Source organism: Psychrobacter pygoscelis (genome assembly GCF_004335015.1).
GTDB lineage: Bacteria > Pseudomonadota > Gammaproteobacteria > Pseudomonadales > Moraxellaceae > Psychrobacter > Psychrobacter pygoscelis.
Genome location: NZ_RQRU01000003.1, coordinates 1 through 57,671 on the forward strand (window position 1 = coordinate 1; position 57,671 = coordinate 57,671).

The 57,671-nt window shown below is 43.6% G+C and carries 47 protein-coding genes (1 of these 47 running past the window's edge); 26 read left to right on the top strand and 21 right to left on the bottom strand.

The genetic code is table 11. The features are described 5' to 3' along the window. From EGV92_RS08390 to EGV92_RS08405, 4 genes are all read left to right on the top strand, one after another. The coding region (locus EGV92_RS08390) for a YadA family autotransporter adhesin (RefSeq protein ID WP_207401769.1) at positions 1-2,188 on the top strand (2,188 nt) is incomplete at its 5' end. A gap of 87 nt (positions 2,189-2,275) precedes the next feature. Continuing rightward, positions 2,276-3,142 (top strand): OmpA family protein, encoded by an 867-nt coding sequence (locus EGV92_RS08395; RefSeq protein ID WP_131668815.1) that lies wholly within the window; start codon positions 2,276-2,278, stop codon positions 3,140-3,142. Positions 3,143-3,695: 553 nt separating this feature from the next. After that, on the top strand, positions 3,696-5,129 hold the full coding sequence (locus EGV92_RS08400) for an SLC13 family permease (protein WP_131668816.1): 1,434 nt from the start codon (positions 3,696-3,698) through the stop codon (positions 5,127-5,129). Between the two features lie 283 nt (positions 5,130-5,412). Next, a complete protein-coding gene (locus EGV92_RS08405; protein WP_131668817.1) occupies positions 5,413-6,846 on the top strand; it encodes an SLC13 family permease in 1,434 nt (477 codons plus the stop codon). Between the two features lie 152 nt (positions 6,847-6,998). Here the strand turns inward: EGV92_RS08405 and EGV92_RS08410 are convergent, their stop codons facing one another. Further along, positions 6,999-8,228, bottom strand: a complete 1,230-nt coding sequence (locus tag EGV92_RS08410; RefSeq protein WP_131668818.1) for a cupin domain-containing protein — start codon at positions 8,226-8,228, stop codon at positions 6,999-7,001. Positions 8,229-8,429: 201 nt separating this feature from the next. On the opposite strand from EGV92_RS08410, the gene EGV92_RS08415 reads away from it, so the two are divergent. Beyond that, positions 8,430-8,630, top strand: a complete 201-nt coding sequence (locus EGV92_RS08415) for an NF038104 family lipoprotein (RefSeq protein ID WP_131668819.1) — start codon at positions 8,430-8,432, stop codon at positions 8,628-8,630. Positions 8,631-8,981: 351 nt separating this feature from the next. On the opposite strand, the gene EGV92_RS08420 is transcribed toward EGV92_RS08415, so the two are convergent. Then, positions 8,982-9,614 (bottom strand): DUF2238 domain-containing protein, encoded by a 633-nt coding sequence (locus EGV92_RS08420; RefSeq protein ID WP_131668820.1) that lies wholly within the window; start codon positions 9,612-9,614, stop codon positions 8,982-8,984. 152 nt (positions 9,615-9,766) lie between these two features. Further along, on the bottom strand, positions 9,767-11,167 hold the full coding sequence (gene purB, locus EGV92_RS08425) for an adenylosuccinate lyase (RefSeq protein ID WP_131668821.1): 1,401 nt from the start codon (positions 11,165-11,167) through the stop codon (positions 9,767-9,769). A gap of 215 nt (positions 11,168-11,382) precedes the next feature. Between purB and EGV92_RS08430 the strand changes: the two genes are divergently transcribed. From EGV92_RS08430 to EGV92_RS08440, 3 genes are all read left to right on the top strand, one after another. After that, a complete protein-coding gene (locus tag EGV92_RS08430; protein ID WP_131668822.1) occupies positions 11,383-11,709 on the top strand; it encodes a hypothetical protein in 327 nt (108 codons plus the stop codon). Between the two features lie 17 nt (positions 11,710-11,726). Then, the gene (locus EGV92_RS08435; RefSeq protein WP_131668823.1) at positions 11,727-12,176 is read left to right on the top strand and encodes a hypothetical protein; all 450 of its coding nucleotides are present in this window, start codon (positions 11,727-11,729) and stop codon (positions 12,174-12,176) included. Positions 12,177-12,347: 171 nt separating this feature from the next. Next, entirely contained in the window at positions 12,348-13,127 is a 780-nt protein-coding gene (locus tag EGV92_RS08440) for a hypothetical protein (RefSeq protein WP_131668824.1), read from the top strand. Between the two features lie 237 nt (positions 13,128-13,364). On the opposite strand, the gene gdhA is transcribed toward EGV92_RS08440, so the two are convergent. Next, a complete protein-coding gene (gene gdhA / locus EGV92_RS08445; protein ID WP_131668825.1) occupies positions 13,365-14,711 on the bottom strand; it encodes an NADP-specific glutamate dehydrogenase in 1,347 nt (448 codons plus the stop codon). An 846-nt stretch (positions 14,712-15,557) separates the two neighbouring features. Further along, entirely contained in the window at positions 15,558-16,763 is a 1,206-nt protein-coding gene (gene mnmA / locus EGV92_RS08450) for a tRNA 2-thiouridine(34) synthase MnmA (protein WP_131668826.1), read from the bottom strand. Positions 16,764-16,905: 142 nt separating this feature from the next. Here mnmA and ispF point away from each other — a divergent pair, with 142 nt between their 5' ends. The 6 genes from ispF to EGV92_RS08480 all read left to right on the top strand — a co-directional run bounded on the left by ispF (position 16,906) and on the right by EGV92_RS08480 (position 22,302). After that, entirely contained in the window at positions 16,906-17,400 is a 495-nt protein-coding gene (gene ispF / locus EGV92_RS08455) for a 2-C-methyl-D-erythritol 2,4-cyclodiphosphate synthase (RefSeq protein WP_131668827.1), read from the top strand. Between the two features lie 224 nt (positions 17,401-17,624). Then, positions 17,625-17,978, top strand: a complete 354-nt coding sequence (gene grxD, locus EGV92_RS08460; RefSeq protein WP_131668828.1) for a Grx4 family monothiol glutaredoxin — start codon at positions 17,625-17,627, stop codon at positions 17,976-17,978. A 279-nt stretch (positions 17,979-18,257) separates the two neighbouring features. Beyond that, a complete protein-coding gene (locus EGV92_RS08465) occupies positions 18,258-18,770 on the top strand; it encodes a hypothetical protein (protein ID WP_131668829.1) in 513 nt (170 codons plus the stop codon). A 339-nt stretch (positions 18,771-19,109) separates the two neighbouring features. Then, complete coding sequence (gene mnmG / locus EGV92_RS08470) at positions 19,110-21,008, top strand: tRNA uridine-5-carboxymethylaminomethyl(34) synthesis enzyme MnmG (protein ID WP_131668830.1); 1,899 nt, start codon at positions 19,110-19,112, stop codon at positions 21,006-21,008. A 66-nt stretch (positions 21,009-21,074) separates the two neighbouring features. Beyond that, positions 21,075-21,284, top strand: coding sequence for a ChaB family protein (locus EGV92_RS08475; protein WP_131668831.1), 210 nt, complete (start codon positions 21,075-21,077; stop codon positions 21,282-21,284). 58 nt (positions 21,285-21,342) lie between these two features. Continuing rightward, positions 21,343-22,302 (top strand): AEC family transporter, encoded by a 960-nt coding sequence (locus tag EGV92_RS08480; RefSeq protein WP_131668832.1) that lies wholly within the window; start codon positions 21,343-21,345, stop codon positions 22,300-22,302. 302 nt (positions 22,303-22,604) lie between these two features. Here the strand turns inward: EGV92_RS08480 and EGV92_RS08485 are convergent, their stop codons facing one another. The 4 genes from EGV92_RS08485 to katG form a co-directional block, all read right to left on the bottom strand. Then, positions 22,605-23,192, bottom strand: a complete 588-nt coding sequence (locus EGV92_RS08485) for a hypothetical protein (RefSeq protein WP_131668833.1) — start codon at positions 23,190-23,192, stop codon at positions 22,605-22,607. A gap of 197 nt (positions 23,193-23,389) precedes the next feature. Further along, positions 23,390-24,388, bottom strand: a complete 999-nt coding sequence (locus EGV92_RS08490) for an LLM class flavin-dependent oxidoreductase (protein WP_131668834.1) — start codon at positions 24,386-24,388, stop codon at positions 23,390-23,392. Positions 24,389-25,326: 938 nt separating this feature from the next. After that, the gene (locus tag EGV92_RS08495) at positions 25,327-26,223 is read right to left on the bottom strand and encodes a LysR substrate-binding domain-containing protein (protein WP_479725188.1); all 897 of its coding nucleotides are present in this window, start codon (positions 26,221-26,223) and stop codon (positions 25,327-25,329) included. 325 nt (positions 26,224-26,548) lie between these two features. Further along, positions 26,549-28,726, bottom strand: a complete 2,178-nt coding sequence (gene katG, locus EGV92_RS08500) for a catalase/peroxidase HPI (RefSeq protein ID WP_131669073.1) — start codon at positions 28,724-28,726, stop codon at positions 26,549-26,551. 969 nt (positions 28,727-29,695) lie between these two features. Between katG and EGV92_RS08505 the strand changes: the two genes are divergently transcribed. Together EGV92_RS08505 and prmC are read left to right on the top strand one after the other, a co-directional pair. After that, positions 29,696-31,297 carry an AmpG family muropeptide MFS transporter gene (locus EGV92_RS08505; protein WP_131668836.1) on the top strand — a complete coding sequence of 534 codons (1,602 nt, stop codon included), beginning with the start codon at positions 29,696-29,698 and terminating at the stop codon, positions 31,295-31,297. Positions 31,298-31,315: 18 nt separating this feature from the next. Then, complete coding sequence (gene prmC / locus EGV92_RS08510; RefSeq protein WP_131668837.1) at positions 31,316-32,248, top strand: peptide chain release factor N(5)-glutamine methyltransferase; 933 nt, start codon at positions 31,316-31,318, stop codon at positions 32,246-32,248. A 342-nt stretch (positions 32,249-32,590) separates the two neighbouring features. Here the strand turns inward: prmC and EGV92_RS08515 are convergent, their stop codons facing one another. Further along, positions 32,591-33,052, bottom strand: a complete 462-nt coding sequence (locus tag EGV92_RS08515) for a hypothetical protein (protein ID WP_131668838.1) — start codon at positions 33,050-33,052, stop codon at positions 32,591-32,593. A gap of 382 nt (positions 33,053-33,434) precedes the next feature. On the opposite strand from EGV92_RS08515, the gene EGV92_RS08520 reads away from it, so the two are divergent. The 4 genes from EGV92_RS08520 to EGV92_RS08535 all read left to right on the top strand — a co-directional run bounded on the left by EGV92_RS08520 (position 33,435) and on the right by EGV92_RS08535 (position 39,996). Further along, entirely contained in the window at positions 33,435-35,015 is a 1,581-nt protein-coding gene (locus EGV92_RS08520; protein WP_131668839.1) for a class I SAM-dependent methyltransferase, read from the top strand. Positions 35,016-35,381: 366 nt separating this feature from the next. Next, a complete protein-coding gene (locus tag EGV92_RS08525) occupies positions 35,382-37,436 on the top strand; it encodes a hypothetical protein (protein ID WP_131668840.1) in 2,055 nt (684 codons plus the stop codon). Between the two features lie 226 nt (positions 37,437-37,662). Next, the gene (locus EGV92_RS08530; RefSeq protein ID WP_242678670.1) at positions 37,663-38,583 is read left to right on the top strand and encodes a HesA/MoeB/ThiF family protein; all 921 of its coding nucleotides are present in this window, start codon (positions 37,663-37,665) and stop codon (positions 38,581-38,583) included. 90 nt (positions 38,584-38,673) lie between these two features. Beyond that, positions 38,674-39,996 (top strand): ABC1 kinase family protein, encoded by a 1,323-nt coding sequence (locus EGV92_RS08535; RefSeq protein ID WP_131668841.1) that lies wholly within the window; start codon positions 38,674-38,676, stop codon positions 39,994-39,996. Positions 39,997-40,140: 144 nt separating this feature from the next. Here the strand turns inward: EGV92_RS08535 and EGV92_RS08540 are convergent, their stop codons facing one another. Then, positions 40,141-40,617, bottom strand: a complete 477-nt coding sequence (locus EGV92_RS08540; protein ID WP_131668842.1) for an Lrp/AsnC family transcriptional regulator — start codon at positions 40,615-40,617, stop codon at positions 40,141-40,143. Between the two features lie 181 nt (positions 40,618-40,798). On the opposite strand from EGV92_RS08540, the gene leuA reads away from it, so the two are divergent. Together leuA and EGV92_RS08550 are read left to right on the top strand one after the other, a co-directional pair. Then, positions 40,799-42,568, top strand: a complete 1,770-nt coding sequence (gene leuA, locus EGV92_RS08545) for a 2-isopropylmalate synthase (protein WP_131668843.1) — start codon at positions 40,799-40,801, stop codon at positions 42,566-42,568. A 438-nt stretch (positions 42,569-43,006) separates the two neighbouring features. Next, a complete protein-coding gene (locus EGV92_RS08550) occupies positions 43,007-43,630 on the top strand; it encodes a hypothetical protein (protein ID WP_131668844.1) in 624 nt (207 codons plus the stop codon). Positions 43,631-43,862: 232 nt separating this feature from the next. On the opposite strand, the gene accC is transcribed toward EGV92_RS08550, so the two are convergent. The 5 genes from accC to EGV92_RS08575 form a co-directional block, all read right to left on the bottom strand. Beyond that, a complete protein-coding gene (accC, locus tag EGV92_RS08555; RefSeq protein WP_131668845.1) occupies positions 43,863-45,236 on the bottom strand; it encodes an acetyl-CoA carboxylase biotin carboxylase subunit in 1,374 nt (457 codons plus the stop codon). A 65-nt stretch (positions 45,237-45,301) separates the two neighbouring features. Next, positions 45,302-45,733, bottom strand: coding sequence for an acetyl-CoA carboxylase biotin carboxyl carrier protein (gene accB, locus EGV92_RS08560; protein WP_131668846.1), 432 nt, complete (start codon positions 45,731-45,733; stop codon positions 45,302-45,304). Between the two features lie 533 nt (positions 45,734-46,266). Then, positions 46,267-47,670 (bottom strand): MATE family efflux transporter, encoded by a 1,404-nt coding sequence (locus EGV92_RS08565; protein ID WP_131668847.1) that lies wholly within the window; start codon positions 47,668-47,670, stop codon positions 46,267-46,269. Between the two features lie 123 nt (positions 47,671-47,793). Next, positions 47,794-48,810, bottom strand: coding sequence for a hypothetical protein (locus EGV92_RS08570; RefSeq protein ID WP_131668848.1), 1,017 nt, complete (start codon positions 48,808-48,810; stop codon positions 47,794-47,796). A 384-nt stretch (positions 48,811-49,194) separates the two neighbouring features. Further along, positions 49,195-49,695: an EVE domain-containing protein gene (locus EGV92_RS08575; RefSeq protein ID WP_131668849.1), complete on the bottom strand. Its 501-nt coding sequence runs from the start codon at positions 49,693-49,695 to the stop codon at positions 49,195-49,197. Positions 49,696-49,914: 219 nt separating this feature from the next. On the opposite strand from EGV92_RS08575, the gene hemW reads away from it, so the two are divergent. Then, on the top strand, positions 49,915-51,195 hold the full coding sequence (gene hemW / locus EGV92_RS08580; protein ID WP_131668850.1) for a radical SAM family heme chaperone HemW: 1,281 nt from the start codon (positions 49,915-49,917) through the stop codon (positions 51,193-51,195). Positions 51,196-51,445: 250 nt separating this feature from the next. Here hemW and EGV92_RS08585 read toward each other — a convergent pair whose 3' ends face one another. Then, positions 51,446-51,586: an entericidin A/B family lipoprotein gene (locus tag EGV92_RS08585; protein WP_131668851.1), complete on the bottom strand. Its 141-nt coding sequence runs from the start codon at positions 51,584-51,586 to the stop codon at positions 51,446-51,448. 373 nt (positions 51,587-51,959) lie between these two features. On the opposite strand from EGV92_RS08585, the gene EGV92_RS08590 reads away from it, so the two are divergent. Continuing rightward, positions 51,960-52,511 (top strand): tRNA (cytidine(34)-2'-O)-methyltransferase, encoded by a 552-nt coding sequence (locus EGV92_RS08590; RefSeq protein ID WP_131668852.1) that lies wholly within the window; start codon positions 51,960-51,962, stop codon positions 52,509-52,511. 24 nt (positions 52,512-52,535) lie between these two features. On the opposite strand, the gene EGV92_RS08595 is transcribed toward EGV92_RS08590, so the two are convergent. The 4 genes from EGV92_RS08595 to EGV92_RS14210 all read right to left on the bottom strand — a co-directional run bounded on the left by EGV92_RS08595 (position 52,536) and on the right by EGV92_RS14210 (position 54,477). Beyond that, entirely contained in the window at positions 52,536-52,850 is a 315-nt protein-coding gene (locus EGV92_RS08595) for a TusE/DsrC/DsvC family sulfur relay protein (RefSeq protein ID WP_131669075.1), read from the bottom strand. A gap of 162 nt (positions 52,851-53,012) precedes the next feature. Next, positions 53,013-53,357 carry a hypothetical protein gene (locus EGV92_RS08600; protein ID WP_131668853.1) on the bottom strand — a complete coding sequence of 115 codons (345 nt, stop codon included), beginning with the start codon at positions 53,355-53,357 and terminating at the stop codon, positions 53,013-53,015. A gap of 76 nt (positions 53,358-53,433) precedes the next feature. Further along, complete coding sequence (locus tag EGV92_RS08605; RefSeq protein ID WP_131668854.1) at positions 53,434-53,757, bottom strand: hypothetical protein; 324 nt, start codon at positions 53,755-53,757, stop codon at positions 53,434-53,436. 144 nt (positions 53,758-53,901) lie between these two features. Next, complete coding sequence (locus EGV92_RS14210) at positions 53,902-54,477, bottom strand: DsrE family protein (RefSeq protein ID WP_131668855.1); 576 nt, start codon at positions 54,475-54,477, stop codon at positions 53,902-53,904. Positions 54,478-55,010: 533 nt separating this feature from the next. Between EGV92_RS14210 and EGV92_RS08615 the strand changes: the two genes are divergently transcribed. Further along, complete coding sequence (locus tag EGV92_RS08615) at positions 55,011-56,861, top strand: glycosyltransferase family 4 protein (protein ID WP_131668856.1); 1,851 nt, start codon at positions 55,011-55,013, stop codon at positions 56,859-56,861. A 274-nt stretch (positions 56,862-57,135) separates the two neighbouring features. Beyond that, a protein-coding gene (locus EGV92_RS08620; protein ID WP_242678684.1) for a phosphatase PAP2 family protein crosses the window boundary here: on the top strand, positions 57,136-57,671 show its 5' portion. It continues 34 nt past the right edge of the window; the window shows 536 of its 570 coding nt (coding positions 1-536); its start codon is at positions 57,136-57,138; the stop codon falls past the right edge of the window.

Sequence of the window (57,671 nt, forward strand, 5' to 3'; positions counted from 1 at the left end):
TGGCGCAGCGATTAAAGCGGGCGACACAGTAGATATCGGCACAGCAGATGGTGAGAACAACCTAGCTGTCGTGAAATCCGGCAACACCATCAAATACAGCCTGAAGAAGACGCTTGACTTAGGTGATGCAGGTAGCGTAACGACTGGCAATACAGTGACTAACAGTGCCGGTGTTACCGTTAATGACGGAGCTGGCAATAAGACAGTAACAGCAGCAAACGGTATGACGGTGATTGATGGTAATGACAATGGTGCTAGATATGATGCACAAGGTTTGACATTTATCAATACCTCGACAGGTGATACTTTATCAGGTGTGCCAAGTGTCACTAAAGACGGTATCAATGCTGGCAAAACCGTCATTAGAGACGTTGCAAGTGGTCTTGAAGGTAAGACACTGGATGCAATAAAAACCGAAGGCTCAAGCAGTGCGCAGTGGAGCAATGCCGCTACGGTAGGTGATCTGACTCAAGTACAGAGCAATGTGACTAATGTCAGCCATAACGTTACTAACGTGACTCAAGCTTTGGGTGGTCAAGATGACAGTTTGGTAGATAAGCAAGGCAACCTAACTAGAGAAGGTCAGAAAGCGTTAATTACCTATAATGTCGCTGATCAAGCTGAATACGTGAATAACTCCGTTATCGGAGCGATTAATAAGATGAATGAGGAAGGTATTAAGTTCATCCACGTTAATAACGAGAATCCTGGCACCGAAATACCTAAAGAAGGATCGAACAATATAGATTCAAGCGCTGGCGGTGCCTACAGTACAGCTATTGGTTATCAAGCTAAGGTCGGTTATCAAGCGGAGAACGGTATCGCCATTGGTAAAGGCTCGACGGTAACAGGCTCTGACAGTATCGCCATTGGTACAGGTAACGAGGTTACTGGGTCAGGATCTGGTGCTATCGGTGATCCATCAACCGTTAGTGGTAACAGTAGCTATTCAATAGGTAATGACAATAAGGTCAAATCAGATAACAGCTTTGTCCTTGGTAATAACGTCAGCAAAACAGCAAATAATTCGGTGAACCTTGGCGCGAAGTCAGCAGCTTATACCGAGGCTAATAAAGCAACGGCAGGTACCACCGAATATAAGCAAAGCAAGATTAATGGTGATACTTATAACTATGCAGGCGGAAACGCGGCAGGTGTAGTGACTGTTGGTGATGCAGGTAGCGAACGCCGTGTTCAAAATGTCGCAGCTGGTTTGATTAGCGCAGACAGTACTGATGCTATTAACGGCAGTCAGTTATATGGCACTAATAAAGCTATCGAGAAGCTAGCTAACAATATCTCATCTACCTCTGGTAATGTCAGCAAAGGTCTGAATATTGGTGATGGGTCATCTGCTAATAACTATCAGCTTGGTGAGACAGTTAATGTCACTGGTGATGATAATATCAGTACTCAGACAACGGCAGATGGGGTGAAGGTCTCGCTTAATGATAATATTTCTGTCCAGTCAGTCACTGCAGATGACGGTAAAGGTAACGTTACGACCCTAGATACTGCCGGTACTAGTGTTAAAGATGCAGCGGGTAATAGCAGCAACTATGGTGCTAAAGGCACGACAATAGCTGATGCAGATGGCAATCAAAATATTACTACTGCTAAAGGCGCTACTGTTAAAGATGCGGCGGGTAATAAGACCACCTCTACAGCTGAAGGCGTAACGGTCACTGATGGCGAAAACTCTGCCATATACAGCTCTAAAGGTATTACTTTTGCCAATAATAAAGGCAATGACAATGTGAATACTAATGGACCACAAGTGACAGTTGAGGGCATTAGCGCTGGTGACTATGCCGTGACCAACGTCGCACCAGGTAAGGTCAGCGAAGGCAGCACCGATGCTATCAATGGTGGTCAGCTGTACGAGACCAACCGCGCTATTACGCAGGTGGCTAATGGTGTCAACGAGCTTGGCTACAAGCTTGATGGTGTCAGAAAAGAGGCCAATGCGGGTATCTCATCAGCAATGGCGATGGCCTCTATGCCGCAAGCCTACTTACCAGGTAAGAGTATGATATCTGGTGGTATCGCAAGCTACAACGGCGAGGGCGCAGTGGCAGTCGGTGTCTCCAAGCTGTCTGACAATGGCCGCTGGGTATTTAAGATTAATGGTTCGGCCGATACCGAAGGCAATGCAGGTGCAGCTGCTGGTATAGGCATGCACTGGTAAGTTGGACGAGACTTTATCAGGCTAGTAGGACTGGGGAGTACTCCGGTACTACTAGCAGCTCTTATATTAGTTAATCAAGGAATAAAAATGAACAAGAATACCCAAACGACCAGTGTATTAAAATCTCTAGCGCTAGCAACGACACTTACGGGGCTACTACTAGGGACGGGCTGTACCAGCTCACTCAGTAGTAACATTAGTAGTGAAGGTCAAGTGGCTACCTCAGACTTAGTATTTCCTGAGTTGCAGCAAGCGTGGCAAAAAGATGGCCAGTTTCCTAACAGTGAGAACTTAAGTAAAATACGCCCAGGTGTCAGTAAGGATGATTTGTATCAGCTTATTGGCCGTCCACACTTTAGTGAAGCGCAACATGCTCGTGAGTGGGATTATATCTTTAAGTTCTATCAAGAAGACGAGTCAATTAAGGTTTGCCAATATAAGGTCATCTTTGATAAAGACTATATAGCTCAGCAGTTTTATTGGCAGCCTGCAGATTGTGCCAAGTATGCACAGATTGATAAGCCTAGCGAGTCGGCTCCAGTTGTCGTAGCGCCAGCTGTTAAAGAACAAATCAATTTGGCTGCAGACACGCTCTTTGATTTTGATCAATGGCAAACTGAGTACATGACAGCCAACGGGAGGCAGTCACTTAACGAGCTTGCGGCCGTGTTAAGACGCTATCAAAATCAAGGTAATAGCCAAGTTTCAGTGATAGGGTATACGGACCATTTAGGTGATGATGCTTATAACTTGGAGCTATCTAATCAGCGCGCGCAGACAGTGCGTCAGTATCTTATCTCTCAAGGTGTCGATGCCAGTACCATTACAGCAGCGGGAAGAGGTGAGGCCAATCCATTGGCGCAATGTTCAGAGGTGAAAGGTCAAGCGTTGATTGACTGTTTACAACCAAACCGCCGAGTAGAGGTCATCGTCAAGGTTTATGATCCTCAGTAAGCATTTACGCCCTAACTTATCATGACAGAAACTATCGTGATAAGAGTAGTACTCTCTATAGGTAAAAACCGTTGATGATAATCAGCGGTTTTTTTTATAGGTTGAGGGAATTTTAGATTAAAGTGCTAATTTTTAATCAATTAAAGATAAAAATTAATGTTTCTTAATAGCTGAGGTGATTTTGATTAAAAAATAGAATTTATTTTAAATAATAAGGCAATTTTTGAGGTAGTGGACTATTTTCATAAATTAACTCGGCTTATAATAGTTACAAAATAGTCAATATATTATTTGATATCTTTTGAATTAAGTGGCTGATAATTTTAAGCTTGTACTGTTTTTCAACCAGCGCCCACTTCTTAGAAATCTAAAGTTCCGGGACTATTTTACCCCCAATCAACTCAGAATTTATCCATGTTGAATGTCTTGAATCAGCGTCATAATCGTCGTTGGTTGATTTTTATTGTATTGAAATCATCTTGAAGCAGCTGTGTCTAATTAAGGCATGTTTTGATTCAGAATTGATGATGACTTTATGGGAAAAGGATTTTTTATGTCAGAATTACAACCCCGTAATAACCTTGATAGCCATATTCCGCATGATGGCAATGAATATCTGTTTACAGATACCTTCCCTAAGGGCACTGGCAAAGGACTGATTATCTTTGCTATAGCGGCCATTATCAGCGTTATTATATACAATGTACTGCCCTTTGATACTAACGCCAATAAAGGCTTGGCAATGTTAGTTTTCATTGGAGCGTTATGGTTAACTGAGGCCGTTCATGTCACTATTACGGCCATTTTAGTCATGATTATCGGTGTGGTGATTGGTATTCCTGATTTCGATACTACCAGCGCCCTTGCCAGTTTTTCTAATCCCATTATTTATATCTTTTTTGGTGGTTTTGCTCTTGCAGCAGCACTTCATGTGCAGCAGCTAGATCGTAAAATCGCTTTGAAGATTATCTCTTTATCAGGTGGTAGATTAGGCACGGCCGTGCTATTAATATTTTCGGCGACGGCTATCTTGTCGATGTGGATATCCAATACGGCTACAGCTGCTATGATGCTGCCGCTTGCCATCGGTATGCTGTCACAGGTTGACCGCGAAAACGACCGTGGTACCTTTGTATTCGTGCTACTTGGTATCGCTTACGCCGCAAGTCTTGGTGGTCTAGGGACCTTAGTAGGCTCACCGCCGAATGCCATTGCCGCAAAAGCACTTGATCTTACCTTTGTCGATTGGATGAAGTTCGGTATTCCAATGATGCTGGTTTTGACACCACTGCTCATCGGGGTGATGTATCTGGTATTGAGACCCAATCTTAAAGTACAAATCAATGTGGAGCATTCGGATGACATTCCTTGGACGCTACCTAGAATCCTAACCATCATTATTTTTATTCTTGCTGCTGGTTCGTGGATAATGAGTAAGAAAATCGGAGATGCTACCGGAATTGCTAGTATTGATTCGATTATTGCTTTAGCCGCTGCGGCTGCAGTGGTCAGTTTAGGCTTGGTATCTTGGAAGCAGGTCTCTGATAATACGGATTGGGGCGTGCTCATGCTATTCGGTGGAGGTATTGCACTATCCAACGTCCTTGAGCTATCAGGCGCTTCATTGGTAATGGGGGAGACTGTTGCTAGTTTGTTAGTCGCCGCTCCACTATTGCTGGTTATGATAGCTATCTCAGCGTTTATCATTTTCTTGACGGAGTTTGCTTCTAATACAGCGTCAGCAGCTTTATTAGTGCCAGTATTTATGGCGATTGCTCAGCATATGGGACTGCCTGAAGAAGTCTTAGTATTGATTATCGGGATTGGCGCTTCTTGTGCCTTTATGTTGCCTGTGGCCACTCCGCCTAATGCGATTGTCTATGGTACTGGTCTTATTAGACAAGCGGAGATGGTTAAGGTAGGTATCATTCTAAATATCGTGGCTACTATTGTTGTTGGTTGCTGGGCATATTTCTTTTTGATGTAATGCCGAGTTTGCTTATCAGTTGATTGGCATGATATTTATTACATAAAATCACCGTTTCTTCTTATCATATTTTGAGATGTTAACTGAGTCAGATACTAAAAGTATCTGGCTTTTTTTATGGTCAACCGCTGGCTAAGTCTGCAAAAAATTCATCACAGTACCGCTAAATCGGTTATTAGTAAACTTAAGTTTGTTATTTATTATGAGCTTGTATTAATTTCTGCAACTATTTGTTATAGTATTACAAAAAATTTGCAATATTATTATATTAAAGGGAATTAATATGTCTAAAAATTCATCAAATCATCAATTTGCGACCCCGCCACCAGACAATACTCGTGAGAGTCCGGATAATGACCCTTTTCCAAAAGGGACGCAAAAAGGTCTAATTATCCTAGCTGTCGCGGCTATTATCAGTATTATTATTTTTAATACCCTTCCTTTTGAGACTAATGTCAATAAAGGTCTGGCAGTGTTGGTCTTTATTGGGACATTATGGCTTACTGAAGCCGTGCATGTCACTATTACTGCTATCTTGGTCATAGTCATTGGGGTCGCTGTTGGTATTCCTGACTTCGATACAACCACGGCACTGGCTAGCTTCGCTAACCCAATTATCTATATCTTCTTTGGTGGCTTTGCTTTGGCAGCGGCATTAAACGTTCAGCAACTCGATAAGAAGATTGCTCTTAAGATTATCTCGCTATCAGGCGGCCGACTAAGCACGGCAGTGATCCTTATTTTTATCGCTACTGCCTTGCTATCCATGTGGATATCGAATACGGCTACGGCGGCCATGATGCTACCGCTTGCTATCGGCATGTTGTCACAAATCGATCGTGAAAAAGATCGGGGTACTTTCGTTTTTATCTTGCTTGGAATTGCTTATTCAGCGAATCTTGGTGGATTAGGAACGCTAGTGGGCTCACCGCCTAATGCTATCGCTGCCGAGGCTTTGGGCTTGACCTTCATCGACTGGATGAAGTTCGGTATTCCCATGATGTTAATATTGACGCCATTGCTATTAGCAGTCATGTATTTTGTCCTAAAACCCAACTTAAAACTGCGATTCAACCCATCACAATCAGAAGCTATCCCATGGACCACGCCGCGGATTCTGACGATCATTGTTTTCATATTAACGGCAGCGTCGTGGATTATGAGTAAAAAGCTCGGCGCGATGTTTGATATCTCCAAGATGGATTCTGTCATTGCTCTTAGTGCTGCCGCAGTCGTAGTCAGTGTCGGGCTAGTATCTTGGAAGCAAGTGTCGGACAATACTGACTGGGGCGTACTCATGCTATTCGGGGGCGGTATCGCCTTGTCCAATGTACTAAAGTTCTCAGGTGCCTCTTTGGTCATGGGCGAGACAGTTGCCAATGCCTTAATTAGTGCTCCACTAATATTGGTCATGTTAGCGATTGCCGCCTTTATTATTTTTTTAACGGAGTTTGCTTCCAATACCGCGTCAGCGGCCTTGCTAGTGCCAGTGTTTTTGGCTATTGCTGAACAAATGGGTCTACCGCATGAAGTGCTGGTGATGATTATCGGTATCGGTGCTTCTTGTGCCTTCATGCTACCAGTAGCCACGCCGCCAAATGCCATCGTCTATGGGACAGGGCTGATTAAACAGTCTGAGATGATCCGCGTAGGTATGGTTCTAAATATAGTGGCGATAGTGTTAGTCGGCTGCTGGGCTTATTTCTTTTTGTTATAACTAGGCCTGTCTCAATAGAGCAAAAGACTATACAACAAACCGCTGAGTTCATCAGCGGTTTTTATTTTATAGCGCTTAACAAGGCAAGCTGATAATAAAACCAAAATAACCTAAGCAAATATTATAGTTTAATTCACTTCAGTCATGATGAGTTAATTTGCCTCATTCAGCCAAACCCAACCATTCTCAAGCCAAACCATGACGGTAGCAAGCTCTATGCCATGATCCTCATTGCATAAGTCGGCTTGCGTTAACGACTCGCCATCCGCCAGCTGTCTGAGCAATGACGCCTCGGTGCAGCTAAGACCATCAAGACGTTGACCATTGGCAAATAAAGTACACTCGCCATCAATATTGCTATAGAGCAGTCGGCTACTATAATCAATATGGATCGTTGCCCCTTCTGCTAAAGCATGCGCTAATTCATCAGTATCGATAGTCTCTTCGGGGATTAGCAGATCGTATTGACGCTTACTCACAACTTCACTCACCGCTTGACGTATCAAATCATCGCCACGCTCAGAGGTTAGCATGTCGATTAGCTGGGCTTTGATTTGCTCAATACTATCAGCTTGTAGTTGACCTGAAGGCTGAAGAGATTGCTCAAGTAGCATGGGCACAAATAATGCCTGCTCACTGGTCGCCACATCAGCTAAGCTGTCGAGTATCTGCATTAGGTTAGGGCGACGAAAACCAAATGAGAAGGTCAAGCAGTTATCGACGGCCACCCCGTAATGGGATAATTTGGGCGGTACATACAGTACATCGCCAGCTTCTAATACGTCATCAAATATAATCTCGCCCATATCATCAAAGATTCGAATCGGCTCATTTGGAATAAACGCCGTAGTCTCATCGCAGTATTTGCCTAATTGCCAGCGTCTGCGGCCAAAGCCTTGCGCTAAAAAGACATCGTAGTCATCATAATGTTTGCCAACGGAGCCACCTTCAGGGGCAAAAGAAACCATAATATCATCACGTTGCCACTGCGGGATGAAGTCAAACGCTCGCCACAGCTGCCCCAGCTCCGGTGACCACTGCTCTAAGTTTTGCACCAGTACTGTCCAGTTGCTATAGTTCTTTGTGCCTTGACGGCTACTATTATTGGTCTGGGCAAGTAGCGGTGCAAAATCATCCTCATTCAGTGGTGTCTTTTTGACCGTCCACTGCGGCGTTGAGCCTTGCGAATTATTCGGCTTATTTATCAAGAGACGGGCAAGCGCTTCTTCATCTAAAGCTAAGCCCAAAATATCTTCAGGTTCGAACATGCCGATCAGCTGGGGCAGTCCTTGCTTAATCAGGAGGGGTTTTTTTTGCCAGTATTCAGCTAGAAACTGGGCGGGGGTTATGCTATCGGGTAAACAGAATTTTGGAGAAGTCATGGGTAAATCCGGATCGTTGGTCTATCAAGGTAGTTAGGTATTGTTAAGAATTCAGAAGTAGAATAAAAATAATAGGCAGCTTTAGAAAAACAGGTGAATGGTTTATGATTGCGTTAGCAACTGGCTTATAAAAATGAGCTGTTCAGTACGATACTTTTAATCCTATGGCGTTAATACCATACCCCTAATATTAGGAAATTTATGAAACCCTTTGCACTTATTATAATGCTTATCAGTACTTTATTTCTGCAGGCTTGCGTCCACAAGATAGTCACTGTTCCGGCCAAGGTAGCCTATAAAACCACCAAAGGTGTGGTCAAAGGAACTGTTGCCGTAGGTAAAGCCATCATTCCGGGTGGAGATGACGATGAAGGCGATGATAAAGGTAAAAAGAAGAAGTAGCACAAAGCGCTAACGACTCTAATTAACAATAAAGACAGGTTAGCAAGTCCGCGTTTATAAGAAGGCGGACATTGTCTTGCCTGCTATAAACCAATTGTAATATTAACTTGATCTAGCCAAGCGATATTATAACGCAGCAACCTTGTACAACCCTAATCAAATTCCCCTCTAGTAATAATGCATAAGATAGCATTGGATAAAAAGCTACAACCACCTCTTCAGTATACCCATGAAAAAGAGTAGTGACATTTTCTGACTATCCACAAATACGGCAACGAAGTTACTTAAAAGACAGCTAACAGAAACTAATTGTTCTAGAAAAAATTTAACAACAAGATGTTTGCTCCACAACTAACGAAGCACTCTTTTTAACGGCGTGAAGGTATAAAGGACAGCACTAATCAGGCCGCCTAACAATGCCAACGCCATGTCTTTATGAGCGTCCCACATATCGCCTTGTTGACCATTATAAGCTTCTGCATCCTCTGCAGATAAGGTCATCGCAATACCCCATTCAAACAACTCATAGAGCATGCTTGAAGCCATATTTAGTAGTAGCGTAATGGCGATAAGCTGACGCGGGGAGGGTAGGCGTAAGATAGCCTTTAAGCCATTGTACATCGCCGCGAATAACAGCAAGCCATAGCTAAAATGCACCAGCCTATCGTACATATTGCGCTGCCAGCCAAAGTAGTCGGTTAACTTGAAGCCCAATAGCGCATGCGACCAGTCATCATAAGGCACATATGAATACAGATAGCGCGCACCAATGATATGAATTAGCAAAAATAACATGGAGAGACTATAAGCATGGGTGCCAATAGATAAATAACGATAAGCCGTAAGCATCATCGCCATAAAAATCAAGGTACCAGCTTGATGCAAGAGGTAGCTTGACCATTCTAATGGCTCAATGCTGGCAAGCAGCATGACTATAATCACTACAAAAGAGCTAACTAGAACAGTTTTAGGCCATTTAAGCATGGTTTATGACTTCCAAAATGCTATTAGGTGAACACTACTTCCACGTTGTACTCTCACAGGCCTATCCTTAGCATTTATTAATAAAAAAAGCTAAGCGTCTTAAACAACGCTTAGCCAATGATAATAAATGAAACTTTTTAAGTAGCAAACGCTTACTTTTCGTTCAGGTTAGCGATATGCGTATCGATGGCGCGTGCTTGCTCAGCCGCGTTACCGGTATAAGTCGCTGGTGTCAGCTCGCGAAGGCGTGATTTAGCATCTTCAGCGACGGTATCTAGTTCGTTACCATCTACAAAAGTCAGCATGTCGTCACGAGTCATCGCTTGACCACGAGTCAAGGCTTTAAGCTTCTCGTAAGGATTCTCTACTCGGTAGCGACGCATCACAGTTTGGATAGGTTCAGCCAGTACTTCTTGAGCATTGTCTAAGTCGCTATCAAGACGAGCAGGATTCACTTCTAATTTACCAATTCCTTTTAGGCAGGCGTCAAAGGCAATCATACTTTGGGCCAGTCCCACACCGATATTACGTAGTACCGTCGAGTCGGATAGGTCACGCTGCATTCTTGAAATGGGCAATTTCTCGCCTAAGTGGGCAAGCATAGCGTTAGCAACACCTAGGTTGCCCTCGGAATTTTCAAAGTCAATTGGGTTTACTTTATGCGGCATGGTAGAAGAGCCAACTTCGCCCTCTTTTAGCTTTTGCTTAAAATAGCCTAAGCTAATGTACTGCCAAATATCACGGTTAAAATCGATCAATACAGTATTGAAGCGGCGCACGGCGTCAAATAGCTCAGCGATATAATCGTGCGGCTCAATCTGCGTAGTATATGGGTTAAAGGTCAGCCCTAAGCTTTGCGTGATGAACTGCTCTGCCACTTGTTGCCAGTCGATATCAGGGTAGGCTGAGTAGTGAGCATTATAGTTACCGACCGCGCCATTAATTTTACCTAGCAGCTCGACTTGTTTGATTTGTTTAATTTGCCGTGCTAGACGATAGGCGACATTGGCTATCTCTTTACCCAACGTAGTCGGGCTAGCAGTCTGACCGTGAGTACGTGACAGCATCGGCTGATCAGCATGGGTCTTGGCTAGAGTAACAAGGGCGTCGGTAACTTGCTGCATCTTATCGAGAACGATGGCACGGCTGTCTTTAAGCATCAGCGCATACGATAAATTGTTAATATCTTCTGAGGTACAAGCAAAATGGATGAACTCAAGGCTGTCCTCAAGCTTGGCATTACCACGGAATTTATCTTTGATGAAATACTCAACGGCTTTGACGTCATGATTGGTGGTTTTCTCAATATCTTTAATAGCCTGAGCATCCGCCTCACTAAAGTTGTCTACAATAGCGTCTAGAAAAGCTGTGGTCTCACTATCAAATGTGTCAAGCTCCGTAATCCCCGCATTTTTAGCTAGCATCTGTAACCAACGAATCTCAACGGTCACTCGAGCTTTAATTAGTCCGAACTCAGACAGATAGGGTCGTAAGCTATCAGCTTTACTCGCATAGCGGCCGTCGATAGGGGAGAGTGCGGTAAGAGGGGTCATAATAGTGCCTTAGGTATTGTGGGTTGAAATCAATAATGAGGTAAGCAGATCAATTTTAGGGCATTATTATAACAAGAGTTAGCATAAAATAGTGATGAGTAATAAAGTGTAAAGTAATTTACTAAAGTTTAGAAAGCTGTTATATTTCAAGTACAAAGCAAGCAAGCTAGATATTAGTTGGGCTTTATTATAATTTACGCATGTAAGGGATAATTATGAAAACACTGACTGGAATAGTGTTGTTAGGAGCGGCTTTAGCTTTATCAGCTTGTGGCGGTGATAGTGACAGTAGTGGTGATACTAACAGTTCGAGTTATAGAACCTTTGGTAAAGTGTTGCCTAAGACTACTTGCAAGGTTGATGGTGCATTGGTCGATGTGCCTGCAGAAGGTTGTGTGTTCTCACTGCAGTATCCCTCACAAGGAGAAGACGTCACTTATACTCAACGGTATCAATGTATAAAAGATAATAAGGTATCTGACGGTACGGTATACGGGTACTCACTAAGCTTTGGTAAATATTACTTTAGATGTGCAAGATAATTTAAAAGGAGAATTTTATGAAAACACTGACTGGAATAGTGTTGTTAGGAGCGGCTTTAGCTCTATCAGCTTGTGGCGGTGATAGTGACAGTAGTGGCAGTTCATCCACTTCATCGTTTAAGAGTACCATAGCAAATGGAAATCAGTACAGTTGCCCTTCAGAAGCGGCAATGAAAACATGTAAAACCGACTCTCAGTGTAAAGCTGATAAATGTACTTTAACTAAAAAAGTAACCACGCCTTCAGATACAACCACCACTACAGCATGTAAAATCTCAGGAAAAACGGTAACCGGCTACAATAATAAGAGCTGCAAATTTGTAAACAGTAAGGCTGATGCCAATATAATTATTACTTGTACATCAGGTCAAATGCAGCTTGATGGTAATGTCGGAAACTTTAACAGTTCAGGAGGTACTATATCATCAGGAACGCCTATTAACGATTATATACTACAATGTCCCTAGTTTTAATGAGTTTATTTATAGTTGATAACGTGCTGATACTCACTAGATAGTTGTTAGCGAATATGATGAAATAAATAACATCATGTTTGCTAAATTAAATAAAGGTGAAAAATTAAAGTATTGACTTCATAGTGAGCCAATACTTTTTTTTATAAATGAAACCTATTGAATATGAAAAATAAAATTATCCTACTCTCTTCTATCTTAGTTGCCTTTTTAGTAGGTTGTCTAACGACATTTATTGTTATGACTAAACGGCAGATGGATGAGGTTATGCAAGCCAAGCAGCAGTCAAGCTCAATGGCTCAGCCGTCCGTGCAAACCTCTGATGCTAATTCATCAACGACTATGACAGATAATAAAGCGCCTACAAGCAGTGACAACGTAGCATTACCCTCTATAGAGAATATTAATGCGTCCGGCGAAGCATCGATTAATGACTACTCAGAAGCGCAAGCGAAACAAATTATCGATAAGATGCCAGACTACGTCTTAGGCCAGTATGTCGATAAGTTTATGACCAAAGATGCTAGCAATGTCATCATCGATAAGCGCCGGTTTGCTGAGCGCGCGATTGAAGAGCTATATCAGCCTAATGACAATCAACGCTTGGTAGGGGAGGTTAGGCTGTCGTTGGATCCCACCATGCCAGCAGCTTCTGTGGACACATCCACTATTAATAAAGATGCTAAAATTTATGCGCATTTAGATACCAAAGGTCAAGTACCCGCCAGCCCGTTTGTATTTGTAAAGTGGGTCAATAATCAGACAGGTCAGGTGCTGCTATTTGAGAAAAAAGACATCGTCGCAGATAGCAATCAAAATTGGGTGAGCTTCAAGCCTTACGATGGCTGGCAGCCTAGTAGCTACGATATCCGCTTTTATCAATTCACCTCTGAGCTGCAGCCTGTCGCCCAGCTAACTTATAATATCTATAACGTCACTGAATAGAGCAAATTCTGATAGTAGCATTGCACAGTCTTATCGACTACGCCTCTGCCCATTCTAGGAACACAGTGTCGATCTTATTGCCTATCTCACAGTCAATGCTATTTCTAGCATTATGACTTTATACATTCAATCATCAAAAAAGTGCAACCGATTATGATCGATTGCACTTGATAGTTAAAGACGGTTACATGTATGGCAGAGCGTCTCTGCTAAGTAGCTTTATTTAGTTATAAAGGCCTAATTTAAAACACCATAGGCTACTAGAGCATCTGCTGCACGTTTAAATCCGACAATATTAGCACCAGCCATATAGTCGATACAAGGTGTGCTCTCAGCTTGCAGATGCTGAGTCGCGCGCGCTGCATCATCATGAATGTTCTTCATGATTTGTCTTAACTGAACGTCTAATTCTTCAAAGCTGCGATACTGGCGTACTGAGTTTTGTGACATCTCAAGACCTGATACTGCGACGCCGCCTGCATTAGCAGCCTTACCAGGGGCATAGTGTACGTGCTGCTCTCGAATATAGTCGATAGCAGCAATAGTCAATGGCATATTAGCACCCTCGACCACATACTTAATGCCATTAGCGACCATTTGCTCAGCTTCAGCGATGTCTACTTCATTTTGTGTGGCACAAGGCATGGCTATATCACCTTTTATTTGCCAAGGTTTTTCACCAGCAAGCCATTCGCCGCCAAACTCTTCTACATAATCTTTTAGAGGTTTACGCGCCGCTTTTTGATCTTTAAGCCAGTCAATTTTTTCTTGGGTAAAGCCTGCAGGATCATGCAAGGTCCCTTGCGAGTCAGATACAGTCAATACCGTGGCATCCAACATCAGCGCTTTTTCTGCCGCGTGCAATGCCACATTACCCGCACCTGAGATCAATACTCTTTTATCAGTGAAGGTCTCGTTTTGTGCGCTTAGCATATTTTCTAAGAAATATACTGCACCATAGCCCGTAGCTTCAGTACGGATTAAGCTACCGCCAAAGCCGACACCTTTACCGGTCAGTACGCCGCCATATTCATGCGTGAGGTTTTTGTACATAGCAAACATATAGCTGACCTCACGACCACCCACACCGATGTCGCCAGCTGGCACATCGATATCTTTTCCGATGTACTGATAAAGCTCACGAATGAAGGCATAACAGAAGCGGCGGATCTCATTATCTGATTTACCTTTAGGGTCAAAGTCAGAGCCACCTTTTGCACCGCCCATCGGTAGTCCGGTCAGTGCATTTTTAAAAATTTGTTCGAAGCCTAGGAACTTTAGGACAGATTCGTTTACGGTTGGGTGAAAACGTAGGCCACCCTTGTAAGGACCTATAGCATTACTAAACTGTACGCGCCAGCCTCGGTTTACTTGAATATTACCCTCATCATCCTCCCAGTTCACCCTAAAGCTAATCACACGGTCAGGTTCTGTCAAACGTTCAAATACTTTGAATTTGCTATAGTCTGAGTTGGCTTCATAAGCATCACTAATGGAGCTGGCCACTTCTTTTACTGCCTGAATAAATTCAGGTTGGTGCGGGTAGCGGTTTTCAAGGGATTGAATAACATCTTGCATGCTCATCGACACGGGTCCTTATTAAAACTATAAATAATGGCTTAATAAAATGAATATGAACCTTAATAATTTGACATTTTATAATCTCTAAAAAAATATGATTTAGGGCAAAAATGAGTATTGGTTCATAGGTATTTTACAGTTTTAAATAAAAATTCAATAGTAATTATTTGGAATTATTTAATAAAAAATTAGCTTTAATTCAGTATTTTTGCCTAAGTATAGTTAAAGTAATAAAAATTAATTATTTTATTTTAAATAAAAATTAATTAAAATTAAATAAAATACTGTTAAATAGATTTTTAAATAAAGGTTGAATAATTATATGATATTAATCAAAGGCTTGATTTAATAAGAGCTTACTAAAATGGAGGGCTGGTTAACAAGGGGAATTTTTTAACACAGCAAGATATGGTTAATCTAATTAAAGACCGCTGCATTGATGAATCATTGGCAAAAGTCTTTAGCCAGCAGTTGCGACTTTACGTTTCGCTAATACTTGGTCATTAAAACCAATTGCTAAGCTAATTTAAATAAAGCTATTTTTTAAGTTCAAATCATAAATATAAACTTTTATTTATTAAAACACTTGGGTAAAGTAGCAAAACGTTAGCTGCTATAGTAAGTTCGTTATAAAAATGATACAGCGGTACTGGGATGAATTTATCGTAGCCTCTGTCGGCGCGTCCGCAGCCAGCTAGTAAGGTGTATACCAGTGGCACATCATATTACGATGACTTTATTTTATTTAGACTCCATTATACCCCTAGTTCTTTAGCCTAAGATTAAGGAGCTAAGGGTAATTTGTTCTACTGATAAGTAGCTGATCAGAAGCGGTGGTGGCTAGGTTAGTCATTCATCGACCGCACAAATGACACCACCACCTAAGCACACTTCATCAATATAGAATACGGCCGATTGACCTGGGGTAACGGCGCGCTGGGGGTGGTCAAATACAGCTTTGATTTCTGATCCATCGTCATTCAAGGCTTTGACATAGCACAGCTGATCGGGTTGACGGTAACGGGTCTTGGCTGTGCAGTGCAGTCCTTGTTCAGTAAAGATGTCATTTGGCGCTTTGCGCGCGACCCAGTCAAGCTTGTAGGCTTTGAGTGACTGACTCATCATCATCGGGTGCTCATGACCTTGACCGACGATTAAACGATTATTATCCAGATCTTTTGCTAGCACAAACCATGGCTCATCAGGGCGGTCTTTGACACCGCCAATCCCGATACCGCCGCGCTGACCAAGCGTGTAGTACATCAAGCCGTCATGCTGACCTAAAGTTACGCCATCGTCGGTGACGATATCACCAGGCTGGGCAGGGAGATACTGCTGTAAGAAGTCCTTAAAGCGGCGCTCACCAATAAAGCAAATACCGGTAGAGTCTTTTTTCTTTGCGGTAATCAGGTCGTGCGCTTCTGCAATGTTACGCACTTCAGGTTTTTCTAATTCGCCGACGGGGAACAAGGTCTTGGCAATTTTGTCACCGCCCACGGCATGCAAAAAGTAGCTTTGGTCTTTATTGTTATCCAGACCACGAAGTAGCTGAGCCACTTTAATACCATCTTCGTTTATGTAGTCGAGGCTTCGGCGGGTGTAATGACCGGTAGCGATATAGTCAGCGCCTAGGGTCAAGGCGTAGTCTAAAAATGCCTTAAATTTGATCTCTTTATTACAAAGAATATCAGGATTGGGTGTGCGACCGGCTTGATATTCGGCTAAGAAATGCTCAAAGACACGGTCCCAGTATTCCATCGCAAAGTTAGCCGTATGTAGCTTGATGCCGATGTTGTCACATACCGCTTGAGCGTCAGCAAGGTCTGCCATTGCGGTACAATACTCGGTGCCATCGTCCTCCTCCCAATTTTTCATAAACAAGCCTTCGACGATGAAGCCAGCTTGTTGTAGTAGCACTGCCGAGACCGACGAGTCCACCCCACCCGACATACCGACAATGACGCGGGTACTGCTAGGGTTAGGGATATCGACCAAGCTTAAAGGCGGTAGAGAGTTAAGAGTAGAGGCTGCGGAGGTAAATAAGGAATCAGACATAAATAATTGGCGCTAAGCTGTGTTAAAATTCGAAGTCAATTATAACATTGATACGCTTAAGATAGCGCATTGAGATAGCGGTGTTATGGTATCTGATATGCTATCTTGTGCAGTAACAGTTGGCGAAAGGATAAATGTGGGTATGATTAAGATTGGTCAAGGCATTGATGTGCATGCGTTTCATAATAATGGTCAGGCCAAACAGTTTGTTATCTTAGCTGGTGTCGAGATTGAGCACACGCATAGCTTGTTGGCTCATTCTGATGGCGATGTCGTAGTCCATGCTTTAGCCGATGCGCTGCTAGGAGCGTTAGCACTTGGCGATATTGGTCAGCATTTCCCAGACACTGATGAGGCCAATGCTGGATTAGACTCGCGGATACTGCTGCGCCATGTCTACCAATTGGTGACGGAGGCTGGATATCAGCTTAGCAATGCCGATATCACCGTAATGTGTGAGCGGCCTAAGCTTGCCCCACATAATGCAGCGATGCGACAAAACTTGGCAGACGATCTGTCGACCAGTATCAACAACATTAGCATCAAAGCGACCACTACCGAAAAGCTTGGGTTTACAGGTCGTCAAGAGGGCATAATGGCCAGTGCGGTGGTATTGTTAGTGAAGGCGTCTAACTAGGATAAGCCTACCTAATACACACAAAATACGGTTTTATTCCTCACTAAGAATACAGTGTGACAGTTGTAATATTATCAAGCGCCCCCATATTTTTAATAACCCTAGACTAGAATAGTATTTTTAATCTTGCTGGCTAGCGCTTATTGATTGAGCAGATTGACAATCTCAACTGAACGTTAGCTATAAAACCAACCACTAAATTATTTTATCTATAAGGACTATTTATGAGCGATCAGCCACAAAGCAATGCAGCAGACATGGACATTGAACAGCTAATTCGTAACCAAATCGCTGAAAATAAAGTGATTTTGTACATGAAAGGCACACCGCAGTTCCCACAATGTGGTTTTTCTGCTAAAGCCATTGAAGTATTGACTCAAATTGGTCGTCCTTTTGCTTTTGTTAATATCTTAGAAAATCCTGAAATCCGTGCGACCTTACCAAAGATCGCTAACTGGCCGACATTCCCGCAGTTATGGATTAATGGTGAGCTAATGGGAGGGTCAGATATTATCTTGCAAATGTATCAATCTGGTGAGCTTAAGCCATTGGTTGAAGAGCATAGCCCTGCCGCGTAAGGTGCTGATTTGACTTGTTGATTTATTAGACGTCAGTATTTGACCTAAGCGATGGCAGCATCGCTTAGGTTTTTTTATGAGGTTAACTGGCTCATTGGCGTTATGCCCTTCTATATCTATAGCTGATTTAAATGACTTAAGTTTGAAAGCAATAGATTCGTAAGCTTCATTAATCGCATCGCTTGAGCGTAACCAAGTATTCTCACTATATAGCACTAATATAGTAGCAATAAATGGCAAATTTATTGCGTCCTCATCGTCCCAATAGAGACCATATTTATGACCGACAATCTATCAAATACGCCCAATTCAGCCGAAACCCTAGAGCAAAAGCGTCAAAGACTGCAAGACAGGTCGGTGGAGATTATTGAGATCGCAGATAATGAGCCTGATTCAGCACTGCGCTGCATTCACTTGCTCAGCGTGGCGGGCGGCGCAACTGCTGGTACGTATAAGGCTATCGAACGACGTATCGTCGCTGATCAAGATACTTATGGCGCTTATCACTTGGCACTAATGGCGCAAAATACTTCAGACTTACCTATTGATGCCAGACAGCTGATTACTATGGTGGTCGAAAAAGGTGATAATGAGCAGCTATTATCCTTGCTCAAGAACCTACCTATCCCGCCAGTAGAAGCGATAAAATCTCGAATAGTCGCCAGCAACGATGGAGATGCGATTGGAAAAATGAATGCTTATTTACAAGTCAATCCTGATGGTTATGGCAGTCAAGTGAATATCGCTAGTGGTCAAAAAGATCGCATTGTACCGTTGAGCCCTAATGAGTAGGAGAGTGAGGCTACGGCGAGAAAAGTCTCAAGTGCAAGGTAGCAATGAGTTCAAGCCGCAAGCCAAAGTCAAAAGCCCACAAAAGGTATGATTGATAGCATTGTCTTTGTATAGAAGTCATATATAGATGCAGCCAAATTTGTTATAATGTTCTCCCTTAATCTAGGTAATCAATCCAAGCAGTCTTATAGCACTTAATGCTATAGGTACGCGTTAACTTCCTACAATTTGTTAATCTTAAGTAATCTAACAAGCAATCTAATGACAAGCTATCTGAGCTGGTCGCAAATAGCAGCGATACTTAGATAGCTAAGTGTTAGGTAAGCAAGCGAGGCACACATGCAATATCCAAAAACTTACGATGTCGTCGTCATTGGCGGTGGTCATGCAGGGACGGAAGCGGCTCTAGCATCAGCCCGCATGGGTGCGAAAACGCTACTACTAACGCATAATATCGAGACCTTAGGGCAGATGAGCTGTAACCCAGCCATTGGTGGTATCGGCAAGTCGCATCTGGTCCGTGAGATTGATGCGCTTGGCGGCGCTATGGCACTAGCGACTGATAAAGCTGGTATCCAGTTCCGTGTATTAAACAGTCGTAAAGGCGCAGCTGTTCGGGCGACGCGCGCGCAAGCCGACCGTATTCTCTATAAAGCTGCCATTCGCCATACGCTTGAGAACCAGCCTAATCTCGACCTATTTCAACAAGCCGCTGATGATATCTTGGTCGAAAACGGCAAAGCTACGGCGGTAGTTACTGCGACAGGGATTATATTTCGCACCCAGACTGTCGTTTTGACCTCAGGAACCTTCTTGGGCGGCGTCATTCATATTGGTCTGGATAATAGTAAAGGCGGCCGTGCAGGAGATCAGCCTTCTATCAAGCTTGCTGAGCGTCTTCGCGAGCTTAAGCTGCCAGTTGGCCGACTAAAAACCGGCACGCCTGCGCGCATCGATGCCAGATCAGTAGACTTTAGTGTCATGACTGTACAGCCTGGTGACACACCACTGCCAGTCATGAGCTATATGGGTGATGTGAGTATGCACCCAGAGCAGGTGAATTGCTTTATCACCCATACCAATGCCCAGACGCATGACATTATCCGCCAGCACCTAGACCGCTCGCCTATGTTCTCCGGCAAGATTGAAGGGGTAGGGCCACGTTATTGTCCTTCTATTGAGGATAAAATCCACCGCTTTGCGGACAAGGATAGCCATCAGATATTCATTGAGCCTGAAGGTCTGACTACCAATGAGCTTTATCCCAACGGCATCTCAACGAGCTTGCCATTTGATGTACAGCTAGACTTTATCCATACCATGAAAGGGCTTGAAAACGCTCACATTACCCGTCCAGGCTATGCCATTGAGTATGATTATTTTGATCCGCAGAACCTCAAGCCAACGCTTGAGACCAAATCTATTGATGCGCTATATTTTGCCGGTCAGATTAATGGTACGACAGGCTACGAAGAGGCTGGCGCGCAAGGTCTATTGGCAGGTATTAACGCAGCTTTAGCCACCCAAGACAATCCAGTTATGGAGACATGGACCCCACGCCGTGACCAAGCTTATCTTGGTGTCTTGGTGGACGATCTAATCACTCACGGTACCAAAGAGCCGTATCGCATGTTTACCAGTCGTGCCGAATACCGCCTATTATTGCGTGAAGACAATGCTGACCAGCGCTTAACTGAGACCGGTCGTAAGCTTGGTCTTATTAGTGATGAGCGCTGGCAGGCCTACCAAGATAAAATGACTGCGATTGCGACCGAATCGGCACGGCTTAAAGATCTATGGGCAGCGCCAAATAATGAGCTGGGCGCTAGAGTTACCGAGCAGACGGGAGAGGTACTAACCAAAGAAGCGACTGCTTATGATTTGCTAAAGCGGCCGCAAATTAACTTTACTGATATTGCTGCTATTACTGGCTCTACTGTCGCTACCCAAGTGGGTGAACAGATAGAAATTTCAGTCAAGTATGCAGGTTATATTGATCGTCAGGCCGATGAAGTAGAGCAGATGAAGCGTTTGGAGAATACTAAGCTGCCAGTAGATTTTGACTACTCTGTGATCTCTGGGTTGTCCAATGAGATTGTACAAAAGCTTGCTCAGGTTAGACCAGCCACCCTAGCTCAGGCTGGTCGTATCAGTGGTGTGACGCCAGCAGCGGTACAAATACTGGCGATGACTGTTAAGAAACAAAAAAAGGCTCAAGCGGCATTGAGTGAGTCATAAGCTAGTATAACCACAGCTAAGCTTACCCATTAACTAAAACCAGTTACCAGACGATGGAGCACGATTATGCCTTACGACAAGCTGTCAGATCTGCCCGAGCAAGTCACTGCTAATCTACCTAAGCACGGTCAAGAGATATTTCTGGCGGCATTTAATAGTGCTAGCGAGCAGTATGATGATGAGTCACGCTGGTTTGCCACGGCTTGGGCCGCTGTCGAAAACGTCTACCAAAAAAACGACGATGGTAAATGGGTAAAAAGACCTGATCATAAATAACGTGCTATTGCGCCTAGATTGGCCTTAATAAGCGTCTTCTATTTAATAGGGACCCTAAATGTCTGCTGCTATTATATTTGCCTTAACGATTGTCCTGCCCAACCTTGTCTTGATGGGGTTGGGTTTTTTTATGCAGCGCCAAGGTGAGATCAGTAAGCCTTTTATCGATCAAGCTTCCAAAATGGTGTTTAATTACGCGCTCCCTTGTCTGTTATTTTTTAGCGTGGCAGACAGTAAGGTGGACTATAGCCAGCAGCTGGTCTTAATTGGCGCGGGGTTAGTCGCCACGCTACTACTGTTCCTCGGCTCTGAGCTGTATGCCAAGTACTTTGTGAGTGCAGCGGCAGACAAAGGCGTATTTGTCCAAGGTGTGTTCCGCAGTAATATGGCAATTATCGGTCTGGCTACGGTTGCCAATGCCTATGGTGAGACCGGCCTTAGTGTCGGTGCGGTATACATGGGTGTCTTGACTATTGTCTTTAACATCTTAGCGGTCATCACCTTAAGCCGTGTATCGACGCAAAGTGTTACCACTTGGCGTGGCCGCGTTACTTTAATTGTGAAAAAGCTTATTGGCAATCCACTGATTATTGCTTTAGTGGCGGCTTTTATATACAAGGCGCTGTCTTTGCCGCCATTAACGGGCGTGATTCATCAGACTGGTGATTTGCTATCGGCTATTGCGCTGCCATTGGCGCTCATCTGTGCTGGTGCGACTATAGATTTGAAGTCCATGTTGCACCCATCTGGACTATCGATGCAGGCGAGCATTGGTCGGATATTTATTGCGCCACTTGTTGCCATTGCCGTCGGTTGGGGCTTTGGCTTATCAGGTGTGCATATGGGGGTGCTGTTTTTAATGGTAGCGTCACCGACCGCAGCTGCTAGCTACGTGATGGCTAAGGCAATGGATGGCAATGAGATACTTGCTGCTAATATTTTGGCTTTTACCACAGTGGTGTCATTATTTGTTATGGCAATCGGGGCGGCAGTCTTACGTGCGATAGGATGGATGTAGGGTATCACCTCAACCAAATCGTGGCAGACGGCATTCTAAAGTCTATATCGTTTATAACAACTCTTCTGCTGGTAGACTTGCCTCAATTTATCTTGATTTAATAAGTAAGTTCTGTAACTCTAAAAAAGAGAGTATGTAGAGTTCTGCGGCGTATTTTAGCCAGTATCAACGTATTTATCTTACGTTAGAATTAGTAATTACTATAATTAATCTTGATTTCTGTTTTATAAAGGTCTCAAATTTTAGCTACTAAAAAACCCACTTATCTAAGAGGGTTTTGATTATTAACAGTCCAGTAATTATTATTCACCAACAAACTTCATTCTATCCTTATCATAACCATATAAATTAAATTTGGAGTCAAACGGCTGCTCTAGATCCACCAAAGGCAATGAGATGACAGCGGTATTTGACATGCTAAACTTATTAAATAAGCTTTTCTCATAATCTGAATTTATTAGAGTTAAAATACCTTCACTTTTCTGCTGCATGCGATAAGTAGCATTTTGGCCATTAAATTTAAACTTAATATCACACGATGGTGTACATTTAACGGCTTCAGGCACAAAAATAACTACTCTTTTTGATACGCCATCACTTGCTGTTTTTCTCTTTTCTAATTTTACCCATGTCTTTTGTTGTACATTTGGGTATTTAGGGACTGTATAAGTGTTGATAGCATAGATAGTAGCTGTTTTCGAGAATGTTTCTCCATTAAGAGCAGTGGAACCATACTTCCAGTCAGGTTTATCTTTTGAACCATTGTTAGGGTTAGTAACGTGACTAGTAAGCCCGCTACCAGCATTTGGTGTATCAGGTAAAGTATCATAGCCACCCCCACACCCCACCAATAATATTGCTACTGTCACTGATAAAATCTGTTTAGACATTATCTTATACCTTGATATTATAGTTGATATAGCGAACTATAAATCATAGTTTAATTTTGAGCAATGTTATAATTATAAATAAGTTACTATCATAAAAAGATAGTAGCTTGGAGATGTTTTCTATAATCTTCAAGATGTTATAGATTTTCATATCGCTTATTAGTCAATGTATCTTTGATAAGTATTTGGCGCAAGGCTTAATTCACCAATTCAAATATCTTAAGCTCAGGCACTAATTCAAGAGAGCGAAGCCGCGCTGATTGCTCATAAATATTGGCGGTGACAATCATCTCATCTGGTTGATGTTCATCAATAAAGTGATGCAGTAGAGTCTGAACTCGCGGTACAGTACCAACGAACGATACCGACAGTGCCTCATCTACCATGGCCTGCTCGGCGGTACTCCAAAAGCCGTCCATACTAGCGACAGGCCTAGGAATCTGACCACGGCCGCCCCGGCGCAGGCGCACGAAACTTTGCTGACTCGAGGTAAAGTGATAGCGCGCGCTGGCCTCATCATCAGCCAGTAGCAGATTAGCCGCGAGCATAACGTAAGGCGCAGCTAAATACTCAGATGGCTCAAACTGCTCGCGATAAGTGGCAATCGCTTGGGTCATCATACACGGTGCGAAATGCGAAGCAAAGGCATAAGGCAGGCCAAGCTTAGCAGCTAAAGTCGCACCAAACAGCGACGAGCCGAGTATCCAGACGGGCACATTACTATTCGCGCCCGGAAAGGCCTGAACCGGACTGGTATCTGAATCCTTGCCTAAGAAAAATAGCAGCTCTTGAACGTCTTGTGGAAAGCGGTCGGCATCTTGCATCTGTCGTCTTAGCGCGCGGAAGGTCGCCCCATCTGTTCCTGGTGCGCGGCCAAGCCCTAAGTCAATTCGGTCACCATATAATGCTTGTAGCGTGCCAAATTGTTCAGCCACCATTAACGGTGCATGGTTGGGCAACATCACCCCGCCAGAGCCAATGCGAATGCGGCTGGTCTGACTACCAATATGCGAGAGTAATACCGAGGTCGCAGCACTGGCAATACCCGGCATGTTGTGATGCTCAGCTAGCCAATAGCGCTTTAAGCCGATTTGCTCTGCTAACTTAGCAATTTGAACGGTTTGCTCAATACCTTTAGCAGCCGTACTGCCCTCAGGGACAGGCGCTAAATCTAAAAAGGACAATGGAATGCTCATGGCAGCCTCTTTAATACTATCTATTATGAGTCAATGTTAGCCTACGATATGCTTACTAGCGGCCTATATTTCAATATAAAACATACTAGAGTAGTAATTCATAACAAAAAACAGGTGCTGATAGTGATACCTGCTTGGTTAAGAAAGGTTAAGTTAGAAGGCTGTGGCACTAGTCAGCAAGCTGCTAAGCTAGTACGTAATCACTGATCTTAATACCGCCTGAACCACACTAGTGACTAGCGCCCAATAATAAGGCGAGTTTCCTGAAGCAGGCTGGGTAGGTTTGCTATTACGGATAGCATCATTATCAGCTTGAGTGGCTATTTAGTCCATCTTCTAGCCGCAGTAAAGCGAGTACATCGAGATGAGTGAAGAGGTAGCAGGAGGACTATCTGGGTTTGTAGACAGTAGTAAGGCAAGTTTTGGTGAGGATGGTGAGTAGAGATAAACACTTATGCGTCAAGATAAATATAGAAAAAAGTTAACGCGGATTTATAAAGCGATGTTTAGAGGATAACTAAATTAATTAATGCTTTGGTGAGTATTGCTTCAAGAATTGTTTAAATTAAAACAAAATCAACAACTTTCATCGCATTTTTACCTAGATTCTATTGGCACAGCAAGCGGTTGACTATTTATTGGTGTCCGCTTGCTGCAGATATCGTTAAGATTAAAAACTAAATACTAGGTTATTCTTCCAACAAAGGCTCAGATATAGACAAATATTGATCACTTATAAAGCCAGAAGCTTGTATAACGTTATCCTACATCCATGTAGCAGCTTATCAAGCTAAAGCAGCTGTCTAGAGACTATAGTCAATTGCTTAACTCTTTAAGGTCTTAGTGTGTCGCGTTCTACCGACAAAGCCAGCCACTATTTTGAACCATTATTTTGGATCACTGTATTAATTAGGATATTTGTAACAAAAGTCTGGTAATTAGGAGGGCTTACTAAACTGATTCTGACACAGCTCAATAAAGGCGCGGCCGTATTGGCGAATCTCAGCATCATCTCGTACCGCCATCCAGCTAGTAAAGCGGCCAAAGTGTGATACAGGTATTGCCGTAAGGTTAGGATAGTGGCTTGGCTCAAAAGCCATCTCTGCAATGATACCCACACCTAATCCTAAGCCGACATAAGTACTAATAACATCAGCATCTAGCGCCGCTAGAACAATCTCAGGCTCTAACCCAGCTTCACTAAAGACTTTGTCGATGGTATCTCGACCGGTAAAACCGCCGTGATAGGTAATGATCGGATAGCTTGCGAGGGTGGGCAGATCAATCTCGGTCTCACCGGCAAGCTCATGATCTTTGGGCACGATAATACGGTGTGACCAGTCATAATAGCGATGGCAGCGCAGGTAGCTATTATGTAATAGAGACTCTGTTGCCACGCCGATGTCTGCCTGACCACGAATGACCATTTGGGCGATGGTCTCAGGGTCTGCTTGCTGCAAGATAAGATTAACTTTGGGATAGCGCTCGCTGAACTGTTTGACGACTTCTGGTAGCACGTAGCGTGCTTGTGTATGTGTCGTGGCAATGGTGAGAGTGCCTGTCTGTGGATTATTAAAATCTAGACTTAGATTTTCTATTGTGCGGATCTCAGCGAATATTGCTTCGATATGTGGTAATAATGACTCTCCCATAGGCGTCAGCCCCGTTAAGCGCTTACCTTGACGGATAAAGACCTCAGTCTTTAGCTGGTTTTCCAAGGCGGCAATATGCTTGGATAAGCTTGATTGACTGGTGTGCAGGACATTAGCTGCTTGACTAAGATTATAGCCATTGACCACGGTATGCCATACCGTCTCAAGCTGCTTAAGCTGGATTTGTAAGTGGCGCTGATTGACGACAACATTGATAGCCATAAGGGTTTCCTAAAATAAACGGTGGTGTAGAGTTATAAATAGGGAAAGTAGAGGGAAGGCATTAGTTAGCCTGAAACAAAATTTAGCCTGAAATAAAGCATAATAAAGTGAATAAATCGTTATTCTTAAATTTACTAAGGGCCTCAGTCTAATGGTAATATTATATTCTAATAAATTATATTTTAATATTTCTATATTCTGTTAACGAATAAAAAAGAAGCCACTTATTAAAGTGGCTTCTTTTAGGACAATAACTTATATAGATTGGCTTTAGTCCAGTTAATGGCTACTTCACATCGAAGCGGTCAGCATCCATCACCTTGACCCAAGCTTTGACAAAGTCTTTGACGAATTTCTCTTGGTTATCGTCTTGCGCATAGTGCTCGCTATAAGAGCGCAAGATTGAGTTAGAGCCGAAGACTAAGTCAACGCGAGTGGCGGTCCATTTCGTCTCACCAGTGCGGCGGTCACGAATCTCAAACAGATTGTTGTCCGCAGTTTTCTGAACTGGATTCCAAGAGTAGCTCATGTCGGTCAAGTTGACAAAGAAGTCATTGCTAAGTACGCCAACGCGGTCGGTAAAGACGCCGTGCTTGCTATCACCGTAGTTAGCACCAAGTACCCGCATACCACCGATAAGTACTGTCATCTCAGGAGCGGTTAGTCCCATGAGCTGAGTGCGGTCGAGCAGTAGCTCCTCTGGTGAGACGGCATATTGCTCTTTGACCCAGTTACGATAGCCATCGTGTAGAGGCTCTAAGTCTGAGAATGAGTCTGCATCTGTCATCTCGTCAGTCGCATCGCCGCGACCAGGGGTAAATGGTACGGTGATATCGACACCGGCATCACGAGCAGCGGCTTCGACAGCAGCGCTACCACCTAAGACAATAAGGTCGGCAAGGCTGATGGGCTTATCAAGGCTGGCTTGGATGTCCTCAAAAGTAGCGAGCACTTTTTGTAGACGCTCAGGCTCATTGCCTACCCAGTCTTTTTGCGGAGCTAGGCGGATTCGAGCACCATTCGCACCGCCACGATAGTCAGAGCCTCGGAAGGTGCGGGCGCTGTCCCAAGCTGTGTTGATAAGCTCTTGACGGCTAAGGCCTGAGTCTAATAACTTGGCTTTGAGCGTGGCAATCTCATTAGCATCCAAAGTATAGTCGACACTGGGGATGGGGTCTTGCCAGATTAAGTCTTCACTTGGTACGTCAGGGCCGATGTAGCGGCTCTTAGGTCCCAAGTCGCGGTGCGTAAGTTTAAACCAAGCTCTAGCAAAGACTTTTGAGAAGTATTCAGGGTCGTTGTAGAACTTTTCTGAGATTTTACGGTACTCAGGGTCTTTGATCATCGCCATATCAGCATCAGTCATGATAGGGTTACGGCGCACGCTTGGATCGTGAGCATCGACCGGCATATCTTCTTCTTCAATGTCGATAGGCTCCCATTGATTAGCACCTGCTGGACTCTTAGTTAACGCCCAATCATACTTGAATAATAGCTCAAAGTAACCGTTGTCCCACTGGGTAGGGCTGGTAGTCCAAGCACCTTCAATACCGCTGGTCACAGTGTCGCCAGCATTGCCCGACCCTTTGGGATTAATCCAACCAAAACCTTGGTCAGTGATGTCAGCTGCTTCTGGCTCATCACCAAGCTCGGTGGCATCGCCATTACCGTGACACTTACCGACGGTGTGACCACCAGCCGTTAGCGCTACTGTCTCTTCATCATTCATTGCCATGCGGCCAAATGTTGTGCGGATATCTTGCGCGGTTCTGATAGGGTCAGGGTTGCCGTCTACGCCTTCTGGATTGACATAAATAAGGCCCATCTGCACAGCGGCAAGTGGATTCTCTAACGACTCACGATTGTCGTCATTGTCATAGCGCTCTTCGGTTGGTGCTAGCCACTCGCGCTCATTGCCCCAGTAGATATCCTTTTCAGGGTGCCAGATATCTTCACGGCCACCGCCAAAGCCAAATATCTCTAGGCCCATAGACTCGTAAGCCATGTTGCCCGCTAGGATCATAAGATCGGCCCAAGATAGCTTATTGCCATATTTCTTTTTGATCGGCCAAAGCAAGCGCCGAGCTTTATCCAAGTTGGCATTGTCAGGCCAGCTATTTAACGGGGCAAAGCGCTGGTTACCTGTATTTGCGCCGCCGCGGCCGTCAGCTTTACGGTAAGTACCTGCTGAGTGCCAAGCCATGCGAATCATCAAGCCACCATAGTGTCCCCAGTCTGCAGGCCACCACTCCTGCGAGTCTGTCATCAAGTCTTTGAGATCTTGTTTGACAGCGTCTAGGTCTAATGATGCAAACGCTTCTGCGTAATTAAAGTCTGGGTCTAAGGGGTTGGTCTTGGTATCATGCTGGTGCAAGATGTCTAGATTTAACGCGTTAGGCCACCAGTCAGTCACTGAGGAATTGTTTAGCGTATGCGCTTGATGCATGACGGGGCAGCCGCCCATAGCAGGACGCTCAGGAGTAGAGTCGCTGTCTACATTTTCACTATGGATGGTAGGGCCAGAATCATCACCAATCTCAGCACGGTCTACTGAGTTTAATGGTTGATTGTTTGGGTCAGTATGGTCAAAAGGGCATTTGCCGATTGGGGTGTTAGTATTGTTTTCCATCATATAATCCTTGGCTGAGGGTTAACTTAGCTGATAAACAGGGTGTTGTTGATTTGTTGAATATAATACATTCTACATAGTGATTTGGATATTTAATCAAACCCAATTTATATATTTATATAATAAATCAATCTTTGAGTATAGATTAATAATATGAAACTCTATGCGCGTTATCTTAAGCTCAAAGGACTTTAGCAATAAGAAGGCGGTGTGCAAAAGATAGGATAGGCTTTGCTTAGTAGTCAAGAAGTAGGCTAGTAATCAACAAGTAGCAGTAACGGGTTAGAGTCCGGTGCAGCTTGATAGCTTAGAGGTAAAATGGTGATAAACTGAAAATAGAATGATAAATAGGGTGGTGGAGATATAGCGGATAGCTAAAATCACTGACTTAAAGATGCAAGAAGAGCAGCTCATCTGATATTTTGCTAAATAGCGCCTATTTAACTAATTAGTGGCTTTATAGTGTTAGGGTAGCTAGCATGCACTATAGATGGCGGATAGACTTTCAATACTGAGATATTACGGATTGATAGGAATATTGTTTTTAGCATAAATCCCAGTGCGTGCTCAGCGCATCAACACTGGTCATTATAAGAATTCTCAAGTACCATAGCTAAATTTGCCATTCATTACTGAATTTAACTGTCTATTAAGACTGCTTTTATTAACCTGTTTCTTCTCGTTTATTGAAGAGGGTAAAAATAGAAGTGATGTTGAAGTAGACTCGATAATGGTAGTGACTTGACTTTAATAACGACTTTAATACCTTTCATTAATTACCCCCATTGGTTAGGTTCCGCCACTATGTCCGCAACTCCAAACTCTGATCTTCCTGTAGTCGCTCCAAAAAAATCGTGGTCTGAAGCTGCTAAAGCTTATCTTGATAGCCGTGCGATTATCATGCTGTTCTTAGGCTTTGCCGCTGGTATCCCTATTATGCTGATTTTCTCCAGCCTGTCGTTATGGCTGCGAGAAGCTGGTATTGATCGCAGTGTTGTGACCACATTGGCTTGGGCTGCATTACCTTACTCATTTAAGTTTATTTGGGCACCACTGATTGATGCGATCCCGTTACCCTTCTTGACCAAATGGCTGGGACGCAGGCGAGCATGGATGCTGGTATCACAGGTACTTATCATTATCGCCATCTGTATCATGGCTAGTGTCAATCCTATCAATATGGATGTCTTGACCTATATGGCTATTGGCGCAGTGTTGCTAGGATTCTCATCAGCGACGCAAGATATTGTTATTGATGCCTATCGTATCGAGTTGGCACCACCTAGCTTGCAGTCAGTACTTTCAGCAATGTATACCGCGGGTTATCGTATTGGTATGATTGTCGCCGGAGCAGGCGCACTGTATTTAGCCGACTATTTTGGCTCAACAGAAGCCGCTTATAGCTATGATGCGTGGCGTTATACCTATTTAACGATGGCTGCAATCATGGGAATAGGGGTGGTAACGACTTTAGTAATCCGTGAGCCTATTAGTTCGCAGATTAGACTTGAGCACAAGTCGACTGATTATGGCAGATTGGTCTTGGTATTTTTGTTTGCGGTATCTGCATTTGTTATGACGTTCTTCTACTTTGGTAAGCTGCTGCCAGAAACGGGTGGTATCGTTTTAGCATTTTTATTTGAAGTTTTGCGAATGCTTGGTAGTTTAGCAACAGCTCTGATTGTGGGGTATGTGCTGGTCATGGCCGGACTGGTCAATAAAAAAATGGCTTATACCACTTGGATTGAGCCTATCGTTGATTTCTTTCGTCGTTATGGTAAAAAGGCCCTATTGTTACTCGCTCTAATCGGCCTGTACCGAATCTCTGATATCGTCGCCGGTGTCATCTCTAACGTCTTTTATCAAGATATGGGCTTTAGTAAGACGGATATTGCCACAGCCGTTAAGCTGGTTGGGGTAGTAATGGTCATCGCTGGAGGGTTCGTAGGGGGCATATTAGCGCAAAAGATGCGTATTATGCGGGCGATGATGGTTGGAGCGCTCTTAGCTGCAGTCAGTAACATGCTATTTGTCTTGCTGACTTATCATCCGGGCAGTTTGCCAGTTATGTATACGGCCGTTATCTTTGATAATTTAGCAGCAGGATTGGCCAGCACGGTATTCATTGCCTTTTTGTCAGCGCTAACTTCAATTCGCTTTACCGCAGTGCAATATGCAATCTTCTCTTCCTTGATGACACTATTTCCCAAAGTCTTAGGTGGTTACTCGGGAAGTATTGTCGATAATATGGGCTATCCGTTCTTCTTTACTTTTACCGCTCTAATAGGTGTACCTATCTTATTAATAGTATATTTGACCGATAAGTACATCGTGATTGGTGATAACGATGACATTTATGGGGATGAGCCTACAGCGTCTACCAAGCTTAGCAAAGATCCTAAGTAAGCTATATCAAGTGGTAATATGACTAATAACAATCTCGAAGACTATTCTATAAAAGCCATCAAGCGTCGGCAGTACGATGACCTGCCGGCGCACTGGGTTAATGATTGGTTACTGCATGTTATTCATCAACCGGCGAGCTTTCTCATTACGGACAGTGACTATTGTCTTAGTGACGAGGAACTAGCCTTGTTTGAAGACGGTATTAAGAAGATGCAGGCAGCTATCCCTCTTGCCTATCTGACAGGCAAGCAAGCGTTTTGGTCATTGGAGTTTAAGGTAAACGAGCACACGCTGATACCAAGACCTGATACTGAGATATTGGTCGAGCAAGTATTGACGTGGATAGAAGCCAATGTCAGTGTAGCTGATACTCGCTCGCCCAATCAAAATAGCCTAAGCAATATTTTGAACGATTCTACTCCTGCGCAACCCTTTCAATTATTAGATCTGGGTACTGGCAGTGGCTGCATTGCTGTTAGCTTGGCGCATGAGTTAGGTTTACAGTCAAAAGACTGGCAGGTGACAGCGGTAGATTATACAAAAGGTGCTTTAGACATTGCTAAGCAAAACGCTATTTTGAATGACACGCCTAACGTTACCTTTATCCAAAGTGATTGGTTTAGCGCATTGCCTAATGATATTAAGTACCAAGTCATCGTCTCAAACCCCCCTTATATAGACCCTGTAGATCCTCATCTCAATAACCTCAGTGCAGAGCCATTATCAGCTCTCATAGCCGATGATAAAGGCCTTGCTGATATTCAGCGGATTGTGAGTGGGGCAAGAGACTATCTCGTTCAAGGTGGCTTGCTCGCGATTGAGCACGGCTATGACCAAGGCGATGCCGTGCAGCAGATATTTATTGATGCGGGGTTTGCTAATGTACAGACTGTTAAGGATTATGGCGGCAATGATAGGGTAACGATGGGGCAGAGCGTTTCAATAATCTGATACTTGGTTGCGTTATTGAGTTAAAAAACGGCCTTTTAGGCTGTTTTTTATGATTTGGCCGTAGTAAGCCAAAAAAATGTATACCAGTTCTATATTATATTACGGTGACTTTATTTTATTTAGACTCGACTACACGTCTAGGACTATTATAAAAATATGATTAGTCATTAAATTAGATAAATAGCTCTACTTATATTTTAGATTTATTTATGATAAGAGGTCTGATAATTTTATGTGATTGCATCATAAATACTTGTACATTTTTTATAAGCTTATTTCATGGATATTTCCAATGCAGCTAGAAGTAGCAGGATTATATTAATAATAAATTAGACAGTACGATTAATTTCTAGCTTGATCTGTGACGTTTTTAATAGGGCTATTTTGCAATTCTAGTTTTTTGCATTCAATAACTATTTCTGTGTCTCCTAATAAAAATAATGAATGCACAATATTATTGTCAGACGTTACGTCTATTTCATGGACCATTATAGTAATTGGTACGATGTCACAGTTGATACGAATATTTATAATATCAGAATAAATGATTTCTATTAAATCTCTTCCTTCTCTTTGCTTGATCTCTAGTGATAATCTATCATGCTCTAAGTCATAATCAATCTTTTCGATTATTCCTCTATTGAGAGTCTTCTCTTTATTATCTATTCCGTTTAAATCACTTGATAATATTGGGCTTAAGTCCTTTCTGCGGTTAAGAATATGAGGCACTACCTCATTATAGTAGTACGAAAAATCCCAATTATGAACTCCATAAGCTTCTTTAGAGTGTTTGATATATTTCATTGTAGCTATCCCTACATGATGTATTTTGGTGATAATCCAAATAGGTGTCTAAATTTAGAGTCAAATAACAAGTATAAGCTGCTATTGTATTATGCCAGCAATCCACTAATTATCTAATCAAAAATAATTTAATATTCATGATTTTAAGTGGTGGACGCCAAGCTGGCTAATGTCAGCATAAGCCTTCTTTAAATCGTCATAATTTTTGTTCTCCATTCAAAGTAAACTAAAGACTAATTCAGTCATTTAAATAGTATCAACTACCAGTAAATACCCTAACTAATATTTATTATTAAGTTTAGACTGATAAGCTGATATGTTAACTTAACGATATATTTAAATAACCAACACTTTACACTCTAACTATACCTAGGAATTACAAATGCCAGATTGGTCAGAAGGTTACGTGAGTGATATTAATTATACCTACGGATATTCGTCAGAGCTTAATCCCAATAATATTGTGATACCATTCTTGATGGCAGGAATAAAGCCACCTTTAGTGACTCAGGCGTGTGAGCTAGGATTTGGGCAAGGTGTCTCACTGAATATTCATGCAGCGGCATCAGCGGTGCAGTGGTACGCTACCGACTTTAACCCAGCACAAGTTTTATTCGCCAAAGATATGGCAAGCGTCAGCGGTCACGATGCACAAATATTTGATGAGTCGTTTAGAGAGTTCAGCGAGCGAGAAGATTTGCCTGAGTTTGACTTTATTAGTCTTCACGGTATTTGGGCATGGGTGTCAGCTGATAATCAGCGCCTTATTGTAGATTTTATCCGCCGCAAGCTTAAGGTCGGTGGGGTAGTATATATTAGCTATAATACGCTACCAGGCTGGACGACGATGTCAGCACTTCAGCATATGCTCAGCGAGTATGACCAAGTGATGGGTAGCCGAAAGGCGTCAAAGGTGGAGCGAATACATCATGCGTTTGGCTTTACGCAGGCGTTAATTGATCAAAGTCCCTCTTTGATTGATCAATCACCATCGCTACCAAAGTGTGTTCAAAATCACAGCAAGAAAAACGCCGCTTATCTGGTTCATGAATATCTAAACCGTGATTGGCAAGCACTATATTTTTCTCAAGTCGCAGACGCGCTATTGCCCGCAAAATTGACTTATGTGTGCGCTGCAAATTTCTTAGAAGACTATCCGCCGAGTAATCTAACACCAGAGCAACAAGCGATTTTGGCTGATTTACACGATCCGATATTTATGCAAAGTAGCAAAGATTATATGCAGAATAAGTTCTTTCGTCGGGACTTATGGGTGAAGGGCGCGCGGGAGCTGTCGAGTCACGAGCTTAATCAGTACTGGCAAAACCTACGTTTTATGCTGATTATCAATGCAGATGAGGTTAAGTTTGAGGTGACAGGGGCGGCAGGAAAGGTCGAGCTACAAAGGAGGATTTATGAGCCTATTATTGAAGCTTTGAGTGACTATCAGAGTCATAACGTTCTCTCTATTCGCTCCCAATTATCAGACGACTTCTCCGTCAATTTGTTGTATGAAGCCTTGGCTGTTTTGCAAGCAAGCGGCGTTATTGCCTTGGTTCAGGATGAGGCGATTGTTCAAGGGGCAAAGGAACGCTGTAACCGGCTTAATAGCTATATCATGCGGCAAAATATGGCTGGTAAGCCAATAGGGTTTTTAGCCAGTCCCTTAACTGGCGGCGGCCTGCACATTGATAAGATATCGATGATGTTTTTATTCGCCTATACACAAGGGGTTAAGGGCACTTTAGGCGTTAATAAGCTAAAAAATGGTGAGGATACGCGCGCGCTCGATGAATGGGTCGTTGCAACTTGGCAACAACTACAGAGTCTAGACCAATGTCTGATTAAAGAAGGCAAGACGTTATACGGAGAAGCTGAAAACCTAGCGGAGCTGCGCAGGTTGGCGCAACGCTTTAGTGAAGGCATTCTGCGAATTGCCCAACGATTACAGATTGTAGAATGACTGGTTTGTCTCTAGTTAACTTTTAGCTAGAGATGAATAAGAGATAAGTAATTGATGAATAAGTGATAAGTGACAAATTCATTAGGGTTGATAATTGATAAATTCCAATAGCCAAGTGCTGACTTACTTGGCTTTTATAAGGCGAGCAAGCTCTTTTTACAGTGAGTGACTCCAGCCTAAAATTTTAGTAAAAATTCTCCGACTTTTTTCATGATATAAGTTATCATTTAGCTTATATTTTATTCCTAATGACCACTTCTTGTACTCAGCCAGTCTCGCTGATGCACTGCTACTCACAAGGTTTACATGACTCGCTTACTATTACCTTTAGCCACAACCTTTTCTTTAAAAAGTCTTAGCGCTTCTATGGCGCTTATTACTGTACTTGGCCTGACAGCGTGTGGCGGCGGTAGCTCTGGCACTACCAATACGAGTAACACTGGCTCTGGTAGAGGCGAGCAGGGTGATGCGACAGTGAGACCAGAGCTGCCCAACAAAGGTAGCGATAATAATGATAGCTCGACGGGGTTAGGCGGCTATACCTTAAAAGGTGATGTTGCGAAGCATATTCGAGTAGGGGAGTCTGCTGGATTTTTGGCAGTACAGAAGCAATCCCAAGATGCAGACTTTTATGAATGGAAAGTGCTGTCACCAAACGCTAATAAAGTGCGAATCAGCGCCTCACATCAGCCAGCAAGCTCGTTTACTTTTTTAGCCCCTGGTACTTATTCTCTTCAGTTTACTGCCCAAAAGCGCAACCAATATAATCAGCTCAAGCCAGTGGCTACCATTAATTACCAAGTAAAAGTATCCGCCGACAAGGCACGGGCCTCCTTAAAAGCTGACCGAGCAGCTCGTAGCGGCGCTACTGTCAATCTATATTTTGATACTGGCGCGTCAATAGACAGTAATGAGTGGCAGATTCGCCAGATTCAAGGAGCTACCGCTAAGATTACTAGAGGAGATGATGGGGCAACTGCTGTGGTTAGTCTACCAGAGACCAATCATGAGCAAGTGCTGGTCTTTGAAGCGCAGCTCAAAAGTAATCCAGCGGTTAAAGATAGCGCTTATGTGTTACTTCAACCTACTAATGGCAGCTCTGCTCCGTATTTTTGTCAGTCACCAAGCTCAGGTGCTTACTGCCTACCGACCACTCCGCTCAATCATCATTATGCTTACAAAGCAAAATCACCCGTCGCCGATATCTTAGCTGACTGCGTCATGTCGTATCAGGTCAATGAAGGGGGTATGTGCCACTTAGCATATTTACCATTTATTGGTCAGGTGAACCCCGAACCCTCTATCGATGACATTATGGATAGGGTGGTGGTGTCTCATGATTGGATGGGTAAGAACTTTGAGCTGTTCTTACGTCAATATGACCGTCATGATGATTTTAAGCGGTTGCTACGTAGTGCGACGGCTATCGTTATATCGGACAACGTAAAACCCTCCTTTTATTGGGGGGGTACAGGGACGATGTATTTAAGTGCGGATTATCTTTGGATGACGCCTGAGCAGCGAGCGGTACTGAGTAGTCCTAAGGACTACCGCGCTCAGTATATGCAAACCTTTGATTATTTATTCGACTTTGATTATGAGAGAAATAAGCAAAGCGTCATGTTTAATTCAGACTACTATCCAAGTCTTAATAAGGGTCGAAGTCTTGAGACAATTGCGCTGCCGCTGGCCAGTCTACTTTATCATGAGCTGGCGCATGCCAATGACTACTTCCCGCAGCAGCAGCTGCATCGAACTGATGGCTATAGCATAGCTCAGCTTGCAAAGCTTGCACCCTATGAGCTCATTAGTGATAGCAGTAGTGTCTCAAATGATTTGACCAGTAGCTATCCATTGACCAATGGTATGCTTAAAGGTCTAGCGCAGGTATGGTATGGTGGGCGTACGCCAACAGCGATACAGCTCAACTATAAAGGTGAGCAGGTAGCAGATGCTTACTTTACGGACCGTGCTAATGATGAGTATGGCTATTATACGGCGCAAGAAGACGTCGCCATGCTGTTTGAAGAGGCGATGATGCTGACGAGGTTCGGGGTCAATCGCTATTCGATGTTGATGGACAATAGCCAATCGGTTCCCACAATCATTCGAGGACAAAAAAATCGAATCTCTGACCCAATGATTAATAATCGAGTCAATCTTGTGACGGCTAAGATACTACCTGAAGTCGCGCTAGAAGTCAGCCGAACTCTTGATTCCATACAGCCTACCGAGCTATGTGTGGGTAGTACTTACTTTGAATACTATGATACAGACTGTCGTCAGCCAAACCTAGCTAAGCCGCAGGCAATGAAGTATAGGCAGCTGATGCAAAGACAAAATGTCGATGAGTTTGGCCGTCCTCAAGGTGCACCGCGCCATCACTCACCGCAAGTTCTCTTGCCACCAGATTTTCAATAGGATTAACTCGACTCTAGTTTCATTGCTGGCTATGCATAACTTTTTAGAGTATTAAAATGGCCAGTCCAATCTTCTTAAACCGCTTAAAGCGCGCTATTATGATGAATATCATTGTAATAGCGCGCTTAAAATGCGGTTTTTTATTTTGTTACGTAGCTTTTTATTTTAAAGTTGACTCTAAGAAGTACCGACCATATCATCTTATTGCCAAAAAGATTAAACTACTATGATGTTTAAGCATGATTATGAAAAGCCCCAAGTTAGCAGTAATAATATCGAGCAAACTGGCGTTAAGTCAGCTGGTACAGCGTTAACTGCTACCGAACTGAGCGACGCTGAGCTAATCCGCTACGCACGACAAGTGCTACTTGAGGGCTGGGATATCGACGCTCAGATAAGGCTCAAAAATAGCCGTGTTGTTATCGTTGGCGCAGGTGGGCTAGGTTGCCCTGCAGCTGAGACGTTGGCCCGTGCAGGTGTTGGTCAAATTCATCTGATCGATGATGATGTCATTGAGATGAGTAACTTGCAGCGTCAGACTTTATTTCGACCTACCGATATTGGTGAGTTTAAGGCCAAAGTGGCGGCACAGACCTTACAGAGTATTAATGAGCTTATTAATGTCAGCTATGAGGTTGCGAGAGTAGATGCAACAAATGCAGCGCAGCTATTAAATTTAGAAGCTGGCTCGCAGCTTCGTACGATACATGGGTGTCCGAATTTATTGCTTGACTGTACTGATAATTTTGCTATCAGAGACCTGCTAAACCGTTTGAGCGTGCGTTATAAATTACCGCTATTGTCGGCCTCAGCTATTGGAATGATAGGTCAGTTGGCCTTGTTTGAACCTAGTCTGAACACGGGCTGCTATCATTGTGTCTTTGGAGATAGCATTCAAAGTGCGTTAAGCTCGGCGTCTCAAGCTGATACTGAGTCTTTTGATGAGCGTACTTGTGCGAATTCAGGCGTGCTTGCTAGTACCACAGCTCTCATGGGCGCGCTACAAGCCAATACTGCTTTGCAGTTTTTAGGGCTACAGTCAAACCCACTAGCCAATAAGCTGTTACTTTGGGATGGCCTGCGAATGACGCAGCGACTCATAGGCTATCGAAAAGACCCATCTTGTGCGGTTTGTGCGTCTTATTAATAGGTGATAATACTGACCTGTTAAACACTCTGTTGAGAGCATTATTAGCCCTTTAAATTTACCTTCCACCTTATTTTTTGATTGAATATTATGACTCAAGCAACTAGGCCGAACCTATTTAGGCACTCATTTAACGTACTAAACCGTGTGCGACAGACGGCGAGCGTGGCAGGGCTATCTGCATTACGCGTGGCGAAAGGCGAGCGTCCCGATGCTAGGCTATTAAAAGAGACCTTCGAGCAGCTGGGTACGACCTATATTAAAATAGGTCAGTTTATCGCCAGTACGCCCTCATTGTTTCCCCGCGATTATGTACTCGCGTTTCAGGATTGCCTAGATCAAACCACACCAATATCTTATCGCTATATCGAAAAGGTGCTAAAAGCAGAGCTTGAGCGAGATGGTCAAACCTTGGACAGTATCTTCAAGCATATTGAAGAGCGACCATTAGCGTCTGCTTCAATCGCCCAAGTGCATGCCGCTACTCTTAAGGACGGTACTGAGGTAGTCCTAAAGGTTCAGAAGCCGGATGTTGAGACCATCATGCAGACTGATTTGGGTGTGCTTCATGGTGTCACCAAAATCATGGAAATCATGATGCCCTCCATGAAGTTTGCTAGTATTGCGCCGATTATTGATGAGATTCGCTTGCGTATGTTAGCTGAGACTGACTTTATCGCTGAGGCGCAGAATATCCGCGACTTTCAGCAGTTCTTACAGATGACCGGCAATCAAAAAGTAGTAGCACCAAGCGTTGTCGATACGCTTACTACTAAGCGAGTATTGACCATGAGCCGATTGCACGGTGTGTCGATGGTTGATGAGGTCGCTATGCGTCAGTATTGTGACGATCCGGCCCAAGTTATGGCAGATACCTTGAATACTTGGTTTGCCAGTCTGATGCTGTGTAATAGCTTTCATGCCGACCTTCATGCGGGCAACTTGATGCTACTTAGCGATGGGCGAATCGGCTTTTTAGACTTTGGTATCGTTGGCAAGCTAGCGCCAGAGAGTTGGCGCGCTTGTATGGGGATGATGCAAGCACTTCAAAGTAATGACTTTGAGGCTATGGCTCATCACATGATAGATATGGGCATGACTCATGAGCGCAGCCAAGTCGATGCGGCAAGACTGGCGGCTGATCTTGAGAAGATGATTGGTACTATCATGGCAGACGATAAGAAATATACGACAGGAGCGCCGTTTAACTCTAAAGACCAAGCCGATGAGCTGAATAAGATCATGCTAGAGATCGTCGAAACCGGTAAGCGTCATGGGTTACATTTCCCTCGTGATTTTGCCTTACTCACCAAGCAGATGCTCTACTTTGATCGCTTTATGCGAACTTTAGCGCCCGATATGGATATGTTTAGTGACAGCCGAATTAGCTTGGTGCACGAAGAGACTAAATAAGCGAGAGTCGTGAGCTGGTATCGATGTCAAAGTCCGAGAATATAGAATGCGTAAGCACTGGTAGTGGCTAGTAAGATTTTCTGAGCAGTCAGCGCTGCAAATGGTTGCCCATGGGTTAAGCTGACTGCATAGATCGATTATTTATTAGACGACACTCCGATGAAACACTTCACGTAGCTCAAAGCTGGTATGGACTTGGCTTACGCCTTCAATTCGATTTAATCGGTGCAACAAGAACTCCTCATAGTGCGCCATATCTCGAACCATGACTTTAATTAGATAGTCCTCGGTGCGACCGGTAACAATACTACAGCTGACAACCTCCTCAAAGCTTTTGATCTTTTCTTCAAATTGCTCAAATCTTTCTGCCGTATGCCTATCCATACTGACGGCAATAAACACTGCCAACTGATAGCCGAGCTTCTGCGGGTCGGTAGTGGTATGGTAGCCGGTGATAATGCCTGCCTGTTCAAGCTGCTTGATGCGCCGAGCACAAGGGGTAGCAGATAAGTTGACCCGTTCTGCAATATCGGTGATACTCATTCGCGCGTCCGTTTGTAGTAAGGCAAGAATTTTTCTATCTATAGCATCGATGGCTTGGTGATTAATTTTATCATTCATGGTTAAGTCTTAAATTTAGGGTAATACACTAATTATAGCGATAATTTAGTGAAAATACGCTAATAAATCTCAATTAATAGTATTTATTGCCGGTTTTCGCTAATAGCACTTTGCTATAATATGCTTATCAATCGGGCTAAATGCCTATCCATCTGTCGTGAATAATAGCAAGGATCGAATCATGGGATCACCAATCACCGCTCAGCCAAAAATCACACCAAAAAACGCAGCATTTGATTTTCGTAAATACCGTCCTTTTGCCTTTGCGCCTAAGCTTACAGATAGAACATGGCCAGATAAGGTAATCACCAAAGCACCAATCTGGGCGAGTGTGGATCTGCGTGATGGTAATCAGGCTCTGATTGATCCGATGACCATTGAACAAAAAATGCGCTTCTTTAAGGTATTAGTAGAAGTGGGTTTTAAAGAAATCGAAATCGGCTTTCCGTCGGCGGCTCAAGTCGAGTTTGACTTTACTCGTAAGCTTATAGAAGAGGGTCATGTACCAGAGGATGTCACCCTGCAAGTGTTGGTCCAAGCTCGTGAGCACTTAATTAAGCGTACTTTTGAAGCCTTAAAAGGGGCTAGGCGCGCCATTATTCATGTGTATAATTCGACCAGTCGTGTCCAACGTGACAAAGTCTATGGCAAGACAAAAGAAGAGATTAAACAAATCGCGATTGATGGTGCGACCTTGGTTCAGCAGTATGCCGCGATGTATCCAGAGACAGAGTGGGTCTTTCAATACTCACCTGAGAGCTTTAGCCAGACCGAGACGGACTTCGCTGTAGAAGTTTGCGAAGCAGTGTGTGAGGTTTGGCAGCCGCAGTCGGGTCAAGCTGTTATCCTTAATCTTCCTGCTACTGTAGAAGCCTCTACGCCGAATGTCTTTGCCGATCAGGTTGAGTATTTCTGTCGCCACTTATCTTGCCGTAAGGATATTATTATTAGTTTGCACACCCATAATGACAGGGGCTGCGGTGTAGCGGCAGCAGAGCTAGGTATCATGGCGGGTGCGGATCGTATCGAGGGTACGCTACTGGGTAATGGTGAGCGTACGGGCAATATGGATATCATGGTTACGGCGATGAATCTATTCAGCCAAGGCGTAGATCCTGAGCTAGATTTTAGTAATATGAGTGAGATTGTCCAAGTGGTGAGCGAATGCAACAACTTGCCGCTGCATCCCCGTCATCCTTATGTGGGCGAGCTGGTCTTTACCGCCTTTAGTGGATCGCATCAAGACGCCATCAAAAAGTCCTTGGATTATAACGAGAAAAACACCGATATCACTGATAATCACTGGGATGTTGCTTATCTGCCCATTGATCCGGCACATATTGGTCGTAGTTATCAAGACGTTGTACGTATTAATAGTCAATCAGGTAAAGGTGGTGTCGCTTATATCTTACAGCGTAATTATGGCTTCAATCTACCACGTTGGATGCAGATCGACTTTAGCCGTGTGGTGCAAAGTCAAGCAGAAGCAGCGGCGCGTGAGTTACAAAATGATGAAATCCTTCATACATTCGAGCAGACCTATTTGCAGCAGTCTGACTATGAGCTACTCGACTACAGCGTCAATAATAAAGCTGGTGCCGTGCAGTTTAGTGGTCAAGTAAAAGCACATGGCGAGGTTATTAATATTGAGGGTACGGGCAATGGTCCATTATCATCATTTATTGATGGCTTAGCAAAGTATACTGGTAGTGACTTACATATTATCAATTATGCAGAGCACGCTATTAATCCGCACCATTTGAACTATGATGAGTCTGAGATTGATACTGACCGTGAAAACAAAACTGATGCCAATGCGGCGGCTTATATTCAGTTAAACGTTGATGGTAATGTATTCTCGGGCATTGGCACTTGTACCAGTACGGTCTCGGCCATGCTAAAAGGCGCTTTGTCTGCGTTGGCTCAAGCCCCAACAAGTACTAGCGCTTAGGCTTTAGTCATACTATTAACGCAAGCTCTACTAGCAACAGCTTTAGCAGTAGAAGCTCTATGTATATCAGTATTATTTAAATGTAATTAAATCAAAGCGATACCGCGCTAGGTGTCGCTTTTTTTTGACTTGATAGCTAACCTATCGTCAATGCTAAATACAATAGAGTCTTACAATACGGGACTGGTATAAATTTTTTGGTGTACTACGGGCAAGCTGATAGCGGCGGCAAAAAGTTTATCCCAGTAATGCTATATTATGTTTATAAAGAACTGCCAATAAAGGTTAGGGTATATGAGAAAAATAAATAAGCAATTAATGCGACATTCTGTGTCGTGTTGATGATGATTTTTGTGACATCTTATCTATTTTAGGTTGTAATTTGTAGGTAGAAAGCTTACGCTAAATCGACTGATACTTTGACTTATAAGAGTAAATATGGAACCGACTTCAATTACTGCAGTGACCTTAGCGTCTATATTATCGTCACTTTCAGCAAGTGATGCCCCAGTAAGTAAATCTGTCATTAGTACTCATATTAGTCCTGCTATTGCAGGTCAATGGGAGATTGAACTTGATAATGCAGCAGCATTTTCTGACGCTGCTAGTGCCATGATTGGCGCTACCGAGCCTCAAGCTAGTCTCTCAAGCCTCCGTGATACACAGCCGCTTGAATCTGGCGTTATTGAGCGCGATAAGGTGGCAGCTAATGAGTCTTTATTACAAGCTCAGACATCAACAACAAATTCTGATCTACAAAGTACTGCTCAGAAGGTTTGTCGTGAGCGCTATAATTTTGGAGCAGACAATAATGTCTGGGCTGTTAGTGGCGACGAGTGGACTTATGGTAAGTACTTAGTGACTCATCCAGAGCAGGGGTTGCCGATTATTGCTATCAAGACTATTTATGATAATAATGAGGTGGACTGCTCGGGCAATCAGATCGATCAGACGGGTGAGGCGATTGTTGCTTATCTTAATCATCAAGGCAATCAGATGCAGTGGTGCGCGGATACTGAAGGCGAAGAATGCTTTATGACCTTTCATCGTATCTTACCGTAGGCGTGGCCTATAAAAGACGATATTGGTAGCTACAATAAATCTAGTATAGAGCCATTCACCTTCCTTTGAACAGTCTTCTGTTTGAAAACAGTAGGTTTAATTTCTGGTTGTAGGTGAGTTAGGAATACGTTGATTAGATATACCACGGCTAATACTAGTTTAAAGCGCATAAAAAAGCCCTTTTTTAAATTTAAAAAAGGGCTTTGCTTATTGTGGGATAAGAGTAGTGAATTTAAGCTTTTTCCGTAGAGGGCGGGTTCTCAGATTTTTTGGTAAGCAGCTTATCTTCTAGGTAATGAATGTTTTGTGCCTCGGTGGTAAAGGCTGGATCAGCGAGAATAACGTCGCGATGCAGCGCAATATTGGTCTTGATGCCAGATATAATCAACTCGTCTAAGGCATGAAGCGTCTTTGCCACGGCTTGCTGACGCGTTTGACCATAGCAAATCAGCTTACCAATCAGAGAGTCATAAAATGTCGGAATCTCATAGCCTGGGTAAAGGTGCGAGTCAAAGCGAACTCCAGCTCCGTTGGGCGTAAATAATTGATCGACTGTTCCCGGACAAGGCACAAAGGTAGCCGGATCTTCAGCATTAATCCGGCACTCAATGGCATGACCGTGAGCGACAATTTCGTTCTGACGGTAGGACAGACCATAGCCTGCTGCAATCTTTAGCTGCTCAACCACGACATCGATGCCAGTGATCATCTCAGTGACGGGGTGCTCTACTTGGACTCGAGTGTTCATTTCAATAAAGAAGAACTCTCCATCCTCATACAAAAACTCAAACGTGCCAGCACCGCGATAGTTGATAGCTTCACAAGCCTTGACACAAGCCATTAGCGTAGGCTCGCGAACATCATCAGGAATATCAGGCGCAGGGGCTTCTTCAAGTACCTTTTGATGACGGCGCTGCAATGAGCAATCGCGGTCATAGAGATGGATAGCATTACCATTGCCATCACCAAGTACTTGAACCTCGACATGACGTGGGTTTTTTAGATAACGCTCCATATAGACGGTATCATCACCAAACCAAAGCTCCGCCTCTTGCTTGGCTGCTTGTACCTGACTAATGAGCTGATCAAAATGCTCTACGATACGCATCCCACGGCCACCGCCGCCTGACGCTGCTTTAATCAATAGTGGAAAGCCGATATTGCGTGCTTGCTCTTCAGCATTGTGTAGGTTGACAGTACCTACTGATCCAGGAACGGTAGGAACGCCTGCTTTTTTCATCGCATGAATGGCAGAGACCTTGTTGCCCATCAAGCGAATATGATCAGCATGCGGTCCTACAAAGGTAAGACCTGCCTCTTCTACCTGCTCAGCGAACTCAGCATTCTCTGACAAAAAGCCATATCCTGGATGGATAGCATCAGCGCCAGTAATCTCGGCTGCTGTTAACAAGGTATTGATATTAAGGTAGCTTTGATTAGCATTAGGCTTACCAATACAAACAGCTTCATCGACGAAGCGCAAATGCATTAGATTTTCATCTGCTGTTGAGTAGACGCCTACGGTTTGAATGCCTAGCTGCTTACAGGCCCGAACAATGCGAAGGGCAATCTCCCCTCTATTGGCTATCAGCAGTTTTTTTATCATGCGAACATCCTGTATTAACTTTATCCTAGTAGAATGGTAATTGGGTAATGGAGCATTAGGATAATTTAAGCTTTGTAGCGAATAATAGGTTGACCAAATTGAACAACGTCTGAGTTATCGACCAGTATTTCGTCAATCACCCCGCTTTGGGTTGCTTCAAGAGGGTTCATAATTTTCATCGCTTCAATGATACCTAAGGTATCACCGGCTTGAACTTTTTGGCCGACTTTGACAAAAGGTGGGTCATTGGGACTAGGGGCGCTATAAAACACACCGACCATAGGGGCAATCTCGACGCTGCCAGGATTAGTAGGGCTGGTTTTTACCTCAGGGCCACCAGCCGGTAGGGCACTGGCTTGTGCGGCCATCATCGTCGGTGCAGGCGTGTCGTAATGGCGGGTGAGACTAATGCTCTCCTTGCCACTACTTACCTCAAGGTTGACCAACTCATTTTCTTCCATAAGCGCAATTAGGGTGCGAATTTTTTCAATGTCCATAATTAGGTAGGTGCCTTGTGCCTGATAATGAAAATTACAATAGGAAACAAATCCTAAGCTATTTTATTTGTGGCGTGCGTATTAATTTTAATGCAGATAATTTACTGCGGCGCACGAGTGTAACAAAATATTTATTACGTAGACGTTAATGATACCTATTTTTAGCAAAATGAGCAATCGATGTACAGGTGTACACTTATTATTTTTGTTAATTACTTTGCCTAGCTTAAAAATCTTTTTAAAAATTGCTTTAGGATTGACATTTATAGCAAGTCCACGATAAAAGCAATATAGCGGTACTGGGATGAATTTTTTGCAGTCTCTGTCGGCGCGGCGCGCTTGCAGCAAGCCAAAAAAGTTTATACCAGCTGCGCATCATACTACGATGACTCTAGTTTATTTAGACTCGACTATATTGTAAGGTTAGTTATTAAACAGTGGCGACACAGTGACCCGCTGGCATTAACGGGTATTTTTGAGTACCGCCACCGAGGAGGATTTAAATCACTAATCTCTACCTTGTCTGGATCATTCTAGTCTGCTCCAGCGATTGGTCTATCGAGGGTATAGAGACCGAAGCGCTCATTAATGCGCCGTTGTTGATGACGTAATCTTAAGCTAAGCAGTAGCGCTGATAGAAATAGTCCGGCGACCAATGCCATCCAAAAGCCCTGTGCACCGATATCGGTAAAGCGGACGAGATAAGTCCCTAAGGGCAGTGCCACCAGCCAATAACAAAATAAGGTAATCCACATCGGCACCGTAGTGTCCTGCAATCCGCGTAAGATACCAGCAACATTCACCTGCCAACCATCGAATAGCTGATAGGCAAGGGCAAAGATAAGCAGATGAATCGCTTGGGCTTGTACCACCGGATTGTCAGTAAACAACGCTGCAAGATTGGGACGGAAGAACCAAACCATAACCATCGCTACGATAGCGATAAGTATGGTCCAAATTAGCCCCGTTGCTTGGACATGACGTAGGGCAGTGAAGTTCTTTTCACCGAATCTATTAGACACCATGATGGTTAATGCCATAGCAAGCGACATCGGCACCATAAATAGCTGAGAGGTGACAGCTAAGGCAACTTGGTGTGACGCGACGGCAATCTCACCAAGCGGACTAATAACCAACGAGGCTAAGCTAAAAAGACTGGCTTCAAAGAATATCGAGATACCAATAGGAATGCCTAACTTTAAGAGCTTTTTGATTTGCGCTCGGTTGGGGCTAGCGAAGCTATAGAAAAATCGAGTACTGGCAATGGCCTTTTGGCGAGAATAGTGGGTATAAGTGCCTAGCAATAATACATTAATCCACAGTACCAGTGCGGTAGCAACGCCGCAACCTGCGCCGCCCATCTCGGGCATACCGAATAATCCATGGATGAAGATATAGTTCAGAGGTATGTCGACCAATAGCCCTACTATACTGATAATAGTGACTGGCTCAGGTCTTCCTAGGGCTTCGCAGTAGCTGCGCAGCACTGCATAAGCCGCGATCGCAGGGAAGCCAAAAGACACACCGTGAAGATACAAGCTGGCTTTAGGAATAATATTGGCCGGTACGCCCATTAGCGGTAGTACATTGGGCATTAAATTCACCACAATAAAGCCTATCACACCTAGAACTAAGGCGGCCCAAAGCGACTGCTGAGTAATATGCGGCACGTGATGGGTATTATCCTGCCCGACGGCTTCGCCAATGAGTGGTGTCGTCGCAATCAGAATGCCGGTAGCGAGTAAGAATAAAGGCAGCCAGATACCCGAACCAATAGACACGGCGGCCAAATCAAGTGCTGATACTTGACCGGCCATAATGGCATCGACCACGCCTAAAGCCGCTTGGCTAAATTGGGTAATCAATATGGGCAGTACCAGCACCCAAAGGCGACGACTGTGCTGAGTAAACTGGGTTAGATTAAAATCCGTGAGCATAAATAAACCATTCAAAACGTCGAAAATAACAATAAAACAACCTGCCAATCTATATCTAGAGAGGCAGGTTAAATAGTAACTAAGTGCTAATATCTCCAAGCTATCATTGGGTTAGTCATGCCATTAGAGCGTTTGCGGTAAATCGATAATAACAGCCTGATAACCAATAAGGTCGTTATCTTGATTAAAGGCCTGAACGACGAAGGCATAGTTAGTCGGTGTGTCGGTTATAACTGGTGCAAACTGACTTGTACCATCGGTAAAGACTTGATTGCGCTCGTAGCCATTTGCGCCTGCTTCAGCTTTGTTAACATTAATTTGGCTTACTAACACGCTAGTGGCATTGGCTGGATTGTCCCACGTCAGTCGCGATTGGCTGCCATTGCCTACTATGTCGAGATTAAGCTGACCGCGCTTATAATCTAGAGGATAGGTGACAAAGTTTGAGCGTTTACTTAAGGTATAAGTCACGTCACAGCCCTCATTACCTGAGGATAGCTGCGTACGACCAAGGCCATCTTGGTACTCAAAGCTACCGCTCCAAGGGCTACCAGTAGCAGCTTTATCAAAGCTACCACTGAAGGTCGATGATAGATTAGGCGTTTCAATACCTAAGTCCCTAACGTACTTCACATCCAAAAACTTCAAAGAATCAAGGCTGCCGGATAACTGACCCACGATCGCTTTATCTACTTTGACCGCACCGCCAGTGCCTAGCGTTCGGTTTTCTTGACAAGGCTGCTGCTGATAACTGATTCGGCCGTCGACACTACCTGCGGCATCTTTACTAATATCAAAGTAGATTGCACCGATATCGATATCTGCTGCATCACCATCGTCAAGCTCGACGAAATGACCTGCGTATAGCCCGCCTTTACCACCTTCGGGGGTGATTTTGTCCAAGAATTTATCAAGACTTTCTTCAGATAAGGATACAGACTCTAAGACTTTAGCCATACGTTTTTCTTCTGGCGACAGCTTGGCTTTGATACGCTCATAATCAGCGGTAACTTGCTTGGCAAAATGCTCATACTCTTTTTTTACCTTGTCGCTATCACTGCCACCGCAGGCACTAAGCGCTAAGGTTACGAATACAGCCATTGAGCTTACAGCTAAGACAGAGCGGTTATGATTTAGCATATAAAGTATCCTTTTTATCTTACCATTTGCAGCGACTTAGTAATGGCAGTGGCTTATATAAGCTGCGCGCCTAAGTCGAATGGTAATTGAGTAGAGTATGCTCCAAAGACGATATAAGATGGAGTATAGTTAAGTGATGTGATTGATTTATGAAATAGAGTTATTATTTTTAATTCACTTAGGGGTAATAAGAGCGCCCTTATATTGGCGGCTACTATTATAGCACTGGCCAGTATATTCGGCTAATGCTTCGCTTTAACAGATTACTTATGCGTTATTTTAGCAATAATCTGTTAATTATTAAGGATTGAACAATCAGCTACAGATACTAGCCGTTACCTACCAGTTTAGAACCCTAAGTAGTGATTGTACAGCAGCGGCAGACTATATTAGGTCGGCATCTGCAGCTGCTGTCATAATAGCTTGCCAGTGTCTGGCCTCTAACGGCAGTACTGTCAATTGCTCACAGCCTTTTCGTAGTAGTAAACAATCCTCTAGTGCCGGAATATCTTTGAGTGTGGACAATGGCAGTATGTCAGCAAATGCATACGAAAAAGCCACATCGACGACATACCAGCGCGGCTTGTCTTGCAGGGCTCTAGGGTCGTAATGTCTACTTTCAGGGTGAAATTGGGTCGGATCAGGGTAGCCTGCTCGCGTGACCGTCACCACGCCTGCAACACCTGAGGGCTTAGCGCTCGAGTGATAAAATAGTACCTGATCCCCCACTTGCATATCGTCACGCATAAAGTTGCGGGCGCGGTAGTTTCGCACACCTTCCCACATGTCACTGCCTTTTTGTTGCAAGTCACCAATGCTGAAACACTTTGGGTTGGATTTTATGAGCCAATGTTTATTGGTATTACTGGTAGCTGTTATGGTCATTTTAGCAAAAGCTCCTTAAGTCAAAGCTATTTAATACAGCGCTGGGTTGAATAATGGGGCAGACCCACCATAATATCGCTTAACCGCATAAACTGCGGCTTGTGTCTAATTTCTAGCAATAAATTCTATTACAATCTGCTCCTAGATGAATAGTCAGCGCTTTTCTTTACTGACACTAATCGTTATCCTAATCATATTTTTGAGGTACGCCGTTTTATTATGTTGTTATCTGTTACCTCCATTCCGCTTGCCTTATATATTCATATTCCTTGGTGCGTACGTAAATGCCCTTATTGCGATTTTAACTCTCATGAGCTTAGCACTACTGGGGATCATGCAGCGCTCTACCGTACTTACGTCGATGCGCTATTAGCAGATGCATCGGCTCAAGCCCCATGGCTTCAGGGTCGGCAGATACGCTCGGTGTTTATCGGTGGTGGCACGCCTTCGCTATTACCCATCAATGAGTATCAGCGATTGTTTAACGGACTGCGGATGAGATTGCCATTTGCAGGGGACTGCGAGATAACGATGGAGGCCAATCCTGGTACCTTAGAGTATGCGCCTTTTTCACAATATCTCGATGTCGGTATTAATAGACTGTCTATAGGGGTGCAAAGTTTTGCCGCCGAGCAGCTACATAAGCTTGGTCGTATTCATGACCCCGAACAGGCGAAGACAGCAATCACTCAAGCGCGAAACGCGGGATTTAAGCGGGTTAACGTAGATATTATGCATGGTCTACCTCAGCAGACAAGCTATCAGGCTTTGAATGATATTCAGCAAGCCCACGATGCTGGCGCGACGCACCTATCCTGGTATCAGCTAACCGTCGAGCCTAATACGGTCTTTTATCGTGATACTCCGCTGCTGCCCGATGATGATACATTAGCGGATATTGAAGAGGCAGGACAACAAAAGCTGCTGAGACTTGGTTATCAGCGTTATGAAGTATCCGCCTGGGTCGGGCCGCATGATAAGCCATGTCAACATAATTTGAATTATTGGCAGTTTGGGGATTATTTAGCCATTGGTGCAGGCGCGCACGGTAAAATTAGCTTGGACGCTGCTAAAAATAGTGATTTTATAAGTGGTAAAGTTATAGATGGTCTAGCGACTCAGGATAATAGCAGTCAAATTGCTAGATTCAGTAAATCGCGCTTACCCAAAGACTATCTAGATCAAACCAAATGGCACTCTTGGCAATCTGAATCATTAGTAACTAAAGAAAAGACAGCCAATAACTGGCCTAAAACGGTTGGCTTTGAATATATTGCAAAAGATCAGCTGCCTGCTGAATTTATGCTCAATGCTTTAAGGCTTGATGCTGGGGTCTCTTGGCAGACATTCACGCAGCATACTGGATTAGCGCGACAGGCTATCACTCATCAAGTATCTCGATTAATTGAGCAAGGGCTACTTGCGGATAACCCTGAGCGTCTGGTGACGACTGATAAAGGTCGCCGCTATCTGAACCAAGTCCTATATGCTTTTATCTAATGTTCCGAGCGACAGACCGTCTAAGGTGCTTCTAATTTATAATTACTGGCTTAAAACTACTGTTGATATGAATGGCATTACTTATCATTAAATTTTAGCATTAAAAAAACCCACCAGAAGATGGGTTTTTTTAATGCTAAATCTTTCTAACGATAACCTAACTGACTTAGTTGTCTTTACAATCTCTTAGCTTGGAAAATGACTAGCAGACTTAAAGACAAGCGTAAGTAAGGATAGGCTGTTATCTAATTTAGATTTTGTTTTCAACTTTTTGAGCGCTGTCAGTTACTTTCTCGCCAGCATGCGATACGTCTTGACCTAGGCCTTTGAAAGTGTTGCAACCAGTAAGAACAAACATAGCCGCTAAAGATGCGATGATAACTTTTTTCATAATAACAACCTCTATTTAAGTAAAAATAACCGTTACTTTGGTACTTTATTTAACCAAAGTAAAAGCACTCTTGAAAGGCGCTTGCAATAGCCAAGTAAAATATGAGTAATTATCTGTCTGGCTAAACAATGAGACTATCAAAATTAAGGCAAACAGAAAAAACAACCCTTACAAATGACTAAAGTCCGCGTTCTCATTTGAGTTATCATAGTGAAATGAAAAAAAGATGCCCAGTATCAAAATGTAATTATCGCCATAAAACTGTAACATATTTTTTCAATAGGTCAGTCTTATTGAACCTTGTTCTATGGCACCTGTCTGAAATAACGAGTAAACATTTAGTAAATCATTGAATAAACTGTAAGAGCCATTTATGACCATTCATATCGTATTAGTCCATCCTAAAATTCCTAACAATACTGGTAGTATCATTCGTTTATGTGCGAATACTGGGGCGCAGCTGCACTTAGTTGAGCCATTAGGGTTTGACTTAGAAGATAAAAAGTTACGCCGCGCTGGTCTTGATTACCATGAATATGCGCGAATGAAGGTGCATAAAACTTGGGAGGACGCCAAGCTGGCTTTGCAAGCGGCAGATTGTAGGCGCATGGTTGCTCTAACCACCAAACTTAGTCAGCCTTTTTATGATTATGACTTTATGGCAAGCAGGCAAGCTGATAGTCCGGTTGCTGAACATTTTGCTTTGGTGTTTGGTTCAGAGACAGCTGGCTTGCCTGAGGATATTCGTCAGGATATTGGCGCTGATAACTGGCTGCGACTGCCTATGCTGCCAGAGTCGCGCAGTTTAAACTTGGCCAATAGTGTGTCGATCTGTCTTTATGAAGTGTGGCGACAGCAAGGTTTTTTTGGAGATGAAGGTCAGAGCACTGGCTATGATAACCTAGTGCCTTTTAGTCCAAAGTAAGCAAGTAGTCCAAAATAAGCAGGGTTACAAGCAGTTAGGCGGTTTGGGTAGCCCTGCCAAGCGGTTAACATGCCGCGCTACCAATCCAGTATTGAACAACCCCTGCAAAGTTTGGTTGCTAATGTCGTCATCCGGTAGCGTCTTCATAAGATATTTGATAAGAGGGCGCGTCGCTGGCGGATGATTAAATTCATCGTGAAAGGCGCGTACCTGCATTAAGATACGTAAGTGGAGCGGAGTAAGCTCAACTGCTAGGCTGTCGGCAAGCTGCTGCGCTACCTCTGGAGTCCAAAGGCGATGGTCGCACAAGTGCCCCTCTGCATCGAGCTTAATAGTCACGCCCTCTGCGCTATTAATAGCAGCGGCACTGCTAGTAGCATTTGCAGCTTTAGTCATTGATTGCGTCATAATTCTCTGGTTAATAATAGTTAATTGATAAAATAAAAGTTACTGGTAGTGGTCTAACGCCCTAGTAAAACTCACTAGATAAAGTCCTAGAAACTAGGCGAGAGTCACTACCTTATCAAATGCTAAATTATCTGTTGCTGTAGCAGGCAGGGTTAAGGCTACCCAAGCTTCATCAGTCAATACTTGACAATTTCTACCTGACATATTGAGCAGTTGCTGAGTTTTACTGTCTAACGTTTCGATGTCTGTTTGTAATACATATAACTGTTGAACGTCACGGATCTCACTGTCCGCTATATAAGCGTCAAGCCAGTCTATGTATGCGGCAGACTCACCCAATAGCAATATACTATCAAAAGGTTGCCACAGCATCTCAAGGGCCTTAATCTGTGATTTAATCGTCGCCAAGTTGCCATGGAGTTGGTATAGAGTGCTCATAGATATCACTTAGTGTCAAAAATAAAATAGGGAGGCTATAAGCCAGGCGTTTAAGGTACTAGTCTAATATCAGCGATTAAAACGTCAGAATCTGCTCAAACTCACTACTATCAATGTCGTCAGGAACCATTGTCAGCTGAGCCGCTAGTGCTTCTGGCAACATACCTATTGCCCAGCCACTAAATACATCGTCTGGCAGCCAAGCGGGCGGAATGTCGTACAAGTCTAATGACTTTATCATACCCGCCAAACGCGATTCAGGTTGTATCAAATAGCCAAATACAGGAGCGTCTAAGTAGAGCTGGATGGTGTTGCCAAATGTCGCTAGTGTTAAGGCTAAGGCGCAGCCTTCATAGCTGGCAAGCTCGGTCGGTGTAGTCAGTTTGATCAGTAGTGCCATTTCAGTACCTTTTTATTATGGGCTATTAAATCAAAAGTCGCTTGATATTAATTTTTTTCAGCTCCAATTTTGTGGTTTAAAGTCTTTTGTTTAAAGCCTTTTGTTTAAAGTCTTTTCGCGCTGGGAGGATGGTTTTAGGGTGGGTTAAAACTGTATTACCCGCTCAGCATCGCTCAGCAGCGTCGCCAGCTCGCCAAGCCCAACCAACGAAAATCGTGCGGCAAGATTGCTTAGCTCAAGTCTGCCACACTGTTGACTATCATGAACCTTGATATTACTTGATGGGCTACTCACAGCCTTATTAGCATCATCTTTCTCGCCGTCTTCATGACTTGAGTCATGGAGGTCGTGGTTCTCTAAGCGAGCTTTTAGCTTGTGCCGCCGAGCATTATCTGTATCTGATATACCGCGAGCTAAAGCCGTACTAACACACACTGGTAGGGCCAAATTATATCGTTCAGCTAGGCGTTGCCAGCCATTAGTAATGTCGAGCTGATCGGCTGTCTGCCAGTTAAAGCCATTGGCAGTGCGCGCCCCATCTGCATAAAAAAATACTTTCAATATATGAGCAGTGTCGTCATTCGCCGTTGAGTCACGGTTACTTAGCTCAAGTAAGGCTTGCGCATAGCGTAAGGCATGCTTTGCTAAAGGATGAGATGGGTCACGAGTAACAAGTAAAAGGATAGCGTTATCCTTAGTTGAGGTCTGGGCAAGCGGCATATTGGACTCACTAAAATGGTTGAGCATAAAGAAGTTATAAAATTGACAATTGTCTATTAATTATCTATGTATAAATGAGTAACTATATAGCTTAGTTAATCGACCGTACTGACTATAGTGATTGACTCTCTATGACTAAAATTCAAGAGTGATAGCTAAATACTACCTATTATGGCAAGTCGGTCGGCATTGCGACAATAAAACTTATAGATAGGGTAAAAACTAAAATCATGCGCTTCGATGCTTCGATATTTATACGCTTCGATTTTTCAATATTTACTGTCGTGATCACTAGATTCAAACATTACTGCCGCGCTCACTCAGTCTAAACATTATTAGTCATGGATAGATATCACTATAAATAATCTGGACGTCATAGTATATATCTAGGCAGACAACTAAACTTTCGTTAATAGAATAAATCGCCGGGGTTAAAAAGGGGTAAATCGTCATGAAACTGCGATAAAACTGCCATGAAACTGTCAACTTCCCTTGCTAGGGTGAGATTATAAGCGCAGTAATGGAATAATAGTATGACAACAGTTACTTATACAACGAGTCACACGGATCATAAAAATGACAGTTCTTTGCCGAATAAATTGCGGCAATTAGCCGATAATAGTCAAGTTAATAAGCTGAGTAGTCAGGCTGTTAAGGCATCAATTGATTCTCAAGAGCAACAAAAGCCATTACATATTGTACTGGTCACTGAGACGTGGACACCCGATGTTAACGGGGTGTCACTCAGTTTAAAGCAGCTGATGTGTCAACTTAATAATATGGGTCACACCATCAGCTTAATCAAGCCTCAAGCCATATTTGGGCAAGACAAAGACAAAGCGCCGAGCCTCTCAAATGACTTTATTGCTAACTTACTCACCGTCAAGGGGATGCCCATCCCTCGCTATCCAGACTTACAGTTTGGTATGCCAGCGTATCATAGCATTAAACGCTACTTGTTAGCGCTGCAGCCAGATATTGTGCACATTGCCACAGAGGGGCCGCTAGGGCTGGCGGCTCTTATTGCGGCCAAAAGCCTTGGTATTAAAGCGACAACTGGCTATCATACTCAATTCCATGATTTTAGTAGACATTTCGGCTTTGGTATAATCGCTCGACCACTGATGGCTTATTTTAAGCGCTTCCATAACTGGTCAGATGCAACGTGTGTGCCCAGTCTTAAGACGCAAAACGATCTGGCGGAGCTTGGGTTTAAGCGATTAGTGCATGTCGGCCGCGGTGTCGATATTGCTAGATTTAATCCGAATAAGCGCTCAGAGGCACTGCGTAAATCATGGGGGGCAGGGCAGCAGCACACGGTGCTGATAATGGTCAGTCGATTGTCTCCTGAAAAGGGGGTAGATATTGTTATTCAGGCTTATAAGTCGCTACAAGTTCAGCAGCTACATCGAGCTAGCAAGTTGGTCATCGTGGGTGATGGTCCAGATAGGGCAAGGCTAGAGACTATGGCCCAAGATAATGAGGATATTGTCTTTGCGGGGGCGCAAATGGGCGAGGCATTGGCTCAGCATTATGCCAGTGGAGACGCTTTTGTCTTTGCTAGTCAAGTTGAGACTTTTGGCAATGTGGTTACTGAAGCAATGGCGAGCGGCTTACCAGTATTTGCATTTGATGACGCCGCGGCTGGTATGTTAGTCGATACGCAGTGTGGCAGTTTAGCAAAGCTTGGCAATATCCAAGAGTTTGTAGAGATAGTTACGGCCATGCCGAAGGTTCAGCAGCTTAAGCGAGCAGGGGTACAAGCCCGGCAAAAAGTACTGGGTATGTCATGGGGCAGACCAGCGCAGCAGATGCAGTCGATGTTCAAGGCGGTTATCGATAATCATTCTTGCAAGGCTGCAACGACAGATTTACTCAAGACCTCAGGTTTTAATCGTGATGGTGTTGTAACCGCAGTGCCTAGTGTAGTCAAAGCCAGTAAGATTGCTTCTAGTAAGTCGCAAGTAAAGACAGGCGCTTTACCTGTTGCTACGCCTGCCTTAGACATTGATAAATTAGACCCTGATAAAACAGACCCTAATAAAATAAATACTGAGAAGACAAACCCTAATAAAATAGTTACGGAAAAATCAGATACTAAAGATCAAAAAGATAACTTAAAAAAAATATCGATATTGATAGGGCAGGCGGCAACGAAAAGTAACCGTCAATACAATGACCAACAACTTATTAATCATTCTACTCATCGCAGTGACCAAGTTCGACCTAGGCTTTCACGCCCGAAGCAAGTCGTCACTCCGATAAGCGCTTATTCGTCGTCCGCTACTTATCCTTTCTGGAGTGAATGTCATGAAGATACCAGTGCTAAAACGGCAATCAGCACAACCAAAGAGCGAAAGGCTTCAGACCCAGAGTTACACTAGGGTAGAGGACACTCGCTTACTAGCCAAATGTAGCTTATCTCGAGCTGGCGTTACCATGCCTTGTCCTCTATATAAGTGCTCCGATAGCACAAGCACACTTATACCCACAGAGGGTAAGACGCGTCGATTATCTGCAGCAAATCGATTGGGCAGTTGTCTTAATCCTAGTGTTGGTAGAGATATTACCGCAGGCAAATTAAAACACCATGACCAATCAAAGCCTGATCTAGTCCCTGCGCATCCTTTTTTAACTTACTTAAACGACTATCCTACTATTGCAGCGACGACCAACCAGCTATTAAGTTGGGATACTTCACTCTGTATTCATATCAATCGTTATTCGAGCTACCAGCGCATCGCCACATTCTTTAAGTCGGTCAGTCGACTGGGGGATGGTTGGTTTTGGGGCAGTATGCTTATGGCAGCCTTGGTCCTTCAGCTACTATCAGGTGCTAAGGGAGTAGCAGCTTGGTTACCAATCCTAACCATTGCTCTAACGAGTGCGGTAGGTGTGGGGCTGTATAAGATATTAAAGGTCAAGACGGTTAGGCCACGCCCTTACCAGGTTCATCAAGTGATCATTATGGGGGAGCGCCCCCTTGATGTGTTTAGTTTCCCATCAGGGCATACCCTTCAAGCGGTTTTATTTACCTGTACGCTAGGTAGTTTTTTTCCGATACTATTATGGATTATGATACCGTTTGCTTTATTAGTGGCATTATCGCGCATGGTTTTGGGTCTTCATTATCCTACCGACGTGGCCATAGGGGGCATGCTCGGTGCTGGATTGGCACAGATGTCGCCATTTAT

Coding starts and splice junctions, on each gene's coding strand:
- EGV92_RS08575 (WP_131668849.1), bottom strand. CDS start 49,695: ATGACCATAACAGCTACCAGTAATACCAATAAACATTGGCTCATAAAA.
- EGV92_RS08530 (WP_242678670.1), top strand. CDS start 37,663: ATGATGTTTAAGCATGATTATGAAAAGCCCCAAGTTAGCAGTAATAAT.
- EGV92_RS08535 (WP_131668841.1), top strand. CDS start 38,674: ATGACTCAAGCAACTAGGCCGAACCTATTTAGGCACTCATTTAACGTA.
- EGV92_RS08465 (WP_131668829.1), top strand. CDS start 18,258: ATGACCGACAATCTATCAAATACGCCCAATTCAGCCGAAACCCTAGAG.
- EGV92_RS08435 (WP_131668823.1), top strand. CDS start 11,727: ATGAAAACACTGACTGGAATAGTGTTGTTAGGAGCGGCTTTAGCTCTA.
- EGV92_RS08605 (WP_131668854.1), bottom strand. CDS start 53,757: ATGGCACTACTGATCAAACTGACTACACCGACCGAGCTTGCCAGCTAT.
- EGV92_RS08585 (WP_131668851.1), bottom strand. CDS start 51,586: ATGAAAAAAGTTATCATCGCATCTTTAGCGGCTATGTTTGTTCTTACT.
- EGV92_RS08565 (WP_131668847.1), bottom strand. CDS start 47,670: ATGCTCACGGATTTTAATCTAACCCAGTTTACTCAGCACAGTCGTCGC.
- EGV92_RS08405 (WP_131668817.1), top strand. CDS start 5,413: ATGTCTAAAAATTCATCAAATCATCAATTTGCGACCCCGCCACCAGAC.
- EGV92_RS08505 (WP_131668836.1), top strand. CDS start 29,696: ATGTCCGCAACTCCAAACTCTGATCTTCCTGTAGTCGCTCCAAAAAAA.
- EGV92_RS08485 (WP_131668833.1), bottom strand. CDS start 23,192: ATGTCTAAACAGATTTTATCAGTGACAGTAGCAATATTATTGGTGGGG.
- EGV92_RS08395 (WP_131668815.1), top strand. CDS start 2,276: ATGAACAAGAATACCCAAACGACCAGTGTATTAAAATCTCTAGCGCTA.
- EGV92_RS08415 (WP_131668819.1), top strand. CDS start 8,430: ATGAAACCCTTTGCACTTATTATAATGCTTATCAGTACTTTATTTCTG.
- hemW (WP_131668850.1), top strand. CDS start 49,915: ATGTTGTTATCTGTTACCTCCATTCCGCTTGCCTTATATATTCATATT.
- EGV92_RS08590 (WP_131668852.1), top strand. CDS start 51,960: ATGACCATTCATATCGTATTAGTCCATCCTAAAATTCCTAACAATACT.
- EGV92_RS08410 (WP_131668818.1), bottom strand. CDS start 8,228: ATGACTTCTCCAAAATTCTGTTTACCCGATAGCATAACCCCCGCCCAG.
- leuA (WP_131668843.1), top strand. CDS start 40,799: ATGGGATCACCAATCACCGCTCAGCCAAAAATCACACCAAAAAACGCA.
- katG (WP_131669073.1), bottom strand. CDS start 28,726: ATGGGCGGCTGCCCCGTCATGCATCAAGCGCATACGCTAAACAATTCC.
- EGV92_RS08480 (WP_131668832.1), top strand. CDS start 21,343: ATGTCTGCTGCTATTATATTTGCCTTAACGATTGTCCTGCCCAACCTT.
- EGV92_RS08600 (WP_131668853.1), bottom strand. CDS start 53,357: ATGAGCACTCTATACCAACTCCATGGCAACTTGGCGACGATTAAATCA.
- mnmA (WP_131668826.1), bottom strand. CDS start 16,763: ATGTCTGATTCCTTATTTACCTCCGCAGCCTCTACTCTTAACTCTCTA.
- EGV92_RS08515 (WP_131668838.1), bottom strand. CDS start 33,052: ATGAAATATATCAAACACTCTAAAGAAGCTTATGGAGTTCATAATTGG.
- EGV92_RS14210 (WP_131668855.1), bottom strand. CDS start 54,477: ATGCCGCTTGCCCAGACCTCAACTAAGGATAACGCTATCCTTTTACTT.
- EGV92_RS08520 (WP_131668839.1), top strand. CDS start 33,435: ATGCCAGATTGGTCAGAAGGTTACGTGAGTGATATTAATTATACCTAC.
- accC (WP_131668845.1), bottom strand. CDS start 45,236: ATGATAAAAAAACTGCTGATAGCCAATAGAGGGGAGATTGCCCTTCGC.
- purB (WP_131668821.1), bottom strand. CDS start 11,167: ATGACCCCTCTTACCGCACTCTCCCCTATCGACGGCCGCTATGCGAGT.
- EGV92_RS08440 (WP_131668824.1), top strand. CDS start 12,348: ATGAAAAATAAAATTATCCTACTCTCTTCTATCTTAGTTGCCTTTTTA.
- grxD (WP_131668828.1), top strand. CDS start 17,625: ATGAGCGATCAGCCACAAAGCAATGCAGCAGACATGGACATTGAACAG.
- EGV92_RS08490 (WP_131668834.1), bottom strand. CDS start 24,388: ATGAGCATTCCATTGTCCTTTTTAGATTTAGCGCCTGTCCCTGAGGGC.
- EGV92_RS08525 (WP_131668840.1), top strand. CDS start 35,382: ATGGCGCTTATTACTGTACTTGGCCTGACAGCGTGTGGCGGCGGTAGC.
- accB (WP_131668846.1), bottom strand. CDS start 45,733: ATGGACATTGAAAAAATTCGCACCCTAATTGCGCTTATGGAAGAAAAT.
- EGV92_RS08615 (WP_131668856.1), top strand. CDS start 55,011: ATGACAACAGTTACTTATACAACGAGTCACACGGATCATAAAAATGAC.
- EGV92_RS08430 (WP_131668822.1), top strand. CDS start 11,383: ATGAAAACACTGACTGGAATAGTGTTGTTAGGAGCGGCTTTAGCTTTA.
- EGV92_RS08570 (WP_131668848.1), bottom strand. CDS start 48,810: ATGCTAAATCATAACCGCTCTGTCTTAGCTGTAAGCTCAATGGCTGTA.
- mnmG (WP_131668830.1), top strand. CDS start 19,110: ATGCAATATCCAAAAACTTACGATGTCGTCGTCATTGGCGGTGGTCAT.
- EGV92_RS08540 (WP_131668842.1), bottom strand. CDS start 40,617: ATGAATGATAAAATTAATCACCAAGCCATCGATGCTATAGATAGAAAA.
- EGV92_RS08475 (WP_131668831.1), top strand. CDS start 21,075: ATGCCTTACGACAAGCTGTCAGATCTGCCCGAGCAAGTCACTGCTAAT.
- EGV92_RS08400 (WP_131668816.1), top strand. CDS start 3,696: ATGTCAGAATTACAACCCCGTAATAACCTTGATAGCCATATTCCGCAT.
- EGV92_RS08550 (WP_131668844.1), top strand. CDS start 43,007: ATGGAACCGACTTCAATTACTGCAGTGACCTTAGCGTCTATATTATCG.
- gdhA (WP_131668825.1), bottom strand. CDS start 14,711: ATGAGCATGCAAGATGTTATTCAATCCCTTGAAAACCGCTACCCGCAC.
- EGV92_RS08420 (WP_131668820.1), bottom strand. CDS start 9,614: ATGCTTAAATGGCCTAAAACTGTTCTAGTTAGCTCTTTTGTAGTGATT.
- ispF (WP_131668827.1), top strand. CDS start 16,906: ATGATTAAGATTGGTCAAGGCATTGATGTGCATGCGTTTCATAATAAT.
- prmC (WP_131668837.1), top strand. CDS start 31,316: ATGACTAATAACAATCTCGAAGACTATTCTATAAAAGCCATCAAGCGT.